The sequence below is a fragment of the Pseudomonas sp. PDM24 genome (assembly GCF_019218905.1).
Lineage (GTDB): Bacteria > Pseudomonadota > Gammaproteobacteria > Pseudomonadales > Pseudomonadaceae > Aquipseudomonas.
Genome location: NZ_JAHUWR010000002.1, coordinates 745,402 through 801,587 on the forward strand (window position 1 = coordinate 745,402; position 56,186 = coordinate 801,587).

Below are 56,186 nucleotides of genomic sequence, written 5' to 3' on the forward strand. Positions count from 1 at the left end.
GCCGCGCTCGCCGAGCATGTCGCCGTGGTCACCGGAGAAGACGATGATGGTGTCATCGATCAGCCCGGTTTCCTCGAGTGTTTGCAGAAGTTTGCCGACGTTGCTGTCGATATAGCTGCACGCACCGAAGTAGGCGCGGCGCGCGTCGCGAATCTTATCCACAGGCAGAGGCTTGTCCCACAGGTCATAGACTTTGAGTAATCGCTGGGAGTGAGGATCAAGTTGATCCTGTTCAGGTGTTTCGGGCAAAGGGATGTCGGCGTCGTCGTACATATCCCAAAAAGCTTTGGGAATCGTGTACGGATCGTGTGGGTGAGTCATCGACACGGTCAGGCAGAACGGCTGATCGCCCTCCTCGCGGATGTGGTCGAACAGGTATTGCTGGGCCTTGAACACCACCTCTTCGTCGAAATCCAGCTGATTGGTGCGCACGCAGGGCCCGGCTTGCAGGACCGACGACATGTTGTGATACCAGGTTGGACGCACATCCGGCTCATCCCAGTTCACCGACCAACCGTAATCGGCCGGGTAGATGTCGCTGGTCAGGCGTTCTTCATAGCCGTGCAACTGGTCCGGGCCGCAGAAATGCATCTTGCCCGACAGCGCGGTGCGGTAACCCAGGCGCCGCAGGTAATGGGCATAGGTCGGTACATCGGCGGGGAAGTCGGCCGCGTTGTCGTAGGCGCCGATCTTGCTCGGCAACTGACCGCTGACCAGAGTAAAACGCGACGGCGCGCAAAGAGGGCTATTGCAATAAGCGGCGTCGAACACCACGCCTTCAGCGGCGAGGCGGCTGAGATTCGGCAGTCTGATAGGCGAAGGGCCGTAGAACGGCAACATTGGCGCGGCCATTTGATCGGCCATGATGAAAAGAATATTTTTGCGCTTCATGTGATCGCGGCATTCCATAGTGGATATTTATGCGAGAGTGCTGTGATCGAGCATGGAGTCCATAATCTTTGTGGTAAAGCCCATGCCAGGCAATGACTAGGATAAGCACAGCTTATGTATGACGCCCTCGGTGATTTGTCCCTGGACCTGCTGCGTGCCTTTGAAGCCGCGGCCCGGCAGCGCAGCTTCACCGCGGCCGCGGTGGAGCTCGGCACCACGCAACCGGCCATCAGCCAGCAGATCAAACGATTGGAAGAACAGCTCGCTACACGGTTGTTCGACCGGATTTATCGCGGTATCGAACTGACCGAGGCCGGGACCATTCTGTTCGAGCAAGTTCAGCTCGGTTTGCAGAATATCGAAGCAGGATTGAGCGCAATCAGCGCACAACAGCAGCACGAAGTGTTGCAAGTGGCCACCGACTTTGCCTTCGCCGCGTACTGGCTGATGCCGCGTCTGCATCGCTTCCATACCGCCAACCCTCAAGTGGACGTCAGTCTGGTCACCAGCGAGCGTAGCCACAACATGCTGCGAACCGATATCGATGTGGCGGTGCTGTTCGGCGATGGCCGGTTCAAGCAAGGCGAGAGCCATTGGCTGTTCAGCGAAGAGGTGTTTCCGGTGTGCAGCCCGCTGCTATTGAAGGACCGCGCCCTGCCCTTGCCGGCCCAGTCATTGCTGGAGTTTCCGTTGTTGCACTTGCGAGGCGAACACAGCAGTAACTGGTTCGACTGGAGCGGCGTGTTTCGCGAGCTGGGGATCACCTCGGCCCCGGCTCCGGGGCAACTGCGCTTCGACAATTACACCTTGCTGATTCAGGCGGCGATTGGCGGCCAGGGCGTTGCGATCGGGTGGCGGCACCTTGTGGATAACTTGTTGACGCAAGGTCTGTTGTGTCGCCCGATTGCCGACACGGTGATTTCCAGGCTGGGTTATTACGTGGTCCTGCCCCAGCGCAAACGGCGTGGGGCGTTGATTCAGCTGTTTGTGGATTGGTTGATGGCGGAACAGGCCAGCAGTGCGCAATCGCTCAATGGTCTTCCTTTGCCTTCGATTGCGGTGTAAAGCTAAAGCGAAAAGATCGCAGCCTTCGGCAGCGCCCACAGGCGCGTAGGAGCTGCCGAAGGCTGCGATCTTTTACTATTCCGAAGTCCCAACAAAACTCACATGCTCACCCACATGCAGGTTCAGGTGCAGCTCATCGGCAATCCCTATGGCTACCCTGTTCAATTGTTCCAGCGCTGCGGCCAGACCAGGTTCCAGGCTACTGCTGACGTGACTGAAATGCTCGATGGTCAGCCCGGGCACGCGGCGTGGTGCATTGACCAAGGTCCAGTGCAAAGAGCTGCTTTGTAGAGACTCGCGGATTTCTTCGGCGGCGTGGCGTTGCAACGGGTCTTCGATTTCCGGGTCGTCCAGTACCTCGAAATCGCCCACCACAAACAGCCGGGCAATACCTGCGGCCTGCATACCGTCGATCAGTGCATCCACCGCCAGCACCTCCTCGACCGGGCCGGGCACGATGGATTTTTCGATGTGTTCACTGTTCATCGGCAACCCTGGCGCATCGAGCAGGCAGATCACCGCCGAGCAGCCGGCCACGCTCTGCTTGACCCGCTTGGCATCGAACAGGTCACCAGCCTTGGTGCGTAAACCCGGGCGCGGCGCGAGCGCGTTCAAGTCATCGAGAATCGCGATCACTTCATGCTGGCGCCGCAGCATTTCAGCCATCAGCGCACTGCCCAGGCTACTCATGGCACCATAAAGCACCACCTTCACCACTGAGGTTTCGGCATTTTTCATGGATGTGCTCCGTACTTGCTGCCTATATAGCGTGTGACCTGCGGGAAGCGGGGTGGGTTCGACAAGTAGTTTTAGAGGGGGTTGAGATGCAACAGATCAAGGGTTACCACGCCCATGTCTACTTCGATGCCAGCACCCTGCCACAGGCACGGGCCTTGTGTGAGCAGGCCGCGCAATTGTTTCCACTGAAAATGGGGCGCATGCACGAACGCCCGGTGGGCCCGTACCCGGACTGGAGCTGCCAATTGGCTTTCGAGCCGCAATACATTGGCGAGGTGTTGCCGTGGCTGGCGCTCAACCGCAAGGGGTTGGTGGTCTTCCTGCACCCGGACACGGGCGACGATCTGCTCGACCACACCGAACATGCGATCTGGATGGGCGCGATCCGGCCGCTGAACCTGTCTGTTTTCTGATCAGAGTTGTTCTTGGGCCTCGCCGGGCAAGTGCTCGTCCAGATGCAGCCAAGGCAAACGGCTGTCGGTCCAGATATGCCGCTCGGCCGGCGCCTGCTCGGGATGGTCGAGGGTGGCGATGGTCACATCGATGCTCTCGGGGCTGAGCTGCGTTACCAGCGCCAGTTGCGCCCCACAGTTTGGGCAGAAATACCGCACGCAAGTGGATGAAGATTCGTACCGCGACGGCGTACCTGTCACCCAGGTAAATGCCGAAGCGGGCACGGTGATCCAGGTGGTTACGATCCCGCCGCTGACCCGTCGGCAAATCGAGCAATGGCAGTGTGCAATGTCGTGCAATGGCCCGCTGAATTGATAGCGCATTTGTCCGCAGTGGCAGCCGCCAGTGTGAAGTTTGCCCATGTCTTTTGCTCCTGACCCCGTGTTTACGGACTCTCAACCCGGCCGACGACCGGTCGTACATTCGGTCAATGCTTTCACTCGCGAAAGCTGGCTGAAAGCTTCCCCGATTAGGATCGCCCTCACTGCCGGCAACAGACCGGTTGGCCAATGCGAGTGCTTTATCGCCCGCCCGGTCCATTAAACAACAACAATGGTGATTCTGATGTCCGCTACTACCCGCCTCTTCGCTGTCACTCCGCCCGTACGTCTCGTGCTTCCCGTTCTGCGCTGACCCCATCCGGTTCGCCATTCCCTAGCCGCGCTACGCCTGGAGTATTCCTATGCTGACTTTCCTTGGCTTCGCCATGGTCATCACGTTCATGTACCTGATCATGACCAAGCGCCTGTCCGCGCTGATCGCTCTGATCATCATCCCGATTATCTTCGCCCTGTTCGGCGGTTTCTCGCCGAAGATCGGCCCGATGATGCTTGAAGGCATCACCAAGCTCGCGCCGACCGGCGTGATGCTGATGTTCGCCATTCTCTACTTCGCCCTGATGATCGACTCCGGTCTGTTCGACCCGGCCGTGCGCAAGATCCTTAAACTGGTCAAGGGCGACCCGCTGAAAGTTTCGGTCGGTACCGCCGTACTGGCGCTGATCGTGTCCATGGACGGTGACGGCGCGACCACTTACATGATCTGCGTAGCCGCCATGCTGCCGCTCTACAGCCGCATCGGCATGAGCCCGCGGATCATGGCCGGTCTGATCATCCTCGCCGGCGGCGTGATGAACATGACCCCTTGGGGTGGCCCGACGGCTCGTGCGGCCAGTGCTCTGCATGTCGACCCGTCCGCCATTTTCGTACCGATGATTCCGGCGATGCTGGCCGGCGTGGTGGCGATCCTGGCAATCGCCTATTTCTACGGTAAACGCGAGCGTGCACGTCTGGGTGAACTGCACCTGGTCGGTGATGAAGTCGATCACAGCGAAATCAGCGTTTCGCAGTTCCCGGATGCCCGTCGTCCAAAGCTGATCTGGTTCAACGGGGCCTTGACCCTGGGACTGATGTGCACGCTGGTCGCCGGCCTGTTGCCGCTGCCGGTGCTGTTCATGGTGGCGTTCAGTATCGCGATGATCGTCAACTACCCTTGCCTGCAAATGCAGAAGGATCGCGTTGCGGCCCACGCCGGTAGCGTGCTGGCGGTGGTCGGGTTGATCTTTGCCGCGGGTATCTTCACCGGTATCCTGTCGGGCACCGGCATGGTCGATGCCATGTCGAAAAGCCTGCTGGCGGTTATCCCCGATTTCCTCGGCCCGTACCTGGCTGTGATTACCGCGCTGGTGAGCATGCCGTTCACGTTCTTTATGTCGAACGATGCATTTTATTACGGCGTGTTACCGGTACTTGCCGAAGCCGCCAGTCATTACGGTATAACCGCGGTGGAAATGGCACGTGCCTCGATCGTCGGTCAGCCCGTCCACTTGCTGAGCCCGCTGGTACCATCGACTTATCTGTTGGTGGCGCTGGCCGGTATCGAATTCGGTGATCATCAGCGGTTCACCCTGAAGTGGGCAGTATTGGTTTGCCTGTGCATACTGGTCGCTGCGTTGCTGATGGGGATTTTCCCGCTGTTCAGCACTCTATAAGCCCAAGACTCACCATGACGGGTCCAGGCTTTGTTGTTTGAAGCCTGGGCCCTTTGTGGTTTAAACACTCGCTCAAAGGAATACACATGGAATGGCTGACCAACCCTGAAATCTGGGTTGCCTTCTTCACCCTGACAGCCCTGGAGATCGTCCTGGGCATCGACAACATCATCATGATCTCGATCCTGGTCAGCCGCATGCCCAAACACATGCAGGCGCGCACCCGGATTTTCGGCCTGGCGCTGGCCATGATCACGCGGATCCTGTTGCTGCTGTCGATCACCTGGGTCATGCGCCTCACCTCCGACCTGTTCGAAGTGTTCGGCCAGGGTATTTCCGGGCGTGACCTGATCCTGTTCTTCGGTGGTCTGTTCCTGCTGTGGAAGAGCTCGCAAGAGATGTACCACGCGCTGGAAGGTGAAGATGAAGTCGGCGACGAGCCTTCGGGCAAGGGCGGCAATTTCCTGTACACCATCATCCAGATCGCGATCATCGACATCGTGTTCTCGCTGGACTCGGTGATCACCGCGGTGGGCATGGTGTCCCACGTACCGGTCATGGTTGCGGCGATTGTCGTAGCGGTACTAGTGATGATGTGGGCTTCTGGCACCATCAGCGAGTTCATCGACAAGCACCCGTCGCTGAAGATGCTGGCGCTGTCGTTCCTGTTGCTGGTCGGTACCGTGCTGATTGCCGAATCGCTCGACGTGCACTTGCCAAAAGGCTACGTCTACTTCGCCATGGCGTTCTCGCTGGCGGTGGAAGCGATCAACATCAAGATGCGCACCGCGATGATGAAAAAGAGGAAGCAGCAGGAGCCAGTGAAACTGCGCAAGGATGTTCCGGGGCAGTAACCCGACTCTGTGTGGGAGTTAGCCTGCCCTGTAGGAGCGAGGCTTGCCCGCGAAGGCGGTGTGTCAGTTAACAACAATGTCGACTGACACACCGCCTTCGCGGGCAAGCCTCGCTCCTACAGGCCGGTTCGCTCCCACATTTGTTTGCTCAATGTGCTATCTGTACGCCCCCTTTCTCTCCTCTACAGCAAACTGTTTTCATGACAGTTTTGTTTCAATCGCCTCTTTAGCTATGCGATGCTGGCGCCCAGACCGTTAGCCAACTACAGCTTATGTACAGAACGTAGAAAAACGCGCGGCACCGTCGACTTGCCCCACTGGGGCGCTACCACCACAGGGGGCCTGTATGCTCACCCTGCTCAATTTGTTATCAGCCGTGGCCCTTTTGATCTGGGGCACGCACATTGTCCGAACCGGCATCCTGCGGGTTTATGGCTCCAACTTGCGCCACGTGATCGCCCATAACATGTCCAGGCGCTGGCTGGCGTTTGTCGCCGGGATCATGGTGACCGCCATGGTCCAGAGCAGCAATGCCACCGCCATGCTCGTGACCTCGTTTGTCGGTCAGGGCCTGATGGCGCTGACCCCGGCCCTGGCGACCATGCTCGGCGCCGATGTGGGTACCGCGCTGATGGCGCGGGTTCTGACCCTCGATCTATCGTGGCTGTCGCCGCTGCTGATTTTCCTCGGGGTGATTTTCTTTCTGTCACGCAAGCAAACCCGGGTCGGACAGATGGGCCGGGTCGGCATTGGTCTGGGGCTGATCATTCTGGCGTTGCAACTGATCGTCGAGGCCGCCGCGCCGATCACTCAGGCGCAAGGGGTGAAGGTCATCTTCGCCTCCCTGACCGGCGATATTCTGCTCGATGCCTTGGTCGGCGCGCTGTTTGCGATGATTTCCTACTCCAGCCTGGCCGCCGTTTTGCTGACCGCGACCCTCGCCGGTGCCAGCGTGATCAGCCTGCCAGTGGCCATCGGCCTGGTGATCGGCGCCAACATCGGCAGCGGCATTCTGGCTTTCCTCAGTACCAGCATGCAGAACGCGGCCGGCCGTCAGGTGGCGCTCGGCAGCCTCTTGTACAAACTGATCGGCCTGCTACTGATCATTCCGGTGCTCGACCCGTTGGTACACTGGATCGACAGCCTCGACTTCAGCCCTCAGGAAATGGTCATCGGCTTCCACCTGCTCTACAACACCGTGCGTTGCCTGATCCTGTTGCCCAGCGTCGGGCCGATGGCCAAGCTCTGTGCGTGGTTGCTGCCAGAGCGGCCGGACATCAATGGCACAGCCAAACCACGGCATCTCGACCCGACCGCCCTGGTCACCCCGAGTCTGGCGCTGGCCAACGCTGCCCGAGAAACCCTGCGCATCGGCGATCTGGTCGACAGCATGCTCGAAGCCATGCTCGACGTGCTGCGCGGCAAACAGACCGCCGTCACCCAGGAAATTCGTCGCCTGACCGATGATGTCGAAGCGCTCTACAGCGCCATCAAACTCTATCTGGCGCAAATGCCCCGCGAAGACCTCAGCGAACAGGACAGCCGGCGCTGGGCGGAAACCATCGAGCTGGCGATCAATCTGAAACTCTCCAGCGACCTGATCGAGCGCATGCTGCGCAAGGTTCAGCAGCAGAAAACCTCGCAACGCCGGTCTTTTTCCGAGGTGGGCCTGGAGGAGTTGGCGGGGCTGCACAGTCAGTTGATTTCCAATCTGCGTCTGGGGTTGTCAGTGTTTCTTAGTGCCGACCTGGAAAGTGCCCGTCAGTTACTGCGTGAGAAACGTCGCTTTCGCGCACAGGAGCGCCGTCTGGCCCACGCTCATGTCAGCCGTTTAAACCGTAAGATCGTACAAAGTATCGAGACCAGTTCGCTGCACCTGGAACTGATTGCTGACATGAGACGCTTGAATTCGTTGTTCTGCAGCAGCGCCTATGCAGTGTTGGGTACTTCGGATACTGGCGCTCTGGCGGTCGACGATTTGACTGACATCACTCATTCACCCTGAACGTCCACAGTTGCCTGAAGTCTGTTGAACTTACGCGGGTCGTACGGAAATTCGTTATGCGTTGTTTGCTGTTCGCTTGTCTGCTGCTCGGCTCACTGCCTTCATTTGCCCTGGATCGCTTTCAGGTCGAGGGCTACACGTTGCGCAACGGCCTGCAATTGGTCCTCAAACCGGGCACCGAGCGCGGGCATGTGGCGATCCGGTTGGTGGTTGGCGTAGGCCGGGATGATTTCAGCTGTGCCGACAAGGAGCTGCCGCATCTACTCGAACATCTGCTGTTCAGCGGCATCGACGCCACCGGCGAAGGCGGTCTGGAAGAGCGCATGCAGGCCTTGGGCGGTGAGTGGAATGCCTACACCAGCAATGCCGACACGACCTTCGTCATCGAAGCCCCGGCGAAAAACCAGCGCAAGGTCCTCGACCTGTTATTGGCGCTGCTGACCCAGACCCGTATCGACGACCCTGCGATCAACGTCGCCAAGCAAGTGGTCGAGCGCGAAGACGGTGGTCATTACTCGCACCTGCAACGCTGGCTGGATCGCCAGGACCTGGGTCATACCGCCAGTAATCAGTTGGCGGTGGAGCTGGGCCTCAAATGCCCCGAGCGCGCGCAAGTCGATCACCTGACCCGCGAGCAATTGGAGAAGGTGCGCAAGGACTGGTATGCGCCCAACAACATGACCCTGATCGTGGTCGGCGACCTCGACCGCCTCCTGCCGGCCTATCTGGAACGGGCCTATGGTGCGCTCGAAGCGGTTGAGCCTAGCGCTCACCTGCCGCTGCCAGACATTCAGGCCAGCGCGGCCCACGAGCGCAATTTGAGTAACGGTTTCGTCGGTGGCGGTGCCAAATTGCATTGGCTGGTGCCGGAGCCGGTGCTGGAAGACCTGCATGACGAAACCTTTGACCTGCTCAAGGACTATCTGGACTGGGCGCTCTATCGCCAATTGCGCCTGGCCCATGGGTTGTCCTACGGTCCCTCGGCCGAGCGCGAGGTATTTGGCGGGGTGGGCTTCATGAGCCTGAACGCCGACCTCGATCGCGACGACGTGCTGGCAGCGGAACAGGTGCTGGATGAGCTTAAAGCCGATCTGCTCAAGAACGGCCTCGACGCCGCCACCTTCGCCCGTCTCAAGCAAGCCGCCATCGCTCGTCAGGCCTGGGCCGTGCAAGGCAACAGCGCCCTGGCGGACTATTACTGGAGCGCCCTTGGCGACTACGAGGATGGCCATTTCGTCAACCCGGCCAAGGCACTGCAAGACGTGACCCTGGCCGAGGCGAACAAGGCAATGCGCGAATTGCTGCTGCAACCGGGGTATCTGCGGATCGAGAAGCCGCTGATGAGTTATGACCAGGTGATGTGGACGATTGTCGGGGGATTTGGACTGATGGTGCTCGGAATATTGGGTTGGCGCGTTCACCGCAGAAAGCAATGATTTCCCTGTGGCGAAGGGCAAGCCCCCTCGCCACGGGGCCCCTCGGGCGGTACCCTGTCGAGGATTTTTCCCACGACTATTGTGAATCGCCGAATGCCGAACCTGACCCTGTACGTACAGCGCCTCCTGGAGTTGATGAAGCGCTATCCCGGGGTCATTGCGCTCGGCGGTTTCATTTCAGGGGTCGGCAGCTTCATGCTGGTGGATCGCCAACAAGGTCTGGCGACGTGGATCACCACCATCATGCTGATCAGCTGGGTCTGGTTGATGCTGGAAAACAGCCTCACCAAGCTGTTCGCCAGGGTCTTCAAGCGCGAGATACCCCAGCCACTGCTGCGTTACGCAACGCAGATGATCCATCAGGAAAGCCTGTTCTTCGTCCTGCCGTTCTTTTTAATCACCACCACCTGGAACAGCGGCCAGTTGTTCTTCACTGGATTACTGAGCATGGCGGCGCTGATTTCGATCATCGACCCGCTCTACTACAAATGGCTGGCACCGCGCCGCTGGGCGTTCTTGGCGCTGCACACACTGACCCTGTTCGCGGCCCTGTTGACCGCCCTGCCCGTCATCCTGCACCTGACCACCGCCCAAAGCTTCAAGCTGGCGCTAGGCATTGCCATGCTGCTGTCGTTCCCGAGCCTGGCCTCGATCTTCCCGATTCGCACTGTGCGCAATGCGCTGGCGATCCTCAGCATCACCGTCGGCATCGGCGCCGCCGGTTGGGTGCTGCGCTCCTGGGTGCCACCGGCGACGCTGTGGATGACCGATGTGGCGATCAGCACCCAAATGCAGGACCGCACCCCCGGCAAGAGCCTGGAAGAAGTCAGCGCCGAGCAGATTCGCGGAGGTGGGCTGTACGCGTACACCGCGATCAACGCTCCGCGGGGTCTGGCCGAGCGGATTTATCACGTCTGGATGTTCAACGGTAAAGAAGTCGACCGTATCCCGCTGGACATCAACGGGGGGCGCAAGGAAGGCTACCGCGCCTGGACCCACAAGCAGAACTTCCCCGGCAACCCCGCAGGCAAATGGCAGGTTCGGGTGCTGACTGAAGACGGTCAGTTGATTGGCGTGTTGCGCTTCAAAGTCATGGACAGCACACCCATCAAAGAAAAGTAACGCGGTTCGTGCTATTAGTCAGATCTGCGTAATAGCCGAACAAGCACGGAGCTTATGACTAGCAGCACAACGCCTGGCAGTGCCCGACTGGACACCTCGCACAGCCCTGCCCTGTTGCGGGTCACGGGTGACTGGACGCTCGCCCATTACGCCGACCTCAGCCGCCTGAGTGAAAAGCTCCGTGGCCAATACGACAACAACACCCACATCGATCTCAATGGTCTCGGCGCGCTCGATACGGCGGGTGCGTCATTGCTGGTGGAGTTGCTGGGAGCCGAGCGTCTGGGCAAATCTGCCGAACACCCCGATTGCACCCTTTCCTCCGCTGATCGCGCCTTGTTGCAGACGGTGTATTGCTCGCTGACCGATTTCTGCGTGCCGATCAAAGAACCGGAAATCAGCGTCAGCATTCAACTGCTGACCCGCATCGGCCGCGCGGTCGATGCTGTTTGGCAGGACACGTTGCAACTGTTGGGTTTCGTCGGCCTGATCCTGGAAACCATCGCTCGCGGGCTGTTTCGTCCCAAGCGCTGGCGCCTCACGCCGATGGTCGCCCACATCGAACAGACCGGCCTCGACGCGGCCCCCATCGTCGCCTTGCTGACCTTTCTGGTGGGCGCTGTGGTGGCGTTTCTCGGGGCGACGGTGCTGGCGAGTTTTGGCGCGAGTATTTTCACCGTGGACCTGGTGGCGTTCTCTTTTCTGCGGGAGTTCGGCGTGTTGCTCACGGCGATCCTGATGGCGGGCCGCACCGCCAGCGCGTTCACCGCGCAGATCGGTTCGATGAAGGCCAATGAAGAAATCGACGCGATCCGCACCCTGGGCCTCGACCCGATGGAGTTGCTGGTAGTACCCCGCGTCCTGGCGTTGCTGGTGGCGCTGCCGATGTTGACCTTTCTGGCGATGGTGTCAGGGATTGTCGGCGGTGGCGTAGTCTGCGCGCTGTCGCTGGATATCTCGCCGGCGATGTTTCTGTCATTGCTGCAATCGGACATCGGCGTTCAGCACTTTCTGGTGGGGATCGTCAAAGCGCCGATTTTTGCGTTCCTGATCGCCGCCATCGGCTGCCTCGAGGGCTTCAAGGTCAGCGGCAGCGCCGAGTCCGTCGGCGCGCACACCACGTCCAGTGTGGTGCAGTCGATTTTCGTGGTGATCGTGCTCGACGCCGTGGCTGCGTTGTTTTTCATGGAGATGGACTGGTGAGTCGTTTACCCCGAGCGCCTTCAGAGGCAGTGATCGAAGTCCGTGGGCTGTGTAATCGCTTCGGCCGCCAGAGCGTGCACGAGAACCTCGACCTGGACTTGTACAAGGGCGAGATTCTGGCGGTGGTCGGCGGTTCCGGCAGCGGTAAATCGGTGCTGCTGCGCAGCATTGTCGGCCTGCGTCAGCCCAGCGAAGGGCTGGTGAAGGTCTTCGGCAAGAACTTGCCGAGCCTGTCGGAGCACGAGCGCTCGCTGGTCGAACGGCGGTTCGGTGTGTTGTTCCAGAAAGGCGCCTTGTTCTCTTCGCTCACCGTGACCGAGAACGTTGCCCTGCCCCTGATTGAACACGCCGGCCTGAGCCGTGCCGACGCCGAGCATCTTGCGGCAGTGAAAATGGCGTTGGCCGGGCTGCCGTTGTCGGCGGCCGACAAATACCCTGCTTCGCTGTCCGGTGGCATGATCAAGCGCGCGGCCCTGGCCCGAGCACTGGCGCTGGACCCGGACATCCTGTTTCTCGACGAGCCCACCGCTGGTCTAGACCCGATTGGCGCCGCGAGTTTCGATCAACTGATCCTGACCCTGCGCGATGCCTTGGGTCTGAGCGTGTTTCTGGTGACCCACGACCTCGACACGCTCTACACCATCACCGACCGGGTGGCGGTGCTGGCGCAGAAAAAAGTGCTGGTGGCGGACGCCATCGACAAGGTGTCGGAAACCGATGATGCGTGGATTCACGAATACTTCCATGGCCCTCGCGGCCGCGCGGCGCTGACGGCCGCTAACCAGCTCAACGAGGTCTGACATGGAAACCCGAGCCCATCACGTATTGATTGGCCTGTTCACCGTCATAGTGGTGGCAGGCGCCCTGCTCTTCGGTCTGTGGCTGGCCAAATCCAGCGTCGATACCGAATTCAAGGATTACGAAATCGTCTTCAACGAGGCGGTCAGCGGCCTGTCCAAGGGCAGCGCCGTGCAGTACAGCGGGATCAAGGTCGGCGACGTGGTGATGCTGCGCCTGGACCCGAACGATCCGCGCCGGGTGTTGGCGCGGATTCGCCTGGGCGGAGACACTCCGATCAAAGAAGACACTCAGGCCAAGCTGGCGCTGACCGGGATCACCGGGACCTCGATCATCCAGCTCAGCGGCGGCACGCCACAAAGTCCGACGCTCAAGGGCAAGGACGGCAATTTGCCGACAATCGTTGCATCGCCCTCGCCCATCTCTCGATTGATGAACGACAGTAACGACCTGATGACCGGTGTGAACGTGTTGATGCAGAACGCCAATCAGATGTTTTCTTCGGAAAACGTCGAGCGCATCAGCAAGACCCTTGAGCATCTGGAGCAAACCACCGGCACCATCGCCGACCAGCGCGGCGACATCGGTCAGGCCATGCAGCAACTGGCGTCGATCGGTAAACAGGCCTCCGCCACACTCGAACAAACCGCTGCGTTGATGCGCAACGCCAACGGCCTGCTCAACGATCAGGGCAAGCAGATGTTTGGCAGTGCCGAGCAAGCCATGAAGTCCCTGGAACAAAGCAGCGCGACCATCAACACGTTGCTCTCCGCCAATCAGGATTCCCTCAACAGCGGCATGCAGGGCCTCAATGGCCTGGCACCGGCGGTGCGTGAGCTGCGCGATACCTTGAGTTCGTTGCGGACCATTTCCCAGCGGCTTGAGGCCAACCCCAGCGGTTACCTGCTGGGCAGCGACAAAAACAAGGAGTTCACGCCATGAAGCTGGCTCATCTCGCCCTCCTCGCCGGTTTTGCGTTGGTCGCTTCCTGTTCGATTTTCCCCAAGACCGAGCCGTCCGATGTCTATCGACTGCCGTCGGCCCAGCGCGACGCATCGGCCCATCACGGCACGCCGCAGCGCTGGTCGTTGCGGCTGGCCAAGCCTCAAACCAGCGAAGCCTTGAACAACCCGAAAATCGCCGTAATCCCTCAGGGTGATCTGATCAGCAGCTACAAGGCTTCACGCTGGAGCGATCCGGCACCGGTGCTGTTGCGCAATCGTCTGCTCGATGGTTTCCAGCGTGACGGTCGCGTGCCGTTGCTCAGCACCGATGACAGTAATTTCCAGGCAGACCTGGAACTGGGCGGCAACCTGCAAGCGTTCCAGACCGAGTACCAAGGCACGGCGGCGAGTGTGGTCGTGCGCCTGGATGCGTTGTTGGTGCGTGGGTATGACCAGCGAATCCTCGCCAGCCGACGCTTTGAAGTGCGTCAGCCGTTAAGCGATGTGAAGGTGTCGGCGGTGGTGACCGGTTTTGGTCAGGCCAGCGATCAATTGACGGCGCAGGTGGTGGCTTGGACGGTGGAGCAAGGTCAGAAAGTTGCGCCGCCGCTGAGGCCATAAAAGTCGGACGCACATCTAATGTGGGAGCGGGCTTGCTCGCGAAGGCGGTGTGTCAGTCAACAGGGATGTTGAATGTACCGGCCTCTTCGCGAGCAAGCCCGCTCCCACAGGGTTTTCGGTTAGCCGAAGAACCAGTAGCAAACCCCGATGGCCCCCAGCACCCCCGCCAATTCCGCCAGCAACGCACACCCCACGGCATGCCGTGCGCGCTGAATGCCCACCGCGCCGAAGTACACCGCCAGTACATAAAAGGTTGTTTCAGTACTGCCCTGGACCGTCGCCGCCACCAGCGCCGGGAAGCTGTCGACTCCAGAGGTTTTCATGGTTTCGATCAGCATTGCCCGTGCGGCGCTGCCGGAGAAGGGTTTGACCATGGCCGTCGGCAGCGCGTCGACAAAGCGGGTGTCCCAACCGGCCCATTCCACCAGATGACGGATCCCGTCCAGACCGAAATCCAGTGCCCCGGATGCTCGCAGCACGCCCACGGCGCAGAGCATCGCCACCAGATACGGCAGCAGGTTCTTGGCCACGTCGAAGCCTTCTTTGGCGCCTTCGATGAACGCCTCGTAGACCTTCACTTTGCGCAATGCGCCGATCACCAGAAACAGCATGATCAGCCCGAACAGCGTCACGTTGCCGAGGATCGATGACAGGCTCGCCAGAGCGGTCGCCGAGAGTGTCGCCAGCAGCGCCATGAACGCACCGAGGGCCAAGGCACCGGGAATCAGGTAGGCGAGCACCACCGGGTCCCAGAGGCGCAGACGCTGCATGAACGCCACCGACAACAAGCCCACCAGGGTCGAACAACTGGTGGCCAGCAGGATTGGCAGGAACACCAGGGTCGGATCGGGTGCGCCTTGCTGGGCGCGGTACATGAAGATCGTCACCGGCAGCAGGGTCAGGGAGGAGGCGTTGAGCACCAGGAACAGAATCTGCGCGTTGCTGGCGATGGTGTCGCTGGGGTTGAGCTCTTGCAGCGCCTTCATGGCTTTGAGGCCGATCGGCGTGGCGGCGTTGTCCAGGCCCAGGCCATTGGCGGCGAAGTTCAGCGTGATCAGGCCGATGGCGGGGTGCCCGGCCGGCACTCCCGGCATCAGCCGCAGGAACAACGGGCCCAGCGCTTTGGCCAACCACTCGACGATCCCGGCCTTCTCGGCAATCCGCAGAAAGCCCAGCCAGAGGGTCAGGGTGCCGAACAACAGGACCATGACTTCGACCGACAACTTGGCCATGGCGAAAATGCTTTCCACCATCGCCGCGAAGATCCCGGCGTTACCACCGATCAGCCATTGCGCGAGCGCCGATACGGCCGCCACGATGAAGAAGCCAAGCCACAGGCCATTAAGCATCAGTCAAATCCCCCGGAAGATGCGGCGAATGATAGCGGGGTAGGCAGAAACGACAAACCCCGGATTTCTCCGGGGTTTGTTTGCGAGATTGCGTCATACACGTAATGTGCGTGCTACCTCGTACTGTAGGAGCGAGGCTTGCCCGCGAATGGGACGCTGCGGTGTTTCAGTTACACGGCGTTATCGTTCTTCGCTGGCAAGCCATGCTCCTACAGGTTTTTGTGTCAGTTGCTGGAAATTTCACCAACCGGCAACTTTTCCTTGCTGCGCCAGTGCGGCAGGGAGTTCCAGTAGCGCTCGCCCTTGGCGTCGTCGTACATGCCTTCCCAACGTGCGATGACCAGCACGGCCAAGGCGTTACCGATTACGTTCAGCGCGGTACGGGCCATGTCCATGATGCGGTCGACACCGGCAATGAACGCCAAGCCTTCCAACGGAATACCGACACTGCCCAGAGTCGCCAGCAGCACCACGAAGGACACACCCGGTACGCCGGCGATGCCTTTGGAGGTGACCATCAGCGTCAGCACCAGCAGCAACTGTTGGCTGATCGACAGGTCGATGCCGTAGAGCTGGGCGATGAAGATCGCCGCGATGCTTTGGTACAGCGTCGAACCGTCGAGGTTGAACGAGTAGCCGGTCGGCACCACGAAGCTGCAAATGGCTTTCGGCGCGCCGTAGGCTTCCATCTTCTCGATCACGCGCGGCAGCACGGTTTCGGAACTGGCGGTGGAGTAGGCCAGGACCAGCTCATCCTTGAAGATGCGCATCAGCTTGATCACCGAGAAGCCGAACAGGCGAGCGATCAGGCCCAGCACCACGAAGGCGAAGAAGGCGATGGCGAAGTAAACCAGAACGACCAGTTTGGCCAGCGGCAGCAAAGAGGCGAAGCCGAAGTTGGCCACGGTCACCGCGATCAATGCGAACACGCCGATCGGGGCGTAGTTCATGATCATGTGGGTGACTTTGAACATGCTTTCCGATACGCCCTGGAACATCTTCACCAGCGGCTCGCGCAGGTCCGATTGCAGGCTCGACAGACCGAGACCGAACAACACGGAGAAGAAGATGATCGGCAGCATCTCGCCGCGGGCCATGGCCGCGAAAATGTTCGACGGGATCAGGTTGAGGATGGTCTGGATGAACGCATGTTCATGCTGAACTTCGGCGGCAGTGGCCTGGTACTTGGAAATATCCACCGTCCCCAGGGTGCTCATGTCGATGCCGCTGCCCGGATGGACCACGTTGGCCAGCACCAGACCGACCAGAATGGCGATGGTGGTGACGATCTCGAAGTAAATGATGGTCTTCAGACCGATGCGACCGAGTTTCTTCGCGTCACCCACGCCAGCAATGCCGACGATCAGCGAGGAGATCACGATCGGGATCACGATCATCTTGATCAGACGGATAAAGATATCGCCTGCCGGTTGCAGCACGTTGCTGATCCACCAGGCTTTTTCGGCACTGAAATGGTTGAGCAGTGCACCAATTGCTATCCCCAGAACCAGACCGATGAGGATCTGCCAGGCGAGGCTAAGCTTTGCCTTCTTCATATCTTTACCCTTACTTGCGTTTGACTCAGGCTGATGCATGAACTGAAACGCTCAATGGCGAACAAATCTTGCATCGGCCCCCGTATAAGGTCCCCGCGAGCGAGCATTTACAGCTCTCAGGCAGCGAAAAAGGCGCAACTATTCCGATGCAGGGAAGCGCCGTCTAATGCCGTAAACGCCTACCCTATGCCGAATCGGCATGAGATTTTCTTACTGAAACCCGCGTCCCAACCGGTTTGAATGCGACATTCAGGCGGGCATAAGTGCCGTATGCCGGCCATTTCAGCGCAGGACGAAGGTTTTTAAATAAGCGGAAATTTAGGAAAAAGCCTACGTTTGGCTGCGAATTCTCTTATCGGGAAAGTCGGAGCTTTCTCGATATACGGTCACGAAGAAACACCGCGAAACGGTTTTGCGGGGAATATGCACCAATAGCAGATGAGCTGAATGCTCTAGATCAACGTTTTGCACGTTGAAGCTCTCCGCAAGTTCGTCGAGCCGCTCTGGCCCCGGCGAACTTGCGTCGCAGCTTTGCCTGACCCGGCCCTTGCGCAGGTACTCCCTGTACCCGTAGGTCACTCCGACCCTGAAACAGTCAGAACGTCCCGACCCCTTGGTCATGCGTCTACCGTCCTCGGGTAGCGCAGTGGAAAAAGGCGCTGTGGCCTCTTTCGTGTTTCGAAACTCAATACCCGTCTGGATCTTTTTTAATTGGCACTGCCGCCCAGAAGCAGGGCGGCTGCCATTGTCTTTAACGAAATGCTCATGTTCAGCCTCGACCGCGGCGGCCAAAGAAGAAGGAAGCAATGAACATCACCAGGAATACGACAAAGAGAATCTTGGCGATACCCGTGGCGGTGCCCGCGATACCACCGAAGCCCAATACTGCAGCGATGATGGCAATGATCAGGAATGTGATTGCCCAGCTCAACATGGTGATTCTCCTTACGCTTCTATTTAAAGGTGTTGCTTGTGGTGCTTATCCCGGCGCGTTGAGCGCGCCAAGTTCGTTTACTTAAAACACCCAACGCTCCTGAGACGTCTCGTCCACAGGCTGGGCCTGGTCGACATCCATCATTCGCATCGAGTCGCTGTCAGCCAGGTTGCTGCTGACCGCGCTGAAATGGGTTTGGGGTGCGTGTGGAATCGACAGGTGCGGCGTCTCTGGCTGCTGGCTCTGTTCCCAGCGCAAGAACTGCTGGCCGCCAATCAAGGTGATCAACAATGCCAGCAGGGCAAACAAACCTTGCTGGATATGCAATGGCGAGATACGCAATTGAGCGGCACCTTGGCGATTCATCCTGAAGTTCCTCCCTCTAGGGGTAGGTTGGCGGGCACTGATTGATTAAATGCCCTGATTACTCAGATACCTGCAGCCTGCATGCCACCTTTTTGTCAGGTTTAATCTGATTAAAATCAATTGGTTACATGGTTTGTGGAAATGGGTTTGGACGCATCCTGCACGATGGCCCATTCAAGGCCGTGCGTAATGCACGATGGATTCGCCAAAACTTTCAATATTTTTGGAATTGAAGGAAGGGCGCGGATGTCAGAAAGGGACGCAGGCAATTGCCGAAGAGTGGTGCATTAATAAAAATTTAAATAAATCAGCGGGTTATCTTGTTATGAAGTAGATAGCACCGCTGGTATGGCTGAAATCGGCCACAATCAATCATGCAACTTGCCCGATTTTTCGGGGCATAACCCACTTCAACAATAAAGGAGCGTAGGAACATGGAATCAGCCACTGAGCATCAAGGCCGCATTCTGCTGGTAGACGACGAGTCCGCCATCCTTCGAACCTTTCGCTATTGCCTCGAAGACGAAGGCTATAGCGTGGCTACGGCGACCAGCGCGGCTCAGGCTGAAGCCTTGTTGCAGCGCCAGGTTTTTGATCTGTGCTTCCTCGATTTGCGCCTGGGTGAAGACAATGGGCTCGATGTGCTGGCCCAGATGCGCATCCAGGCGCCCTGGATGCGGGTGGTGATCGTCACTGCTCACTCGGCCGTGGACACTGCCGTGGATGCGATTCAGGCCGGTGCCGCCGACTATCTGGTCAAACCTTGCAGCCCCGACCAGTTGCGTCTGGCCACTGCCAAACAACTGGAAGTTCGGCAGCTCTCGGCGCGTCTGGAAGCCCTCGAAGGTGAAGTGCGAAAACCCAAGGAGGGCCTGGACTCCCACAGTCCGGCGATGAAAGTGGTGCTCGAAACCGCACGCCAGGTTGCCAGTACTGACGCCAACATCCTGATTCTCGGCGAGTCCGGCACCGGTAAAGGTGAACTGTCACGGGCCATTCACGGCTGGAGCAAACGCCAGAAGAAGTCCTGCGTCACCATCAATTGCCCGTCCCTGACTGCCGAACTAATGGACAGCGAACTTTTCGGCCACAGCCGGGGGGCGTTCACCGGTGCCAGCGAAAGCACGTTGGGTCGTGTCAATCAGGCCGACGGCGGAACGTTGTTTCTCGACGAGATCGGCGATTTTCCCCTGACCTTACAGCCAAAATTGCTGCGTTTCATTCAGGACAAGGAATACGAACGCGTGGGCGACCCGGTAACCCGTCGCGCCGACGTGCGAATCCTCGCCGCCACTAACCTCAACCTGGAAGACATGGTTCGCGATGGTCGTTTCCGTGAGGACTTGCTCTATCGTCTCAACGTCATCACCTTGCACCTGCCGCCGCTTCGCGAGCGCAGGGAAGATATTTTGAACCTGGCTGACCGCTTCCTGGCGCGCTTCGTCAAGGAATACTCGCGTCCAGCCCGGCGTTTCAGCGACGAGGCGCGCGAAGCGCTGCTCAGCTACCGCTGGCCGGGCAACATTCGCGAGCTGCGCAACGTGGTGGAGCGCGCGAGCATTATTTGTCCGCAGGAGCGGGTAGAGCTCAGCCACTTGGGCATGGCCGAAACCCCGACCAACCACACGCCACGAATCGGTGCTGCGCTGAGCCTGGATGAATTGGAAAAAGCTCACATTGGCGCGGTTCTCGCCACGGCCGACACGCTGGATCAGGCGGCCAAAACCTTGGGTATCGATGCCTCGACCCTGTACCGCAAACGCAAGCAGTACAACTTGTGAGTCGTAACCGATGAAACTGGCGATGACGTTGCGCACCCGGCTGTTTCTGAGTATTTCCGCACTGATTACGGTGGCGCTGCTTGGGCTCTTGCTCGGGCTGGTTGGCGTGATGCAGATGGCAGGGACTCAGGAAGCCCTGATCCGTGACAACTTCGTCACGCTGGATCTGGGATTGAAGCTGCGTCAGGCCCTGGGTGATCAACTGATCATCATGCTCGACGAGCAACCGGATCCTGCGGCGTTCGAGGCGTCCAAACAGCATTCCCTTGAATTGTTTGACGAAGGCATTGCTCGCGAACCGTCCAGCGAAGGTGCCCAGTATGGTTTCAAAAAGGCCAAGGCTGATTATCAGAACCTACTGCAGTCCTTTGATCTTTCCAGTACTCCTATCCAGGTAGTCGGTGGTGACGGGAATCTTGCGGAAAAATTCAACGCATTGCGTAACGGTTTGATCTCTGAACAAAAACGCGCACTGGCTAACATCGCTGAGATCGAGCGCAAGGCCCGGGAGCGGGCACTGTTGATTGCCGGCCTGCTTGGGTTGGTCGGGGTGGCGGTGTTGTTCATCGGCTTCATTACCGCCCATGCGATCGCCCGGCGGTTCGGGGCTCCGATCGAGGCCTTGGCCGCAGCGGCTGACAACATCGGCCAGGGTAATTTCGAAGTGACCCTGCCGATTTCCTCCGCGGTGGAAATGAACCAACTGACCCGGCGTTTCGGCATCATGGCCGAGGCCTTGCGTGAGCACCAGGCTACCAATATCGACGAACTGCTCGCCGGCCAGCAACGCTTGCAAGCGGTGCTCGACAGCATCGACGACGGTTTGCTGATCATTGATCGTCAAGGTCATCTCGAGCACCTCAACCCGGTGGCTCAGCGTCAGTTAGGCTGGGACACCGATCGTCTCGGCCAAGGGCTGGGTACAGCGCTTGAGCGTCCCGAACTGGATGAACAACTGCAACTGGTATTACGCGGTGGCACGCTGGAACGAGCGCCGGACGACCTGAGCATCGAAGTCGATGGAGAGTCGCGATTGCTGACATATAGCCTGACGCCGGTCAGCCATACCCAGGGTCATATTCTCGGCGCCGTGATGGTGTTGCATGACGTTACCGAACAGCGGGCCTTTGAAAGAGTGCGCAGCGAGTTCGTCTTGCGCGCCTCCCATGAGTTGCGCACACCGGTTACCGGGATGCACATGGCATTCGGCCTGTTCCGCGAGCGGACGCATTTTGCCGAAGACTCCCGCGAAGCTGACCTACTGGACACCGTCAACGAAGAAATGCAGCGCCTGATGCAGTTGATCAACGACTTGCTGAATTTCTCTCGCTATCAAAACGGCCTGCAAAAACTCTCCTTGGCGCCATGCTCCATCGAAGACTTGCTGGATCAGGCCCAGACACGTTTTGCCCGCTTGGCGCAGGAGAAGGGTATCGAACTGCTGGTGGAAGTGCAGGGGCCGTTGCCGCGGTTGCAAGCCGATCAGGCGCAGCTGGAACGGGTGCTCGACAACCTGATCGACAACGCCTTGCGCCATACCTCCCACGACGGACTGATACGTTTGCAGGCCCGGCGCCATGGTGAACGGATGATTATCAGCGTCGAGGACAACGGCGAAGGCATTGCCTACGGCCAGCAGGGACGGATCTTCGAGCCCTTCGTTCAGGTCGGTCGCAAAAAGGGCGGTGCCGGGCTGGGTCTGGCGCTGTGCAAGGAAATCGTGCAGTTGCACGGCGGACGGATGGGTGTCTATTCGCGGCCGGGGCAGGGGACGCAGTTCTACATGGCGCTGGCGATATAAGCCGGTGCCCTCTCAGGCTTCGTCATCCTGGCGTCGCGTGGTCAGTCGGCGGCCACGGGTAATCAGTTCGATGAACTGCACGGCGCTCAGGGCGTGGGCGAACAGCCAACCCTGACCGAATTTCACCCCTTCGCTGCTCAGAAACACCGCTTGGGCTTCATGTTCGATGCCTTCGGCAATCACCTTGAGTTGCAGGGCCTGAGCCATGCGAATGATGTGCGGTGCCACGCCGCTGCTGGCGGCGTCATGCCCCAGCGCGTCGATAAACGCCTTGTCGATTTTCAGGCAGTCCACCGGTAGGGTCTGCAGGTAGGCGAGGCTGCAATAGCCGGTGCCAAAATCGTCGATCAGCACTTGATGCCCGACATCCCGCAGGGCTTGCAGGTTTTCTCTGGCCACCACCACGTCCACCAATCCGCGCTCGGTCACTTCAAAGGCAATTTGCCTGGCCGCCACCCGGTGCATGCTCAGCAGACGCGCCATCACCTGACCGATACGCGGCACCATGACATCGCAGGCCGCCAGATTGACCGAGATGTACAGCTGCGGATTGGACCGCAACAGTTGCCCGAGCTGTTCCAGCAGGCGCTGTAATACGAAGTCGGTCATCTGGCGAATCTGGCCGGTATTCTCCGCCATCGGAATGAACAGGTCGGGACTGGTCAGCGTGCCGTCCGGCCTGCGCCAGCGCAGCAGGGCTTCAGCGCCGACGCAGTTGCGGCTGTCGAGGTCGAAGATCGGTTGATACAACACCTGTAGCTCACCTCGCCGCATAGCGCCTTGCAGTTCGGCATCCAGCGACTGACGCTGGCGTACCAGCAAAAACACCAGAATGCCTACACAGGCACTCAGCGCCAGGCTGGCCGGCAGTAGCCACCACCATACCGGCGGTACATGCATTCCGGTACGTGGGGTGATCAGTACCAGTTGGTATTCGGGGGTGTTAGTGGGCATTCGGTAAATCAGGCGGGTAGGGGTGACTTGCAGCGCATCGGGGCTTTTCGGGGGCCAGGGCTCCGCGGGGGGCCAGGCCTGAGCGACACCAAGCACCGGAATCGCCCGGGTGCCATGGTCGAGCACCACCAACAGGCTGCTCCCCGGAGACAGATCGACCATGTCGGTCAAATGCCCACGCGACGTCGCAACCCGGAAATTGCCACGCCCAAGCATCAGTGCGGCGCGGTTCTCATCGGGTTCGGTGGTGGTGTTCAGCCAATAGCTGTAGGTGGGACCCTTGATGTCCGGCGGTCGGATCAGCGATACCCCTTCCTGGCGGGGGCGGTTGGAGCAGATTCGCGACGTGTCCATATAGGCGGCTTCATAAACGAAGCGGTAATTGAAGCTGACCTGCTGCAGGGTGGCGATCATTTCGTCATCGCAACCTCGCAGCGGTTGGGCTTCCAGGTCATCGAGGCTTTCGCGCAATTGCCCGAACAGCTGCTCCAGCCGGACCAGAAAGCGTTCTCCCTGGGCATTCATTTCCTGGCTTTCGTTGTGCTCGACCTGATTCATCGCCACGAACAAACTGCCAACCGTTAGAAGTGTTGCGCTCAAGGCAGTAGCCAGCATCGCCAAAAACCAAGGGCGATAGAACCAGCTATGCAGTCTCTCCCGAGCAGCAGGCATCATGGAATATCCGAAGAATTACCAATGAGTTATAGCTGCTGATTTGGAAAAAGCGCTGACCGTCGGGCGGGCGTCATTATTTTGTCTGATTCAACACCTGAAGAATCGCCGCGGTCTGGGCGTCCGGTGTCCCATCGAAACGGGAAGGGCGAAAATGCAGCTGGAAGGCCGCCAGCACATTGCGTGTCGCTACATCCAGTTCGCCGGTTTGCGGCGTGGCATAGCCCAAGCGGGCGAGCTGCGCCTGAAACCAACTGATGCTGGGTAATTGCACCGCGAACTGCGCTTGCTGCCGCGCCACGGCCTGCTCGTTCGGCCATATTCCCAGGCCTTCGGCCGCCAGGCGCTTCCAGGGAAACAGTGGGCCGGGGTCGAGTTTGCGCATCGGTGCGATGTCGCTATGGCCAATGATATGACGGGGGCTGATGCCTTGGCGCTTACTGATGTCTTTGAGCAGGAAGATCATCGACTGAATCTGGGCTTCGCTGTAGGGATACCAAAGACGCCCGTTCGGGGTGTCCTCAAAGCCCTGATTGACGATCTCGATACCAATGGAACTGGAGTTCAGCCAGGTCCGGCCTTGCCATTCGCTTTCGCCTGCGTGCCAGGCCCGGAAATTTTCATCGATCAGCTTATAAATAGTGGCGCGCTTGTCGTCGCTAATCAGGTAGTGGCTGCTGACCTCGCCATGGGTCAGCAATTGCAGTGAGGTTTCCAGGGATGCGGAGGTGTAATGCATCACCACGAACTGAATACGATTGTCGTAATTGGCTGAACGGTGGCTGGTATCGATTCGGGGGCCGCTGGCACAACCGGCCAATAGAAGCAGCGAGACAATAAGAGCAAGACATTTCATGGTGGGAGGCAGTACACGCAAGACAATAATGCAACAGTGTAACGGTATTGCCTTGCGCGCAGATGGCAAAAAATGCTGTTTTAAACAAAATGGAACAATTAGCTATCAGCCCGCTTCTACTCGATTCCGGCCATTGTTTTTCGCCCGATATAGCGCCTGATCGGCTCTTTTAAGTACCAGATCGCTGTGTTCGCCCGGTCTGAAGGCGGTCAATCCCATGGAAATGGTGATGGTGACTCGCTCACCCTTGAAGTGGAACGGGCAGGCTTCGATCGATGCGCGCAAGGTTTCCAGTAGTTTTGCGCCGACCATAGGTAGTGTGGCAGGCATCAATAGCACAAACTCCTCACCGCCAAATCGGGCAATGAAATCAGACCCACGCAGACGCTTGCGTAGAACACTGGCGATGATTTTCAGCACCTTGTCGCCCGCCAGATGGCCATAGTTGTCGTTGATGCGTTTGAAATGGTCGAGGTCGAGCATTGCCAGCAACAGGGTAGTGCCATGTTGTTGCCATTGACCTATTTCGTGCTCCAGGCGTTCGCTCCAGGCTGCTCGATTCGGTAGACCCGTCAGTGGATCGATCAGTGCCTTCTGACGCTGTTCTTCGAGATGCTCACGGTAGCCCAAGGCTTCCTGCTCCATGTGGGCAACCCTTTCGGCCAGGCATTGCAGACGGGCCGCTACTTCCTGCTCACGCTCATCGCGCTGCTTCTGGTGTTGGTCCATGGTGCCGAGCAGGCCTTCGAGATGGTTTTCCAGCACATGCTTGAGATCATCAAGGTCCGCCGCTTCCTGCATGCTGCTTTGCAAGCCGTCGACTTGCTCGCGAATCTGCGTGTCCATATCCCGCGCGGCCGAGCGGTTGTCAGCGTGGCCTTCGCTCGCGGCTTGCAGGTTGCTCTGGAATGACTCGAGGCGTTCGTTGAGTTGCTGCAAATAGGCTTCGAATTCGTGCTGGCCGCTGTCGGTGATTGCCAGCATCAATGTGGCCAGGTCATCGAGAATGGGCAGCAGTTCGTACCAGTTCAAGCCATTTTGAAGACGATCGCGCATCGCCTCGGCTTGCGGACGATGGCGCTCAGGCAGCGCCAGGTCATCGAGCAGGCCCAGCAGGGTGTCCTCGATGTGCTTGGCGACAGAGCTATAGGAGGGCTCCGGCGAGTCCGGCAGGGCATACAGAATATCGTGCCCGGACGGCTCTGGATCGATGGCCACCGGAGTGAGCTCATCGGGATTGATTGCCGACAGAACCTGAGTGACCGGTAGGGCGATCGCCGGAACCGGCTCTTGTGATTGCTCGATATTGGGGCGGGTTTGTAGCTCCGTCACTTGGCTGCTCGTAGCTTCTGGCTCAAGGACGGGTGGCTCAAACGCCACGACTTCAGCCGCAGGCGCCATTGCTATGGGCGCCTCAATTTGCGCTGGCTCGGGAGGCGCAGCGGCGGGCATCGCAGCTTCGACGGTTGGCGATACCCCTTGCGGTTTATCGGCGGCTGGCGCGAGATTGACCGTCGCTTGTGGGGGCTCGGCCGGCGAGGCTGCAACCGGTTCGACAGGTTGCGGGGCAGGCATTTGCGATTCGGGGACGGCGAGCTGTGGCGCGGTCTCTTCCGTTTCCCTGCTGAACAACCGCTGCAGAAAACCCGGGCGGTCAGGTTCGGCAGGGTTCTCCAGCAGGTTCAAGGCTTTGCCTTGCAAGCCGCTCAGCTCGCTAAGCAGCAACGGGATTTCGCGAGCCTGGCTTACGCGTCCGTCCAGTTGCTTGGCGAAATGCTTCAGTGGCCGGCTCACTTCCCGGGGCAGCGGCAACGCTTGCAACTGAGAGACCAGCGCTGTCAGGGCGGCACTGACTTGATTGACCCGGGTTTCCCGGCGCTGCTCGGAGTCGAGCACGGCTCTTTCCAGGCGTGGCAGCAAGGCAGCCAGGCCGGCGTCCATGTCATCGGTGCGTACGACTTCACGCATTTCCTTCATGCATTGATCAACGGCGCGATCGGTTCCTTCCGCGGCCAGGGTGCTGCGCACCAGCCCGCGACGCAACAGATCAAGCCGGGCGTCCCATCGACGTTCGAGCTTTTCCTGTTGTTCGATGCTTTTGAGGTATTTCTCTTTCCAGCGCTGTGCTTCGTCGCTCATTCAGGCAGGACTCAACGCGGGCAATGCATCGGCCGTGAGCGAACCCGGCAGACGAATCTCTACCGCGACCGGCAGGTGATCGGAAATGGGCTGTGCCAGCACTTCGACCTTTTCAAGGGTCAGGGTGGGGCTGAGCAGAATATGGTCCAGGCAACGCTGCGGGCGCCAGCTGGGAAAGGTCGCTTCCAGTTGCGGCGCGAGCAGGCCTAGATCACGCAACGGGGAGTTTTGCAGCAAGTCACTGGCATGGGTATTCATGTCGCCCATCAGCACCTGGTGTTTATAACCGCCAATCAGCTCGCGGATGTAGGCCAGTTGCAGGCTACGGGCTCGAGCGCCCAGCGCCAGGTGCATCATCACCACCACGAGTGCCTCCGGACCTTCGCCGAAGCGCACCAGAATGGCCCCGCGACCCTTGGGTCCCGGCAGTGGATGATCTTCAATCGCCCACGGGCGCAGTCGGCTGAGTACACCATTGCTGTGCTGACCGAGATGACCGAGGTTGCGATTGAGTTGTTGATACCAGTAGGGGAAGGCGCCGAGCTGCGCCAGGTGTTCGACCTGATTGATGTAACCTGATCGCAGACTGCCCCCATCGGCTTCCTGCAAGGCGACCAGATCGAAGTCGCCCAGCAGATTACCGATTTTTTGCAGATTGTCGGCACGCCCGGTGTGCGGCAACAGATGCTGCCAGCCGCGGGTCAGATAGTGCCGATAGCGCTCGGTACTGATACCAACCTGGATATTGAAACTGAGCAAACGCAGACGGCTGTCCACGGGCAACCCCGTCGATTCCAGGTGATGCTCGTTGACCTGCGGATGATGCAGGCCAACGATGCGTTCAGTTCCCCAGCGGCGCATGGCAGGTGCCGCGCTTAGTTGGCGACGGCCTTGGTTGCCGCTCGCTCTTTGGCAACCAGTTGGTCGGCCAGTTTCAGCGCTTGTTCGGCACCACCAGCAGAGCCGATGTCAAAGCGATACTTGCCGTTGACGATCATGGTAGGCACGCCGGAGATTTCATATTTCTTCGCAAGTTCTTTGGCTTTGTTGATCTGGCCCTTGATGGCGAAGGAGTCGAAGGTGGCCAGGAACTTGTCCTTGTCTACACCTTGGGTCGCCAGGAAGTCCGCCATGTCTTCTTTGTCGGTCAGTTTCTTGTGTTCTTTCTGAATCGCTTCGAAAACTGCCGCGTGAACCTTGCTTTCGACGCCCATGGCTTCAAGGGTCAGGAACATCTGGCCGTGTGCGTCCCAAGGGCCGCCAAACATGGCCGGAATGCGCACGAAGTTCACGTCGGAAGGCAGTTTTTCAACCCATGGGTTAATGACGGGTTCGAAGGCATAGCAATGGGGGCAACCGTACCAGAACAGCTCCACGACTTCGATCTTGCCAGGCACGGCCACCGGGACCGGATTGCTCAGCTCGACATAGGGCGCTGCAGGTTTTTCGGCGGCTTGGGCAGTCATGCCGAACAGGCTGGCAGCGACGAGCGCGGCGCTGATGATCAGATTACGCATGCTTTACTCCTGGACAATTGGGTCGCCTCGCGCGACCTGTTTTCAGACAGATCCTGGCGGGCTTGAGTTTGTAGTGTAACGGCAGCGGCCACAAAAAAGGGCAGCCAAAGCCACCCTTTTTATGTTTGCATCGACGGATTAATCGAGTGTTAACGTTGCAAGAGATGTACATCTCCAGCAACGCTTGTTCGATCAGTCTCAGTGCAAGCCTTGAATATAGCTGGAGACTGCGGCGATATCTTCGTCGCTCAGCTTTTTAGCGATGCTCTGCATCGGTTTGGTATCGCCGTCGTTGGTCCGGCCACCTTCTTCTTTCCTGAAGTCGGTCAGTTGCTTGCCGACGTACTGAGCATGCTGGCCGCCCAGATGCGGGAAGCCCGCAGCTGCGTTGCCCTTGCCGTCCGGAGAGTGGCAGCCGGTGCAGGCTGGCAGACCCTTGGCCAGGTCGCCACCACGGAACAACGCTTCACCGCGCGCCACGACTTTCGGATCGGCGGCACCGACGCTGCCTTTCTGGCTGGCGAAGTAGGCGGAGATATCGGCCAGGTCCTGATCGCTCAGGTTGGTCAGCAGGCCGGTCATTTCCAGCACCGTGCGCTTGCCGGACTTGATGTCGTGCAGCTGTTTGTTCAGATAACGCTCGCCCTGGCCCGCCAGTTTCGGAAAGTTAGGCGCCATGCTATTGCCGTCCGGGCCATGGCAGGCACCGCATACGGCGGCTTTCGCCTGGCCGGCGGCTGCATCACCTGCAGCATGGGCAATGCCGGAGATCCCCACGGTCAACAGCAGACTCACGATCAGTTTGTTCATCAGCTAATCCAACTACGGCTAAGGGTTAAAGAGTTATGGGCCGGGTTTACTCGCTCATCCAGTGGATGATGGCTCGGTAATCCTCGGCACTGCAGTCCATGCACAAACCACGCGGCGGCATCGCCTTGAAACCCTGGGTCACGTGTTGCACCAGCGTCTCCATACCTTTCGCCAACCTCGGCGTCCAAGCTTCCTGATCGCCCTTGCGGGGCGCCATGGGTAGTTGGCCGGAATGACAGGCACCACAAACACGGTTGTACACAGCTTCCGGATCCTGTGTAGCCTGAGCGCTGTAAAGCGGCATCAAGACACCGGCAGCTAGCAGCCATTTCGTCATAAAACGACCTTTTCAGGGTTGAGAGCGTGCTGCGTTCTAATGCGCAATCAAGGTTAATCGCTCTCGTGAACTTCATCCTACGCTGGGACAAAGCGCACACAAAATCTGCGGCATTATATACTGGCGTCACTGAAACGGAAACGACACAGCTTGCCGCGTCCATTCCCGGCGCCGCCCACATCGGAAATCCCATGCAACTCAAGAACCCCATCCTCGGTCTGTGCCAACAGTCCACCTTCATGCTCAGCGCCGCCAAAGTCGATCAATGCCCCGACGACGAAGGCTTTGAAGTGGCCTTCGCCGGGCGTTCCAACGCCGGCAAGTCCAGCGCATTGAACACCCTGACACATGCCAGCCTGGCGCGGACCTCGAAAACTCCGGGTCGCACGCAGCTGTTGAACTTCTTCAAGCTAGACGATGAACGCCGTCTGGTCGACCTGCCGGGTTACGGTTACGCGAAAGTGCCGATCCCGTTGAAGCTGCACTGGCAGCGTCACCTGGAAGCCTATCTGGGCGGTCGCGAGAGTTTGAAAGGTTTGATTCTGATGATGGACATCCGTCATCCAATGACCGATTTCGACCTGCTGATGCTCGATTGGGCCGTTGCCAGCGGCATGCCGATGCATATTTTGCTGACCAAGGCAGACAAGCTGACCTATGGCGCGGCGAAAAACGCGCTGCTCAAGGTTCAGGCGCAAATCCGCAAGGGCTGGGGCGATACGATCACTATCCAGCTGTTTTCGGCACCGAAACGCATGGGGCTGGAAGACGCCTACACTGTACTGGCGGGCTGGATGGAGTTGGCGGACAAGGGCAGCGAGGCTGCCGAGTAAGGCTTTACAGATGAAAAGCCAGGCAAAAAAAACCCCGGACTTCATATGGGGAGGGAGAAGTTCCGGGGTTCAAGTTCCGGACCGCTAGGGCGGGGTCCAGATATCTGCCAACACTTAACACAACATAGGAGCATCGAAGGGCTTCACCAGCCATTCAGTATCTCTGAGTGGCGGTTCACGGATTTAGTTCAGACTATTTTCAAAAACCATTGGAAATAATCGATGTCATTTTCCGCACTATAGCCCTTCATTATTTTGTGCTGCGGCATAAGGCCGCAGCACAGGCGTCGTTCAGGCCGATCAGTGCGCTTCATCCCAGTTGTTGCCTACGCCTACCTCGACCAGAAGCGGTACATCCAGTTGTGCGGCGCTACTCATGTGCACGCGAATCTCCTCACGCACCTGATCGATCAGGTCCTCACGCACCTCAAGCACCAATTCATCGTGTACCTGCAGGATGACTTTGGCGTCCAGGCCTGACGATGTCAGCCAGTTATCCACCGTTACCATGGCTTTCTTGATGATGTCCGCCGCGGTGCCTTGCATTGGGGCATTGATTGCCGTGCGCTCGGCAGCTTTGCGCAGTGCCTGGTTTTTCGCGTTGATTTCCGGCAGGTATAAGCGACGACCAAAGATGGTTTCGACGAAACCTTGCTCGGCGGCCTGGGCGCGCGTGCGCTCCATGTATTCCAGTACACCGGGATAACGGGCGAAGTAGCGGTCGATGTAGGCCTGGGACTGTTTACGGTCCACGCCGATCTGCTTGGCCAGGCCAAACGCGCTCATGCCGTAGATCAAACCGAAGTTGATGGCTTTCGCGCTACGACGCTGATCGTTGGTGACTGCGTCCAGCTCGACGCCAAACACCTCTGCGGCCGTTGCCCGGTGTACATCGAGGTTGTTGCGGAAGGCGTGCAGCAAACCTTCGTCCTTGGCCAGATGCGCCATGATCCGCAGTTCGATTTGCGAATAGTCCGCGGCCAGCAGCTTGTAGCCTTTCGGCGCGACGAACGCCTGACGAATCCGACGACCTTCGGCAGTGCGAATCGGAATGTTCTGCAGGTTCGGGTCGATGGACGACAAACGTCCGGTGGCGGCGACGGCTTGCTGGTAAGACGTATGAATGCGCCCGGTGCGAGTGTTGATCTGCTCTGGCAAACGGTCGGTGTAGGTGCTTTTGAGCTTGCTCAGCGAGCGGTATTGCATCAGCACCTTGGGCAGCGGGTAGTCCTGTTCGGCCAGCTCGGCCAGCACCGCTTCGGCAGTCGAGGCCTGGCCTTTGGCGGTTTTGCTGATTACAGGCAAACCGAGCTTTTCGTAGAGGATCACGCCCAGTTGCTTCGGCGAACCCAGGTTGAACTCTTCACCGGCAATGGCAAAGGCCTCGCGCTCAAGGGCGACCAGTTTCTCGCCCAGTTCGACACTCTGGATGCCCAGCAGGTTGGCATCCACGAGCGCGCCCTGGCGTTCGATTCGGGCCAGAACCGGCATCAGCGGCATTTCAATCTCGTTGAGCACTTTGCCCAGACTTGGCGTTGCTGCCAGTTTTTCCTGCAATGCCAAGTGCAAACGGAAGGTGACGTCAGCGTCTTCGGCGGCATAGGGGCCTGCCAGCTCAAGAGAGATCTGGTCGAAACTCAGTTGTTTGACGCCTTTGCCAGCGATCCCTTGAATGTCGGTCTTGCTTTGGCCCAGGTACTTGAGCGCCAGGCTGTCCATGTCGTGGCGGGTGGCCGTCGAGTCCAGGACGTAAGACTCGAGCATGGTGTCGTAGGCAATGCCCTGAACAATAATCCCGTTGCTCTGATCGCCGCCGATGGCGCAGTTGGCGAGGATATTGGTTTCGAACTTGGCGTGTTGGCCGACTTTCAGTTTATTCGGGTTTTCCAGTAGCGGTTTCAACGCCAACAGCACCGTGTCGCGATCCAGTTGCTCCGGTACACCCATGTAGGAATGGGTCAGCGGAATGTAGGCCGCTTCGTTGGCCGCGACGGAAAACGACAGGCCCACCAGTTGTGCATGTTGGGCATCGCTGCCGTTGGTTTCGGTGACGAAGGCAATCAACGGCGCCTTGTCGAGCTTGTCCAGCCAGGCCTCGAAGTGCTTTTTGTCGAGGATGGTTTCGTACTTCGCCTCGGCGGCGCCCGGCTGTTCCTGGGTGACCTCGACAATTTCCTGACCCGAGCGCTTCGCGTCGCGCTGGTTCTCTTCGAACCAGCTTTTGAATTCCAGCAGGGTGTAGAGCTCGGCGAGTTTGTCGTGATCCGGCTGGCCCATTTGCAGGTCATCGAGACCGATGTCCAGCGGCACGTCGATCTTGATGGTTGCTAGTTGATAGGAGAGGAACGCCATCTCCTTATGCTCTTCGAGCTTGGCCGGCAAGGTTTTGGCGCCGCGAATCGGCAGGGTCGGGACGATGTCGAGCTGTGCATAGAGCTCGGTCAGGCCGCCATTCACGCCGACCAGCAGGCCGGAAGCGGTCTTCGGACCGATACCCGGAACGCCCGGGATGTTGTCGGACGAATCGCCCATCAGTGCCAGATAATCGATGATCTGCTCGGGAGCGACGCCGAATTTCTCCTTCACGCCTTCCACGTCCAGCGCGCTACCGGTCATCGTATTGACCAAGGTAATGTGCCCGTCGACCAGTTGCGCCATGTCCTTGTCGCCGGTGGAGATCACCACCGGACGATCGGCGGCCGCGCTGCTGCGGGCCAGGGTGCCAATCACGTCGTCGGCTTCGACATTGTCCACGCACAGCAATGGAAAGCCCAAGGCCTTGACGCTGGCGTGCAACGGTTCGATCTGAACCCGCATGTCGTCGGGCATGCTTGGGCGATTGGCCTTGTATTCGGCGAACATTGCGTCGCGGAACGTCCCGCCCTTGGCGTCGAACACCACGGCGAACGGGCTGTCCGGATACTGCTTGCGCAGACTCTTGAGCATGTTCAAAACGCCTTTGACCGCACCGGTCGGCAGGCCTTTGGACGTGGTCAGCGGTGGCAGCGCGTGAAAGGCGCGGTACAGATAAGAAGAACCGTCCACCAGGACGAGGGGGGCTTGGCTCATGAGCAGGATCAACCTTTTCGGCGGGTCCGGCGCTAGAATAGCGGGACCGTTGACGACAAAGGGACAAGGTTATCATGCGCACACTAAATCGCTTGTTGCTGGCTGGCTTGTTTGCAATCACTCCATTGGCTGTCATGGCGGCGGACGATGCGCCCTCGGCAGACCCGGATGTAACAATCCGCACGGAAGGCGATAAAACCATTCAGGAGTATCGGCAAAATGGTTTTTTGTATGCCATCAAGGTGACCCCGAAAGTCGGCAAACCGTATTTCCTGGTGCGCGCTGATGGCTCCGACGGTAACTTCATCCGCTCGGACCAGCCGGATATGCTGATTCCGTCGTGGAAAATATTCGAGTGGTAAACCGCTCCTAACTTAAATCGGCGCCGGCAGTCGCGGCGCCCGTACTGGCAGTTTTAACCATGTCTGTGTTCACCCCCCTGGCTCGGCCCGAGCTGGAAACCTTTCTCGCCCCTTACGGGCTTGGCCGCCTGCTTGATTTCCAGGGGATCGCCGCCGGTAGCGAAAATACCAATTTCTTTATCAGCCTGGAGCAGGGCGAGTTTGTCCTGACTCTGGTCGAGCGCGGTCCGGTGCAGGAGATGCCGTTCTTCATTGAGCTGCTCGACGTGCTGCACGACGCCAACCTGCCGGTGCCTTATGCCTTGCGCACCACCGACGGCGTCGCCTTGCGCGAACTGGCTGGCAAACCTGCGCTGTTGCAGCCCCGTCTGGCGGGCAAGCACATCAAAGACGCCAACGCGCAGCATTGCGCTCAGGTCGGCGAGCTGCTGGCTCATCTGCACCTGGCGACCCAAGCCAACATGATCAAACGCAAAACCGATCGCGGCCTGGACTGGATGCTGGAAGAGGGCACGCAGTTGCTTTCGCACCTGAATGCCGAGCAAAGCGATTTGCTGCAACGGGCGCTGGATGAGATCACACAGCAGAAGACGAAAATTCTGGCGCTGCCGCGGGCCAACATCCACGCCGACCTGTTCCGCGATAACGCGATGTTCGAAGGCACGCACCTGACCGGGTTGATCGACTTCTACAACGCCTGCTCGGGGCCGATGCTCTATGACGTGGCGATTGCCTTGAACGATTGGTGTTCGGACGAGCAAGGGCAGCTTGATGGCGCTCGGGCGCGGGCATTGCTGGGCGCTTATGCTGCGCTAAGACCGTTTACCGCTGCCGAGGCCGAGCTATGGCCGACCATGCTGCGCGTGGCGTGCGTACGGTTCTGGTTGTCGCGGTTGATCGCCGCGGAGTCTTTCGCCGGGCAGGACGTGTTGATTCACGATCCGATGGAGTTTCAGTTGCGGCTGATGCAGCGGCAGAAGATCCACACACCACTGCCTTTCGCCCTTTAAAAGCTTCGCGGGCAAGCCTCGTTCCTACAGAATCGCGTCGTTCGCCAATGTTGTGAACGACGCGATTCTGTAGGAGCGAGGCTTGCCCGCGAATGGGGCGCCGCAGATCCCGCGCCTACAACGACTCCAAACACCCCGCCAAATCATTCCCCAGCTTTTCCAGCAGTTGCTCATACCCTTGAGCGGTCGCTGGCGTGTACCCGCCGAGCGCATCCAGCTCCGCCAGTTTCACCGGCAGCCCGGCCACCAGGGTTTCTGCCAGGCGCGGGCGCAGCGGTGGTTCGCTGAACACGCAAGTCTTGCCGACTTCCTGCAACCGAGTGCGCATCGCCGCGACGTGCTGGGCACCGGGTTGTACTTCGGCTGCGACACTGAATACGCCAGTGTGCTTGAGGCCGTAAGCGTCTTCGAAGTAGTCGAAGGCTTCGTGAAACACGAAGTAAGGCTTGCCCGCGATACCCGCCAGACGAGCCTTCAGGCGCAGGTCCAAAGCATCCAGACGCTCATCGAACACCTTGAGGTTGCTCTGGTAGCGCGCTGCGTTGGCTGGATCGGCGGCACTCAGATCGGCGGCCATTTTGGTAGCGATCACGCGGGCGTTGATCGGTGACAACCACAAATGCGCATCCAGATTGCCAGGGCGGTGATCGTGGTCATGCTCGTCGGCTTCTTCGGCGTGGGAGTGGTTATCTTCGGCGAAGTGTCGCAGTTTCAGGCCAGGCAAGTCTTGCACCGCGACGCTGGGCAACGTACGACCTTTCAGCACACGGGGCAGGAAACCTTCCATGTCCGGGCCGATCCAGTACAGAAGATCCACCGATTGCACTTTCCGTACATCGGATGGGCGCAAGGCATAGTTATGGGGCGAGGCGCCGGGCGGCAGCAAAACTTCCGGAACCGCTACGCCGTCCTGCACCGCCGCGGCTATCAGCTGCAGAGGCTTGACGCTGGTGAGGACTTTAACCTCGGCTTGAGCTGAGCCGATCAGCAGAAAACTGGCGACAAATGCGACAAAGATAGAAAAAAGTCGGGACACGATGACCACTCAAAGAGGCGAGAACGGGTAACATAATAACGTCTCTCACAAAACTCGTCGCCAGCTCATGCCTAAAACACCGATTGCCAGCCGTCCCCACGACCACTCTCATTGCGTGCATAGCGCATTGTCTGAGGCCGATGTCTTGTGCGCACGTCAGGGGCTGCGTCTGACCGCTTTGCGTCGGCGAGTGCTGGAACTGGTATGGCAAAGCCACAAACCGTTGGGTGCCTATGACATTCTGGCGGTGCTCAGCGAGCAGGACGGCCGCCGCGCCGCGCCTCCTACCGTGTACCGCGCGCTGGATTTCCTGCTGGAAAACGGCTTGGTACATCGCATCTCCTCGTTGAACGCCTTCGTCGGCTGCAATCACCCGGAACACGCCCACCAGGGGCAGTTTCTGATTTGCCGCGAATGCCACGCCGCCATCGAACTCGAACAGAAATCCATCAGCGACGCGATTATCGATAGCGCCAAAGATGTCGGATTTATCGTCGAAGCCCAGACCGTTGAAGTCATCGGTCTCTGCTCGGGTTGCCAGGGGGCTTGATGAGCAACGCGCTGATTCGTCTCGAGCAGGTGGCTGTCACCTTTGCCGGGCAAAACGTGCTGGACAACATCGAGCTGAGTGTCGAGCCGGGGCAGATCGTGACCTTGATCGGCCCCAATGGTGCCGGCAAAACCACGCTGGTGCGCGCGGTGCTCGGCCTGTTGAAACCGGACAGCGGCAGCGTCTGGCGCAAGCCGAAGTTGCGCGTCGGTTACATGCCGCAAAAACTCCATGTCGACCCAACCCTGCCGCTTTCGGTGCTGCGCTTCTTGCGTCTGGTGCCGGGCGTGGACCGGGCTCGGGCGTTGGTCGCCCTCAAGGAAGTCGGTGCCGAACAGGTCATCGACAGCCCGGTGCAAAGTGTTTCCGGTGGCGAAATGCAGCGGGTACTGCTGGCGCGGGCATTGCTGCGCGAGCCAGAATTGCTGGTGCTTGACGAGCCGGTACAAGGCGTCGACGTGGCCGGTCAAGCCGAGCTCTACAGCCTGATCACACGCTTGCGTGATCGTCATGGTTGCGGCGTTTTGATGGTTTCTCACGATTTGCATCTGGTGATGAGCACCACCGACCAGGTGGTGTGCCTGAATCGCCACGTCTGCTGTTCCGGACATCCCGAGCAGGTCAGCGGCGATCCCGCATTCGTCGAGCTGTTCGGAAAAAACGCACAAAGCCTGGCGATTTATCATCACCATCACGACCACGCCCACGACCTGCATGGCTCGGTGGTCAGCGCGGGCCTGTCGACTCACGTTCATGGAGATAGCTGCAAGCATGGCTGATTTTCTGCTCTTTGCCCTGCTTGCAGGTCTGGCCCTGGCGCTGGTCGCGGGCCCGTTGGGTTCGTTCGTGGTCTGGCGACGCATGGCCTATTTCGGCGACACGCTATCCCATGCCGCATTGCTCGGCGTGGCACTGGGTTTTCTGCTGGATGTCAGCCCGACCGTTGCCGTCACGGTAGGCTGCTTGTTGCTGGCGGTATTGCTGGTGACGTTGCAACAACGGCAACCGTTGGCTTCCGACACGCTGTTGGGAATTCTCGCACCGAGTACGCTCTCGCTTGGCTTGGTGGTACTAAGCTTCATGCATGAAGTGCGGATCGACCTGATGGCCTATCTGTTCGGCGATTTGCTGGCGATCAGTCCGACCGATCTGGCCTGGATCCTCGGCGGCAGTGCGGCGGTGCTGGTATTACTTGTAACGCTATGGCGACCCTTGCTGGCGATCACGGTGCACGAAGAGCTGGCCAAGGTGGAAGGTTTGCCGGTGGCGGCGTTGCGTCTGGCCCTGATGTTGCTGATCGCCGTGGTGATCGCCGTGGCGATGAAAATCGTCGGCGTGTTGCTGATTACTTCGTTACTGATTATTCCGGCGGCTGCGGCACAGCGTCACGCCCGCTCGCCGGAGCAGATGGCATTGGGCGCGAGCCTGCTGGGCATGCTCGCGGTGTGTGGCGGGCTGGCGTTGTCCTGGTTCAAGGACACCCCGGCCGGCCCGTCGATTGTGGTGACGGCCGCCGCGCTGTTTCTGCTGAGTTTTGTCCTGCCCCGTCGAGGGGTGTAGACTTGCTCGTTTTTTGCGCAAATAGAGAGTCGCAGGAATGAAGCCGTTCGCCTCCCGTTATCTGCTCCTTGTCGCATTTTCGCTGCTGCTGGGCGCTTGCCAAAGCACGCCACCGGCGGCCACCGAGGCCCCCGATGCGCGGGCCACGGCGATCGCACAGCTGGAACAAAGCCTGGCCAGCAGCGAACTGGCCACCGCCGAAGGACAATTGGCGGCTTTGCAGGCCGAGTCGCCCAACGATCAATCCCTCGAGCAATACCAGCGGCAATTGGCCGAAGCTTATTTGCTGCGTAGCCAGATCGTGCTGCAAAAAGGTGATGTGAATGCAGCAGCCACTGCCCTCAGCCGTGCCCGGCTGTTGATGCCCAAGGCCCCGGCGCTGACCGGTGGCGTCAACAGTGCCATTGTCCATGCGCGAAAGGCTGAACTGGATAAAGCCGAAGCAGCTCTCAAGGCTGCCGAAGCCAAACCTCAGGCCAAAGTCATCGACCCGACGGCTGAAAGCACTACGGTGGCGTTGAACCTCACCGATATGAGCAAGCTTCGTCGTCAACTGGATGCCATCGCCGCCGATGTGGTGAATTATCAGTGCGACGTGAGCATTCAGGCTCCGCGCACCCAGGATTACCCATGGCTGGCCACGCTGTTGACCAAACGGGTGAAGAAGCTGGATTCGGAGTTTGATCTGAAGCTGGAGAAACAGATTCTGCGCAACATTCCGGCGCAGATGGTTTTGAGTCCGCGTAAGCCTTAAAAGCTTCGCGGGCAAGCCTCGCTCCTACAGGTTGGTATCGTTTCCGTAATCAACGAACGACACTAAACCTGTAGGAGCGAGGCTTGCCCGCGAAGGCGTCCTCCTGTTCGATAAAAATCCTCAAGCCGGAACCGCCTAGCCTAGGCCTTTGGCTCCCTACCTTTGATCGCGTTATTGCCAAATCGCTGGTTGAATGCGAAATAAATGCTAAGAACCTCTATACGGACAGGCTAAAATGCGCGCCCGGCTAACCGCTGATCCTTTTCTAACGCGCCCCACAAGGTTCGCTACGTGATCGAGTTTCAAAACGTCCACAAAACTTACCGCGTCGCCGGTAAGGATATTCCCGCCCTGCATCCGACCAGTCTGACGATTGAGAATGGTCAGGTCTTTGGTCTGATCGGCCATTCCGGCGCGGGAAAAAGTACCCTGCTGCGTCTGATCAATCGCCTGGAAAACTCCAGTGGCGGCAAGATCATCGTCGATGGTGAAGAAGTCACCGCGCTGGATGCCGATAGCCTGCGGCGCTTCCGTCAGCAGGTCGGGATGATTTTCCAGCACTTCAACCTGCTGGCCTCCAAAACCGTGGCCGACAATGTCGCGCTGCCGCTGACCCTCGCCGGTGAACTGTCCCGTCGCGAAATCGACCGGCGTGTGGCGGAGTTGCTGGCGCGGGTCGGCCTGGCTGACCATGCGAAAAAGTACCCGGCGCAATTGTCCGGCGGTCAGAAGCAGCGTGTCGGCATCGCCCGCGCCCTGGCGACCAAACCGAAAATCCTGTTGTGCGATGAAGCCACCAGTGCCCTGGACCCGCAAACCACGGCGTCGGTCCTGCAACTGCTGGCCGAGATCAACCGCGAGCTGAAACTGACCATCGTCCTGATCACCCACGAAATGGATGTAATCCGTCGGGTCTGCGATCAGGTGGCGGTGATGGATGCCGGCAAGATCGTCGAGCAAGGTCCGGTGGCCGAGGTGTTCCTGCATCCCAAGCACCCGACCACCAAGCGCTTCGTGCAGGAAGACGAGCAAATCGACGAAAGCGAACAACGCGACGACTTCGCTCACGTACCTGGGCGTATCGTGCGTCTGACCTTCCAGGGCGAAGCGACCTACGCGCCGTTGCTGGGTACCGTCGCCCGGGAAACGGGCGTGGACTACAGCATCCTGGCCGGTCGCATCGATCGCATCAAAGACGTCCCTTACGGGCAATTGACCCTGGCCGTCACCGGTGGCGACATGGAAGCGGCGTTTGCTCACTTCACCGCAGCTGACGTCCACATGGAGGTGCTGCGCTGATGGAAGTCCTGATGAGTTTCTTTTCCAATATCGATTGGTACGAAATCTGGCTGGCTACCTGCGACACCTTGCTGATGCTCGGCGGTTCGCTGTTGTTCACCGTGCTGCTGGGCCTGCCATTGGGTGTGCTGTTGTTCCTGTGCAGCCCGCGCCAGTTGCTGGAAGCCAAAGGCGTGTACGCGATGTTGTCGCTGGTGGTGAACATTCTGCGTTCGCTGCCATTCATCATTTTGCTGATCGTGATGATTCCGTTCACCGTGTTGATCACGGGCACCTCCCTGGGTGTCGCCGGTGCGATTCCACCCTTGGTGGTGGGCGCCACGCCGTTTTTCGCGCGACTGGTGGAAACCGCCTTGCGTGAAGTGGATCGCGGCATCATCGAGGCGACCCAGGCCATGGGCGCAACGACACGTCAGATCATCATCAATGCTTTGCTGCCGGAAGCCCGCCCGGGCATCTTCGCGGCGATTACGGTGACAGCGATTACACTGGTGTCCTACACGGCAATGGCCGGTGTGGTCGGCGCTGGCGGCCTGGGCGACCTGGCGATCCGTTTCGGTTACCAGCGTTTCCAGACGGATGTGATGGTTGTGACGGTGGTGTTGCTGCTGATGCTGGTTCAAGTGCTGCAAACCGTTGGCGACAAATTGGTTGTCCACTTCTCACGTAAATAAGTCATGAGCCGGCCATTCGCTGGCAGGCGCCAAACGGGCGCCTCACAAGGAGTTAGCTGAATGAAAAAACTACTCGTCGCGTTCGCTGCCGTTGCAGCCTTTTCCGCACACGCTGCCGACACCCTGACCGTCGCGGCCACCCCGGTGCCTCACGCGGAAATCCTCGAGTTCGTTAAACCGGCCCTGGCCAAAGAAGGCGTGGATCTGAAGGTCAAAGTCTTCACCGACTACATCCAGCCGAACGTGCAGGTGGCCGAGAAGCGTCTGGACGCCAACTTCTTCCAGCACCAGCCGTACCTGGATGAGTTCAACAAGGCCAAGGGCACCAACCTCGTCAGCGTTGCCGGTGTACACCTGGAGCCGCTGGGCGCTTACTCCAGCAAGTACAAAGCGCTGACCGAGCTGCCGGGCGGCGCCAACGTGGTGATCCCGAACGACGCCACCAACGGCGGCCGTGCGCTGTTGCTGCTGGCGAAGGCTGGCCTGATCAAGTTGAAGGATTCGAACAACATCCTGTCGACCGTGAAGGACATCACTGAGAACACCAAGGACCTGAAATTCCGTGAACTGGAAGCCGCGACCATCCCGCGCGTGCTGACTCAGGTAGACTTGGCGCTGATCAACACCAACTACGCGCTGGAAGCCAAGCTTGATCCGTCCAAGGACGCACTGGTTATCGAAGGTAGCGACTCGCCGTACGTGAACATCCTCGTTGCCCGTCCAGACGACAAGGACAGCGCCGCGATGCAGAAACTGGTTGCTGCCCTGCACAGCCCGGAAGTGAAAGCCTTCATTCTCGAGAAGTACAAAGGTGCGGTAGTGCCGGCGTTCTGACGTTGAAGGGGACGCAGAGCGTCCCTGGCTGCATTCCCACGCGGAGCGTGGGAACGATCAAAAACGGGGACGCATTGATTGCGTCCCCGTTTTTTTATGCCTGAAACACCCAATCCTGTAGGAGCCAGGCTTGCCGGCGAAGGCGCCCGTGAGATCGCCTTCGCCGGCAAGCCTGGCTCCTACAGAGGGTGGTGTTGGTTACTCGCGCTTGAGCATCACCGGCAACTGCGCCACCAGTTTCTGATTGTTCAACGGTGCACGAATGAACCCGCGTTGAGTCCCGTCCGGCCCGATCACTGCGAGGTTGCCGCTGTGGTCGACGGTGTAGTTCGGCTTACTGGTGTCCGCCGGAATAAACGGAATACTCACCGCATTGGCCAGCTTCTGAAGGTCTTCGACCGAGGATGCCGTCAGCCCGATGAACTGTGGATCGAAGTAGCCCAGGTATTGCTTGAGTTGCTTGGGCGTATCGCGGTTCGGGTCGACGCTGACCAAAACGACCTGCAACTTGTCCACAGCATCCGCCGGCAGTTCACTCTTGATCTGCCGCAGTTGGGCGAGGGTGGTCGGGCAGATGTCCGGGCAGAAGGTGTAGCCGAAGAACAACACACTCCATTTGCCTTTCAGCTCGTTGATCGCTACCGGTTTACCGTCCTGATCGGTCATCTTCACGTCCGGCAGGTTACGGCTTTGGGGCAACAGGATGATCCCCGCATCGATCAGTGCCGTCGGGTCGCCCTGGTTTTTTCCGGTCAGAACTTTATTGATGGTCAGGCCCAGGATCAGCGCGATCAAGGCGACGAGAATGAAGACGGTTTTCTGGGTTCGAGTCATAGGTTCAACAGTAAGTAGTGGTCTACGAGCAGCGCGATAAACAGCAGGAACAAGTAGTAAATAGAGTACTTGAACGTGTTGATCGCCGCGTGCGGCCGAGTGCCACGGTACAGCACCACGGCCCATTGCAGAAACCTCGCGCCCAGTGCGAGGGCACAAATCAGGTAGAGCACGCCGCTCATGTGGATCACGTAGGGCATCAGGCTGACGGCCAGTAGCGCAAAGGTATAAAGCAGGATGTGGACTTTGGTGTAGTGCTCGCCATGGGTCACCGGCAGCATCGGAATGTCAGCCTTGGCGTATTCCTCTTTGCGGTGAATCGCCAGCGCCCAGAAGTGCGGCGGGGTCCAGGCGAAGATAATCAGCACCAACAGCAACGGTTCGGCGCTGACATGGCCGGTGGCGGCGGTCCAGCCGAGCAGCGGCGGGGCCGCACCAGCGAGGCCGCCGATGACGATGTTCTGCGGCGTCGCGCGTTTCAGGAAGCCGGTGTAAACCACCGCATAACCGAGCAAGGAGGCGAGGGTCAGCCATGCCGTCAACGGGTTGGTGAAGGCTAGCAGCAGAGCTTGGCCGAGCACCGCCAGCACCAGCGCGAAAGTCAGCGCAGCGGTTGGAGAAACCCGACCTTCGGCCAAGGGCCGCTTGCGAGTTCGGGCCATGACCGCGTCGATGCGCCGGTCCACCACATGGTTGACCGCCGCCGCACCGCCTGCACACAAGGCAATCCCCAGATTGCCGAACACCAACACCGTCCACGGCACCCCAGCGCGCGTCGCGAGGAACATGCCGACCAGCGAGGTGATGAGCATCAGCACCACCACTTTCGGCTTGGTCAGCTCCAGGTAATCGCGCCAGATTGCCTGACTGTGACGTTCGCCGATCAGGGTCGCCATGGCATTTCTCCTTTTATTGTTATGGGCCCGGCCGAGTGTTTACGCAGGCTGAGACGCCAGCGTACTGGGGGCTGATGCTTGACCCGAACCAGGCTGGTTCGCGCGTGATAATTGACCAGCACCATCGTCAGCAACAGCGCTGCACCGCCGGCGTTGTGGGCGACGGCCACCGGCAGCGGCAAGTGGAACACCACATTGCTGATGCCCAGGGTGATTTGTGCGGCCAGGGCGATCAGCACCATGGCGGCCAGGCGCGTCATGCCGACGATCTTCAGTTGCCAGGCCAGACCGAGCAGCACGAGGGTGACCAGCAATGCGCCGATGCGGTGAGTCAGATGAATCGCGGTGCGGGCATCGCTGTCCAGTTGCCCGCCCAGGTAATTGGGGCCGATGTGTTGGGTCAGGTGAAAGCCGTTGGCGAAATCAGTCGGTGGCAGCCATTGCCCGTGGCAGGTTGGAAAGTCGATGCAGGCCACCGCCGCGTAATTGGAGCTGACCCAGCCACCCAGGGCAATTTGCAGGATCACCAGCAATAAGCCAGCGGTGGCCCAGTGCTGCAAACGCCGTGGCACGGTGAGCGCCGGCAACACGCCGGACAGGCGCAAGGTCAACAGAAACAACAGGCTCAAGGTCGCAAAGCCGCCGAGCAAATGCCCGGTGACCACTTGCGGCCAGAGCTTGAGCGTCACCGTCCACATGCCGAATGCCGCTTGGGCGAACACCACCGCCAGCACAAACAACGGCAGTTTCACGGGCTGCCCCGGGTGATGACGATGGGTCCAGGCGCGGCCCGCCAGCACCGCGATCAGCAGCCCCAATGTGCCGGCGAAGTAGCGATGAAGCATCTCGTTCCAGCCTTTGTTGGCTTCCACCGGGGCGTCGGGAAAGTGCAGTTCGGCATGGGCCAGTTGGGCTTCGCTATTCGGCACGCTGATAAAGCTGTAGCAGCCGGGCCAGTCCGGACAACCAAGACCCGCATGGGTCAGGCGGGTGTAGGCGCCGAGCAACACCACAATCAGTGCCAGCAAGGTGGCAAACAGCGCGAGGCGAAATCCAGGTTTGGCCATGACGATGCCCTTATCCGATGTTCGACAGTTTCAGCAAATGGCGCAGGTCGTTGAGCAGGTCCTTGCCCTTCACCGTCGGGTCGTAGCGCAGCACCAGGTTGCCGTGAGGGTCGATGATCCACAGGTGCGGCGTGTCATTGCTCTGAGCGCCTTTGCTGTAGGTCGGCGGGTTCAGGGAATAACGTTGCAGCTGCGGGTACTCACGTTGAAGTTTAGTCTCGTAATCGCTGTTCAGCGGCTGTGCGATGGCCAGCGCATGGCTGGCGCGGGAAGCATCGCGACCGAGGCCGATCTGGATCTGGCGCGCCAGATACACCAGCTGCTGGCAGTCCACTGAACAGTCCTTGGGCGCTGTCACCAGTAACTGCCAGCGGTCTTCTTGCGCCGGTACGCCGATGTCGGTGCGGGTCTGGCCGTTGCCGATCAGTTCGCCGTGATAACTGCGGCCCTCCGGCACCCAGAACTGCAATTTGTACATGCCGGTGGCGAGGATCATCGGACCCACCACTCCCAACAGGATCAGTAACAACTGCAAGCGCCCGCGCCGACGATTTACCGGCGTTTTCGACTCAGACATGCCGGGTGGATTCATGGCCGCTCCCATTATTGTTCTCCTTTGCGTTGTGCCAACCGAGATAGAGGTAAAGGCCGAGCAGGGCTATCGACAGGGCGAACCACTGCACGGCATAAGCCAAGTGTTTTTCCGGCCTCATGGCCACCACCGGCCAATCGGCCTGGTAGGTCGCGGGGCCGCTTTGTGCGCGTAATTCGTAGGCGAAACCGTCACGGTCAAGCGCCGCCCAGAGCCTGGCCGGTTCAATGGCGGTGACCAGTTGTGGCCAGGTCGTGGCGTCTGGGTCGGTATGCAACTGGAACGTTGCGCCGGGGGAAACGTAGACCCAGGCGTCGAGGCTCAATGCCTGAGTCGGTGTGGCGAATGACGGCGGTGTGCGCCGATCCGGCCACGGCAACCAGCCGCGATTGACCAGCAGCCAGAGCCCGGTTGCCCGGTCCTGAAACGGTTGCAGCAGCTCGACCCCGACCTTGCCGTCGCGCTGACGGTTGTCCAGCAGCAGGCTGTGTTCGGCATCGAACTGGCCATGCAGGCGAACCCGGCGGAAGGCCGGATCTTCGGCGTGTTGCAGTTCAGTGCTGGCCATCGGTTCGGCTACCCGGCGCTCGGCGTAGCTTTGCAGCAACGCGCTTTTCTCCGCGCCCCGGCTCAACTGCCAGAACCCGAGTGACACCAGCAAAGGCAGCAGCATCGCGACCACCAGGGTCGGCAAGAGGCCCGGCCGGAAGCGTTTCATGGCGTCGCCAGAAAGTCGGTAATCGCGATAGCTATACTCAAATGCATCGCCTGTCCCCCGGAGTGTCACCATGCTCAAAGCAGCCATCGTCCTGATGCTGATTGCCACGGTTGTCAGCCTGTTCAGCGGCCTGTTTTTTCTGGTCAAGGACGACAGCAGCTCGAACCGCCTCGTCATTGCCTTGAGTGTTCGTGTTGCGCTGGCCGCCATAACCGTCGGCTTGATTGCCTGGGGTTTTTTCAGCGGCCAACTGGTGTCGCACGTACCTTGGTAAGCCTCAGAGCACGTAGACGAAAACGAAAAGACCGATCCACACCACGTCCACGAAGTGCCAGTACCAGCTCGCCGCCTCGAAGGCGAATTGATGGTCGGCATCGAAGTGCCCGCGCATGATCCGCATCAGCATGACAAACAGAATGATGGTGCCGATGGTCACGTGGGCGCCGTGGAAACCGGTGAGCATGAAGAAGGTCGCGCCATAGATGCCGGAGCCCAGAGTCAGGCCCAGTTCGTGGTAGGCGTGCAGGTATTCTTCGGCCTGGAAACCGAGAAACGCGCAACCGAGCAACACGGTCAGCGCCAGCCAGATTTTCAGTGCGCCGCGATGGCCTTTTTTCAAGGCGTGGTGAGCAATGGTCACGGTGACGCTGGAACTCACCAGCAGCACGGTATTGAGCAGCGGCAGGCCCCAGGGGCTGATGACTTCCTTGGGGGGAGGAAAGAGTTTCGAGTCCGGGTTGTTCAGCAGCGGCCAGGTGAATTCAAACGCCGGCCACAGCATGTGAGCGAGGCCTTTGGTGCCTTCACCGCCCAGTGCCGGCCCCGCGATGTTGCGCACATAAAACAACGCACCGAAAAAGGCGATGAAGAACATCACCTCCGAGAAAATGAACCAGCTCATGCCCCAGCGGAACGAGCGGTCCATCTGTGCGCTGTACAACCCTTGGCGACTTTCCTTGATCACCGTACCGAACCAGCCGAACAGCATGTAGGCCAGCAGCAATCCGCCGACGAAAAAGATCAGCGGGCCGTGGGATTCCGGCCGCGCAGCCTTCAGGTCGTTGAACCAGGTGCCCAGGCCGAACACCGTGACGAACATGCCGACCGTGGCGATAATCGGCCATTTGCTCTGGGCCGGAACGTAATAATGTTCATGAGTTGCCATTTATTGTTCTCCTTATCGGGCACGCTTTAACGTCTAGCCGCCGGTGCTTGCTGCAACAGCCACGGGCGGATGACGTGCGGTGATATCGAACAGCGTGTAGGACAGCGTCAGGTGCTTCACTTCCTTGGGCATGTCGCGGTCAACAATGAACCGTACCGGCATCTCGATTCGCTGACCGGGCTGCAGCACTTGCTGGGTAAAGCAGAAACATTCGGTTTTGTGGAAGTACGCGGCTGCGTTGCTGGGCGCGATGCTCGGCACTGCCTGAGCACTCATCGGGCGATCAGTCGGGTTATGGGCGATAAAAATCATCTCGTTCACCGCCCCGGGGTGCGCGACCAGTTCATCGCCCTTGGGATAGAAATCCCAGGTCATGTCGGCGGCATTGGTCGACAGAAACTGCACGCGAACCTGCCGCGAGTCGTCGACCGTTTGCTCGCCTTCATACTGCCCGGAGGTTTTGCCATTGATGCCGAACGCCTTGCACATCACGTCGTAGATCGGCACCAGGGCAAAGCCGAAGACAAACATCGCCACCACCACCAGCAACAGGCGAGTGACCAGTTTCTTCATCGAAATCGAATCAGCCATGGTGCAAGCCCTCCACATTGAACCCTGTGGGAGCGGGCTTGCTCGCGAAGAACGATGACGCGGTCCGTCTACCAGACCGCGTCGCCTGCTTCGCGAGCAAGCCCGCTCCCACAAAGGCCAGCGCGTTCATTTCACTTCCGGCGGTGTGGTGAAGGTGTGATACGGCGCCGGCGATGGAATGCTCCACTCCAGGCCTTCGGCCCCATCCCACGGTTTGGCCGGTGCCGGCTCGCCGCCACGAATGGTCTTGATCACGATGAACAGGAAGAAGATCTGTGTGGCGCCAAACATGAACGCACCAATCGACGACACCATGTTGAAGTCGGCGAATTGCAGGTTGTAGTCCGGAATCCGCCGCGGCATGCCTGCCAGGCCCACGAAGTGCATCGGGAAGAACGCCATGTTCATGCCGATGAACGAGAGCCAGAAGTGCAGCTTGCCAAGGGTTTCGTCGTACATGTGGCCGGTCCATTTCGGCAGCCAGTAGTAGGCCGAGGCGAAGATCCCGAAGATCGCCCCCGGCACCAGCACGTAATGGAAATGCGCGACCACGAAGTAGGTGTCCTGGTATTGGAAGTCCGCCGGGGCGATGGCCAGCATCAACCCGGAGAACCCGCCAATGGAGAACAGAATGACGAACGCCACGGCGAACAGCATCGGCGTCTCGAAGGTCAGCGAGCCTTGCCACATAGTGCTGGCCCAGTTGAACACCTTGACCCCGGTGGGCACCGCGATCAGCAGCGTTGCGTACATGAAGAACAACTCGCCCACCAGCGGAATGCCGACCACGAACATGTGGTGCGCCCAGACGATGAACGACAGGAACGCAATACTCGCCGTGGCGTAGACCATCGAGGTGTAGCCGAACAATGGCTTGCGCGAAAAAGCCGGAATGATCGAGCTGACGGCACCAAAGGCCGGCAGGATCATGATGTACACCTCGGGGTGACCGAAGAACCAGAACACATGCTGGAACAACACCGGGTCACCGCCACCGGCGGCACTGAAGAAGCTGGTGCCGAAGTGGATGTCCATCAGCATCATGGTCACGCAGCCGGCCAGCACTGGCATCACTGCAATCAGCAGGAACGCGGTGATCAGCCAGGTCCAGACGAACAGTGGCATTTTCATCAGCGTCATGCCGGGGGCGCGCAGGTTGAGGATGGTCGCGATCACGTTGATCGCCCCCATGATCGAACTGATCCCCATCAAGTGGATGGCGAAAATGAAGAACGTCACGCTTTCCGGCGCGTAGGTCGTCGACAGCGGGGCATAGAAGGTCCAGCCGAAATTCGGCCCGCCGCCAGGGGTGAAGAGGGTCGATACCAGTAGCAGGAATGCTGCCGGCAACAGCCAGAAACTGAAGTTGTTCATCCTCGGCAAGGCCATGTCCGGTGCGCCGATCATCAACGGGATCATCCAGTTGGCGAGGCCGACGAAGGCCGGCATCACCGCACCGAACACCATCACCAGACCGTGCATGGTGGTCATCTGGTTGAAGAATTCCGGCTGGACGATTTGCAGTCCCGGCTGGAACAGTTCGGCACGGATTACCATGGCGAACGAGCCACCCAGCAGGAACATGGAGAACGCAAACCACAGGTACAGCGTGCCGATATCCTTATGGTTGGTGGTCAGCACCCAGCGCATCAGGCCTTTGGCGGGGCCGTGGGCATGGGCGGTGCCGGTATGAACATGGTCATCGACTACAACTGTCATGTCCTGTCTCCTGCAAACGGATGGGCTGGGCGGGCCGGGGCGTCATGTCCCGAGCGGTTCCTTACGCACGCAATAGACCGGGTCATTTGCTTTCCGCCTGTTTCAGCTCCAGCACTTCTTTAGGGGTGACCATGTCGCCTTTGTTGTTGCCCCAGGCGTTACGTTCGTAGGTCACGACCGCTGCGATATCGACTTCCGAGAGTTGCTTGCCGAACGCCGCCATTGCGGTGCCGGGCTTGCCGTGGAAGACAATGCTCAGGTGATCCTTGATCGGTCCGGTGGCGATTTTCGAGCCCTTGAGTGCCGGGAACATCGGCGGCAGGCCCTGGCCTTCAGCCTGGTGACAGGCCACACAGGTGGTGTGATAGACCTTGTCACCGCGCTCCTTGAGCTCGTCGAGGGTCCATTCCTTGCTGGTCAGCTCTTTGAGCTGCGCAGCTTCCGCCTTGCGCTCGCCCAGCCAGGTTTCGTAATCGGCCTTTTCCTTGACCTCGACCACGATGGGCATGAAGCCGTGATCCTTGCCGCACAGTTCGGCGCATTGGCCACGGTAGATGCCGGGCTTTTCGACACGGGTCCAGGATTCATTGACGAAGCCCGGGATCGCATCGCGCTTGACCGCGAAGGCCGGCACCCACCAGGAGTGGATGACGTCGGCGGAAGTCACCAGGAAGCGCACCTTGGCACCGATCGGCAGCACCAGCGGCTTGTCGACCTCCAACAGGTAATGCTCGCCCTTGGTTTCCTTGTTGTGGATCTGATCGGCGGGGGTGGTCAGGTTGCTGAAGAATTCGACGTCCTGACCCAGGTACTTGTAGTGCCACTTCCACTGGTAACCGGTGACCTGGATATCGATATCCGGCTCAGTGTTGTCGTACATCTGGATCAGGGTGGCGGTTGCGGGGACCGCCATGGCCACCAGAATGAGCAGGGGCACGATGGTCCAGAGAATTTCGACGGTGGTGCTTTCATGAAATTTTGCGGCCACCTGCCCGGTAGAGCGTCGGTGGACCATCATCGACCAGAACATGGCGCCGAAGACGATGATGCCGATCACTACACAGATCCAGAAAATGGTCATGTGCAGGTCGAATACTGCGTGACTGATTTCAGTCGCTCCAGGCGCCATATTCACAGTCCAGGCCGCTTGCGCCTGACTGAAAATCGACCACAACAGGAGGCCCATCCAGACATGTGGATGTCGCATCATTGCGGGTTCCCCTTATAGTTCTTTTTATCCCGCCGGCTTTCACCTGCGGCAAGGGAGCGGCTTTTTCAGACTACGAACTTGAATCGCCGAGCCTTGCTGCATATGCAGTCGGGCGTCATCAGCTAACTCCATTCAGATCCGAGTATAGACAGCGACTGCCACCTCGCAATGCGATGACGTAAATCGACTGAAACAGGTTGGACTTGCGTTCCATGTCACGAATGGAGAAGGATGCAGACGAGTGGTGGCAAATCGATATAACGTAGACGTCTCAAGGATGAAATAATTATGACAAATGCGTCTTAGGCTTTTTCATAAGCCAGCTAAGTTATGTCTTCCCTATTTCATTGCCTTGTTTCCTGGAGTTTTCATGAACACCGCCGCATTGCGCGAGCAGATCCAAAAAGCCCAACAACACGAGGCCGAGACCGGCCTGTTAACTCGACAACTGGAAACCCAACTGCCGCACCTTCACTCCGCCATCCAATTGCCGGATGTCGATGCCAACGGCGTCATGACGCGTTTTGTGGCCGCGTATATAGAACAAGTGCCGGACCTGCTGGACGCAGCCAATGAAGTCGCCAGGGAAGCGGGCATCGAGTCGCAGATCAAGCCGGTGCTGACAATCGCGGAGCAGTTTTTCCTCCAGCCGCCGGCAATCATGGCTGGTCACGTCGGCCTGGACAGCCTGCTGGACGAAGCCTATCTGGCACATCGGTTGGTCGAAGAGGTCAACGATCTGTACATCAAGCATTTTGGCCAGCCATTGATCCCCTTGGACATGACAGTTGCCAACCTGATTGCCCACCAACTGATCGGCGAGGAATTTGCCAATCAACTGGATGAGGCGGTGCATCACGCTGTGGACGAGATGCTTAACGATGAGAGTTTCGCGCTGGAGTCGGTAGAGGCCTACCGCGAGAAACTCAACAGCCCGGACACCGGCGCTGCGTGGAAGCGCTGGCCGTGCCTGTCGCGCCAATTAGGCGTGGGCCTTGAGCTGGATCAGCCAGCGGCCTAAGTCTATGCAATACCTGTAGGAGCGAGGCTTGCCCGCGAAGACGGCGTGACATTCAACATTGATGTCGACTGACACGCCGCCTTCGCGGGCAAGTCGGATCGCCGCACCGCTCGCTCCTACAAGTAGCTTAAGCGGCTGAGCCTACTCCGGTTGTGGTACGTAACCGTCCTTCAAGCCTGCGCTTCAATCCCCGCGCTTCGATCAACAGCTTCGAGCCCTTGGCCGCATTGGCCCGGCCCCACTCCTCAAGCAACTCCAGACACGAATGATCGATGTAGCTCAGGTTATTGAGCGGCACATGCACCGTTGCACCTGCGGGAATGCTCCCCAGCACTTGGGTCAGCGCCGGTACCTTGAGGAAGGTCGCCGCCCCCACCAGTCGCAGCTCCATCTCGCCGTCTGCCGGCAGATCGATCAGGCTGATTTTCAGGCGCGAAGCCTTCCAGGCCAGTTTGGCCAGTGTCAGGCCAAAGCCGATCAGCACGCCGGTCAGCAGGTCGGTGAAGATGATTGCCAGTGCGGTCGCCGCATAGGTGAACATCGGCATCCGGCCATAACGGCCCAGACCGCGAAAGGCCTTGAGATCTACCAATTTGAAACCGGTGTAAACCAGAACCCCCGCCAGACTCGCCACCGGAATGCTTTGCAGCACGCTCGACAGCAGCAGCACGAAAGCCAGCAACCATAGGCCATGAAACACCGTCGACAGTCGGGTGGTGGCGCCGGCCTGAACGTTGGCCGAACTACGCACGATCACCCCGGTCATCGGCAGCGCGCCGAGCAACCCACAGAGCATGTTGCCCACACCTTGCGCCGACAATTCGCGGTCGAAGTCCGAGCGTTGGCCATTGTGCATGCGGTCCACGGCTGCGGCCGAGAGCAGGGTTTCGGCGCTGGCGATAAAGGCCACGGCGAAGGCAGCGATCAGCAAGGCCGGGTCTGCGAGATTGAGCAAGTCTGCCGGGCGCAGCCAATCGATGGCTTCCGCCAGGTTGGCCGGAACTTCCACACGTTTGACTTGCAATGCGAGCACCAGGCTGGCGACCGTTGCCAGACCAACCCCCAGTAAGGCTCCAGGAACGAAACGCAGGGAGTGCGGGCGGAATTTTTCCCACAGCCACATCACGGCAATGGTCGACAGTCCGAGCAAACCCGCCTGCCAGCCAAACGACGGCAAAGCCTGAATCACCGCAGTGGGGAAGGCTGCCAGGTTATCCAGCCCCGAAGGCTTGGGCACGGCATCGAGCATCACATGCACCTGTGACAACACGATCAGCACCCCAATCCCGGCGAGCATGCCGTACACCACCGCTGGAGCGGTGACCCGAAACCAGCAACCCAGTTTCAAACGCCCGGCCACCAATTGCAGAAAACCCGCCAGCAGCAGGATCGGCCCGAGCATGGCAATGCCATGTTGGCGCACCAGTTCGAACACCAACACCGCCAGACCCGCTGCCGGGCCGCTGACTTGCAGCGGCGAACCGGCAAGCCAGCCGACCACCAGGCCCCCGATAATGCCGGTGATCAGGCCTTTGGACGGCGGCAGTCCCGAGGCGATGGCGATGCCCATGCACAAGGGCAGGGCGACCAGAAATACAACCACCGAAGCCAGCAGCTCCCGTGGCAGAACAGCTTTTAGTTGAGCGGCACGCATTGTGGCTCTCCCGGAGTTTTTTTCAGGCGTGGCAAAGCCGTGCCGCCAGATCGGCAGCCTCGGCTAAACCATACTTAGGAGGATTTAGAAGCGCGCTTTGGGCGTCGCCACCGGAATGGGATGGCTGCCATCGAGCGGCAGGAAACAACCCTGATCCGCATCGTAAGCCTGGATTTCGCTGGTTTCGATGTTGTAGACCCAGCCATGGATAAACAGCTGACCATTTGCCATGCGCGAGGCCACTGATGGGTGCGTGCGCAAATGTTGCAACTGAGCAATCACATTCTCTTCGGTGAGGATATGCATGCTCTCGTTTTCATCCGTGCAATGGCAGTTGTCCTGGACCATGGTTTTCGCCACTTCGGCATGACGCAGCCAGGCCTTTACCGTCGGCATCTTCTCCAGGCTCTGCGGATTGAGCACTGCACGCATGGCGCCACAGTCAGAGTGCCCGCAGATAATGATGTGCTGTACGCCGAGGGCCAGCACCGCGTATTCGATGGCCGTGGAAACACCGCCGTTCATTTGCCCATAAGGTGGCACGACATTGCCGACGTTGCGGGTCACGAACAAGTCGCCGGGAGCGCTTTGGGTAATCAGTTCGGGAACGATGCGTGAATCGGCACACGCGATGAACATCGCCCGAGGCCGCTGGGCAGTGGCGAGTTTTTTGAAGAGTTCTTCCTGCTGCGGAAAGATCTCGTGATGAAAGTGCAAAAAGCCGTCAACGATATGCTGCAGCGCTGCATCGGCGGTTTCCGCCTCGGGTTGGGCTGAAGCCGACGCAGCCAACGGCTGTTTATCCTTGTCACTCATGATTCATCCTCTTTGGCGGAGTCAGGGGAATTTTCCCGTTTTGTCCGGTGTGAAGCCAGTGGCTGTTTAAAAAACATCCAGGTCGAAGAGCCAGACCCGTCAGTCACTCGATGAACAAGGTAGCCGTTGAAACTTAACTCAAACTGAATAAAACGCTCTAGAACGAGTGTTCCAGGTCACAAAAAACGTGACCAGCCTAAAGCGGTGTATCGTTTTCACTACTCAACCATAGGGCTAATTGTCCTTAAATCAACGACATTTGGCGACCCGGCGGACAAAAGGCTTCGCAATCCAGATTGAAACCTTCCCGATTATTGAGCCCCAGACGCTTGATGGTTTTGGCGAAGCGTTGCGCCAACAGGTCGGCAAACGGCCCTTCACCACGCATACGAGCGCCAAACCGACTGTCGTAAAGCTCGCCACCACGGCTTTGGCGGATCAGGCTTAGCACATGAGCTGCACGCTGAGGATAGTGGGCGGCCAGCCACTCTTCGAACAGCGGCGCCACTTCCAGCGGCAGGCGCAACATCATGTATGCCGCACTTTGCGCGCCGGCCGCATGAGCTTCGGCCAGCAGGCTTTCGAGTTCGCTGTCGTTGATCATCGGAATCATGGGTGAACACAAGACCCCCACAGGAATACCGGCCTCGCGCATCACCCGGATCGCCCGCAGTCGCGCTTTGGGCGCCGCGGCACGTGGTTCGAGGATGCGTTTGAGTTCATCATCCAGCGTGGTCAGGCTGATCATTACAGCCACCAGCCTTTTCTCGGCGAGTTCAGCCAACAAGTCCAGATCGCGAAGAATCAGCGAGCCTTTAGTGATGATGGTCACCGGGTGGCGGTAACGCAGCAGCACTTCCAGGGTTTTACGGGTGATTTTGTGTTCGCGCTCGATCGGCTGATAAGGGTCGGTATTGGAGCCAAGGTTGATCGGCGCGCATTGATAGCCGCGTTTGGACAGTTGTTCTTCCAGCACGTCGGCGGCGTTGGTCTTGGCGATCAGTCTGGTTTCGAAATCCAGCCCCGGTGACAGATCCCAATAGGCGTGACTGGGCCGTGCATAGCAATAGATGCAGCCATGCTCACAGCCGCGATAGGGGTTGATCGAGCGATCGAACGGCAGGTCTGGCGAGTTATTGCGGGTGATGATGGTTTTTGCCGTCTCGATGCGCACCTCGGTGCCTTGGGTGATCGGCGCTTCCTGATACCAGCCGTCATCCTCGACCACCGAACGATTGGGCGCGAAGCGATTGTGCGGATTGGTGGCGGTGCCGCGACCGCGGGGTGGCAGAGGAGTGTTCATCGACTAATACCTTTGCTGTATGTGCATACAGTATACGAGGCGAGGAAAAGCGGCCAGTGCCGTTCGGCACTTGAGCATTTGATCAGCGTCGAGCGCCTGCCTTAGGTATTCAATAATGCATCTAGCTGCAACTCGATGAAATATATAACGAATAGTCTGTAGTTAATAAGATCAGTATTATCGTCTGAACACGAAGTCTTCGTGGATACTTATTAAAAGGAATTAATCTATGTCGTTTTTTAATCAGCGTGGTATCTTTTTGCAATTACTGGCCCCCAGTGTTGTCGATCCACAACAAGCGCGAGTATCGATGCAACTTGCCCGTAAAGAGTTGGGTTGGGATGAGGTCAACGAGGTACAGACAGAGGCCTTGGTCGATTCCGTCTACGTAGAGGCCGTCTCCAGCGATGGCGGCGGGTCGTTCAGCATAAAGTCGGTCAACAGCGATGTGGACGGCGATGGTGATATCGACAGCGACGACAAGGCAAAACTGTTGGCTTTGGCCAAGGCTTATTCAAATATTGTAAATCCTTGACTTCATAGTGCCAGACCTGCATGAAAGTTCATGCAGGATTGGCTTGTTTTATTTAACGCTTAGAGGCGTGATTGCAAGGTGCAGTTAGTTAAGTATTGAAGATAATCCGAGTTGACGGATTAAACCTGGATTTCCCCCCCCAATGCAGCTTCAAAAGACTGATTCACATTTCTTTGACAGTCAGCTCACAGACCTTTGACCGTTCAGGACTGAAGCTGGGTGCCATCTTCCCACCTCTTCCTGAACAGTTATCCAAACATGCCTCTAGCGCGTTATATATCTGCGATGTGTTTGTCGCTGGTCTCATTGTTCAACCTGACGTTGGCCCTCGCTGACGACAGCTCCTCGCCCCGTCCGGCGGAGTGGGCTCAACCAGTGGAGAGGCAACACAATCTCTTTGAGATGTCCCCGATGCTCTATCGCAGCGCATTGCCTGACGCTGGCTCGGTGCAATTGCTGGAAAAACTCAACGTCGGGACTGTAATCAACTTCCTGCCCGAACCGGACTCAAGCTGGTTGTCCGCACCCGGTATCACTCAAGTACACCTGCCTTATCGCACCAATCATGTGGATGATGCGGATGTACTCAAGGTGCTGCGTGCGATTCAAACTGCCGAATCAAAAGGGCCGGTGCTTATGCACTGCAAACACGGCTCGGACCGCACTGGCCTGATGGCCGCGATGTACCGGGTGGTGGTGCAAGGCTGGAGCAAGGAAGATGCCCTGAACGAAATGACCCAAGGCGGCTTTGGTGACAGCACGCATTTCAAGGATGGTGTGCGTTACATGATGCAGGCCGATATCGACAAACTTCGTACGGCGCTGGCCAATGGTGATTGCAGCACCAGTCCGTTTGCCAGTTGTTCGATGAAGAACTGGTTCAAATCGGCCC

General features: G+C 59.0%; 55 protein-coding genes (2 of these 55 only partly in view). 27 read left to right on the top strand and 28 right to left on the bottom strand.

Going from position 1 to position 56,186, the window contains the following annotated elements; all coding sequences use genetic code 11:
- Positions 1-891 carry the 5' portion of a choline-sulfatase gene (gene betC / locus KW837_RS11290; protein ID WP_218395739.1) on the bottom strand. 624 nt of this gene lie to the left of the window's left edge, so the window shows 891 of its 1,515 coding nt (coding positions 1-891); its start codon is at positions 889-891; its stop codon lies beyond the left edge, outside the window.
- A 114-nt stretch (positions 892-1,005) separates the two neighbouring features.
- Here betC and KW837_RS11295 point away from each other — a divergent pair, with 114 nt between their 5' ends.
- Positions 1,006-1,956, top strand: a complete 951-nt coding sequence (locus KW837_RS11295; protein WP_218395741.1) for a LysR family transcriptional regulator — start codon at positions 1,006-1,008, stop codon at positions 1,954-1,956.
- A 75-nt stretch (positions 1,957-2,031) separates the two neighbouring features.
- On the opposite strand, the gene KW837_RS11300 is transcribed toward KW837_RS11295, so the two are convergent.
- On the bottom strand, positions 2,032-2,694 hold the full coding sequence (locus tag KW837_RS11300; RefSeq protein ID WP_218395743.1) for an NAD(P)-dependent oxidoreductase: 663 nt from the start codon (positions 2,692-2,694) through the stop codon (positions 2,032-2,034).
- 86 nt (positions 2,695-2,780) lie between these two features.
- Between KW837_RS11300 and KW837_RS11305 the strand changes: the two genes are divergently transcribed.
- Positions 2,781-3,107: a DOPA 4,5-dioxygenase family protein gene (locus KW837_RS11305; RefSeq protein ID WP_218395746.1), complete on the top strand. Its 327-nt coding sequence runs from the start codon at positions 2,781-2,783 to the stop codon at positions 3,105-3,107.
- Here KW837_RS11305 and KW837_RS11310 read toward each other — a convergent pair whose 3' ends face one another.
- Entirely contained in the window at positions 3,108-3,509 is a 402-nt protein-coding gene (locus tag KW837_RS11310) for a GFA family protein (RefSeq protein ID WP_218395749.1), read from the bottom strand.
- Between the two features lie 320 nt (positions 3,510-3,829).
- On the opposite strand from KW837_RS11310, the gene KW837_RS11315 reads away from it, so the two are divergent.
- From KW837_RS11315 to KW837_RS11355, 9 genes are all read left to right on the top strand, one after another.
- A complete protein-coding gene (locus KW837_RS11315; protein ID WP_218395752.1) occupies positions 3,830-5,137 on the top strand; it encodes a CitMHS family transporter in 1,308 nt (435 codons plus the stop codon).
- A gap of 86 nt (positions 5,138-5,223) precedes the next feature.
- Complete coding sequence (locus tag KW837_RS11320; RefSeq protein WP_192345206.1) at positions 5,224-5,991, top strand: TerC family protein; 768 nt, start codon at positions 5,224-5,226, stop codon at positions 5,989-5,991.
- Positions 5,992-6,337: 346 nt separating this feature from the next.
- Positions 6,338-7,996: a Na/Pi cotransporter family protein gene (locus KW837_RS11325; RefSeq protein WP_192345207.1), complete on the top strand. Its 1,659-nt coding sequence runs from the start codon at positions 6,338-6,340 to the stop codon at positions 7,994-7,996.
- Positions 7,997-8,052: 56 nt separating this feature from the next.
- On the top strand, positions 8,053-9,432 hold the full coding sequence (locus KW837_RS11330) for a pitrilysin family protein (protein WP_218395755.1): 1,380 nt from the start codon (positions 8,053-8,055) through the stop codon (positions 9,430-9,432).
- Between the two features lie 93 nt (positions 9,433-9,525).
- A complete protein-coding gene (locus KW837_RS11335) occupies positions 9,526-10,554 on the top strand; it encodes a DUF5924 family protein (protein WP_218395758.1) in 1,029 nt (342 codons plus the stop codon).
- A 54-nt stretch (positions 10,555-10,608) separates the two neighbouring features.
- The gene (locus tag KW837_RS11340) at positions 10,609-11,757 is read left to right on the top strand and encodes an ABC transporter permease (RefSeq protein ID WP_218395760.1); all 1,149 of its coding nucleotides are present in this window, start codon (positions 10,609-10,611) and stop codon (positions 11,755-11,757) included.
- Positions 11,754-12,557 carry an ABC transporter ATP-binding protein gene (locus tag KW837_RS11345; RefSeq protein WP_008007958.1) on the top strand — a complete coding sequence of 268 codons (804 nt, stop codon included), beginning with the start codon at positions 11,754-11,756 and terminating at the stop codon, positions 12,555-12,557. The genes KW837_RS11340 and KW837_RS11345 overlap by 4 nt, the downstream gene beginning before the upstream one ends.
- A gap of 1 nt (position 12,558) precedes the next feature.
- Positions 12,559-13,497, top strand: a complete 939-nt coding sequence (locus tag KW837_RS11350) for an MlaD family protein (protein WP_192345211.1) — start codon at positions 12,559-12,561, stop codon at positions 13,495-13,497.
- Complete coding sequence (locus KW837_RS11355; protein WP_218395763.1) at positions 13,494-14,120, top strand: ABC-type transport auxiliary lipoprotein family protein; 627 nt, start codon at positions 13,494-13,496, stop codon at positions 14,118-14,120. Before KW837_RS11350 ends, KW837_RS11355 begins: the two co-directional genes overlap by 4 nt.
- A gap of 119 nt (positions 14,121-14,239) precedes the next feature.
- Here KW837_RS11355 and KW837_RS11360 read toward each other — a convergent pair whose 3' ends face one another.
- The 4 genes from KW837_RS11360 to KW837_RS11375 form a co-directional block, all read right to left on the bottom strand.
- The gene (locus KW837_RS11360) at positions 14,240-15,469 is read right to left on the bottom strand and encodes a nucleoside recognition domain-containing protein (RefSeq protein WP_218395765.1); all 1,230 of its coding nucleotides are present in this window, start codon (positions 15,467-15,469) and stop codon (positions 14,240-14,242) included.
- 224 nt (positions 15,470-15,693) lie between these two features.
- Positions 15,694-17,025: a glutamate/aspartate:proton symporter GltP gene (gene gltP, locus KW837_RS11365; protein ID WP_123500496.1), complete on the bottom strand. Its 1,332-nt coding sequence runs from the start codon at positions 17,023-17,025 to the stop codon at positions 15,694-15,696.
- Between the two features lie 769 nt (positions 17,026-17,794).
- Positions 17,795-17,959: a DUF1328 domain-containing protein gene (locus tag KW837_RS11370; RefSeq protein WP_003177151.1), complete on the bottom strand. Its 165-nt coding sequence runs from the start codon at positions 17,957-17,959 to the stop codon at positions 17,795-17,797.
- A gap of 81 nt (positions 17,960-18,040) precedes the next feature.
- Positions 18,041-18,325 carry a hypothetical protein gene (locus tag KW837_RS11375; protein WP_123500498.1) on the bottom strand — a complete coding sequence of 95 codons (285 nt, stop codon included), beginning with the start codon at positions 18,323-18,325 and terminating at the stop codon, positions 18,041-18,043.
- A gap of 434 nt (positions 18,326-18,759) precedes the next feature.
- On the opposite strand from KW837_RS11375, the gene algB reads away from it, so the two are divergent.
- Positions 18,760-20,106 carry a sigma-54-dependent response regulator transcription factor AlgB gene (gene algB / locus KW837_RS11380; protein WP_008076269.1) on the top strand — a complete coding sequence of 449 codons (1,347 nt, stop codon included), beginning with the start codon at positions 18,760-18,762 and terminating at the stop codon, positions 20,104-20,106.
- A gap of 10 nt (positions 20,107-20,116) precedes the next feature.
- Positions 20,117-21,907: an ATP-binding protein gene (locus KW837_RS11385; protein ID WP_218395767.1), complete on the top strand. Its 1,791-nt coding sequence runs from the start codon at positions 20,117-20,119 to the stop codon at positions 21,905-21,907.
- Positions 21,908-21,919: 12 nt separating this feature from the next.
- Here the strand turns inward: KW837_RS11385 and KW837_RS11390 are convergent, their stop codons facing one another.
- The 7 genes from KW837_RS11390 to KW837_RS11420 form a co-directional block, all read right to left on the bottom strand.
- Positions 21,920-23,536 (bottom strand): EAL domain-containing protein, encoded by a 1,617-nt coding sequence (locus KW837_RS11390; RefSeq protein WP_192345216.1) that lies wholly within the window; start codon positions 23,534-23,536, stop codon positions 21,920-21,922.
- A gap of 73 nt (positions 23,537-23,609) precedes the next feature.
- A complete protein-coding gene (locus tag KW837_RS11395; RefSeq protein ID WP_123500505.1) occupies positions 23,610-24,389 on the bottom strand; it encodes an N-acetylmuramoyl-L-alanine amidase in 780 nt (259 codons plus the stop codon).
- Positions 24,390-24,494: 105 nt separating this feature from the next.
- Entirely contained in the window at positions 24,495-26,528 is a 2,034-nt protein-coding gene (locus tag KW837_RS11400) for a GGDEF domain-containing protein (protein WP_218395769.1), read from the bottom strand.
- Positions 26,529-27,389, bottom strand: a complete 861-nt coding sequence (locus tag KW837_RS11405) for an endonuclease/exonuclease/phosphatase family protein (RefSeq protein WP_218395771.1) — start codon at positions 27,387-27,389, stop codon at positions 26,529-26,531.
- A 14-nt stretch (positions 27,390-27,403) separates the two neighbouring features.
- Complete coding sequence (locus KW837_RS11410) at positions 27,404-28,045, bottom strand: thiol:disulfide interchange protein DsbA/DsbL (RefSeq protein ID WP_192345219.1); 642 nt, start codon at positions 28,043-28,045, stop codon at positions 27,404-27,406.
- Positions 28,046-28,243: 198 nt separating this feature from the next.
- Positions 28,244-28,855, bottom strand: a complete 612-nt coding sequence (locus KW837_RS11415; protein WP_123500513.1) for a cytochrome c — start codon at positions 28,853-28,855, stop codon at positions 28,244-28,246.
- Positions 28,856-28,901: 46 nt separating this feature from the next.
- Positions 28,902-29,192, bottom strand: coding sequence for a cytochrome c5 family protein (locus tag KW837_RS11420; protein WP_038980343.1), 291 nt, complete (start codon positions 29,190-29,192; stop codon positions 28,902-28,904).
- A gap of 191 nt (positions 29,193-29,383) precedes the next feature.
- Here KW837_RS11420 and yihA point away from each other — a divergent pair, with 191 nt between their 5' ends.
- Complete coding sequence (gene yihA / locus KW837_RS11425) at positions 29,384-30,025, top strand: ribosome biogenesis GTP-binding protein YihA/YsxC (RefSeq protein ID WP_123500515.1); 642 nt, start codon at positions 29,384-29,386, stop codon at positions 30,023-30,025.
- 300 nt (positions 30,026-30,325) lie between these two features.
- Here the strand turns inward: yihA and polA are convergent, their stop codons facing one another.
- Positions 30,326-33,094, bottom strand: a complete 2,769-nt coding sequence (gene polA, locus KW837_RS11430) for a DNA polymerase I (RefSeq protein ID WP_192345221.1) — start codon at positions 33,092-33,094, stop codon at positions 30,326-30,328.
- 74 nt (positions 33,095-33,168) lie between these two features.
- Between polA and KW837_RS11435 the strand changes: the two genes are divergently transcribed.
- Positions 33,169-33,456 (top strand): DUF2782 domain-containing protein, encoded by a 288-nt coding sequence (locus KW837_RS11435; RefSeq protein WP_008076254.1) that lies wholly within the window; start codon positions 33,169-33,171, stop codon positions 33,454-33,456.
- Positions 33,457-33,515: 59 nt separating this feature from the next.
- The gene (locus KW837_RS11440) at positions 33,516-34,466 is read left to right on the top strand and encodes a homoserine kinase (protein WP_192345223.1); all 951 of its coding nucleotides are present in this window, start codon (positions 33,516-33,518) and stop codon (positions 34,464-34,466) included.
- Positions 34,467-34,581: 115 nt separating this feature from the next.
- Here the strand turns inward: KW837_RS11440 and KW837_RS11445 are convergent, their stop codons facing one another.
- Entirely contained in the window at positions 34,582-35,502 is a 921-nt protein-coding gene (locus tag KW837_RS11445; RefSeq protein ID WP_192345224.1) for a zinc ABC transporter substrate-binding protein, read from the bottom strand.
- Positions 35,503-35,569: 67 nt separating this feature from the next.
- On the opposite strand from KW837_RS11445, the gene zur reads away from it, so the two are divergent.
- The 7 genes from zur (at position 35,570) to KW837_RS11480 (ending at position 41,173) form a co-directional block, all read left to right on the top strand.
- Positions 35,570-36,052 (top strand): zinc uptake transcriptional repressor Zur, encoded by a 483-nt coding sequence (zur, locus tag KW837_RS11450; protein ID WP_008076248.1) that lies wholly within the window; start codon positions 35,570-35,572, stop codon positions 36,050-36,052.
- On the top strand, positions 36,052-36,831 hold the full coding sequence (znuC, locus tag KW837_RS11455; RefSeq protein WP_218395774.1) for a zinc ABC transporter ATP-binding protein ZnuC: 780 nt from the start codon (positions 36,052-36,054) through the stop codon (positions 36,829-36,831). The genes zur and znuC overlap by 1 nt, the downstream gene beginning before the upstream one ends.
- Positions 36,824-37,612: a zinc ABC transporter permease subunit ZnuB gene (gene znuB, locus KW837_RS11460; RefSeq protein WP_192345226.1), complete on the top strand. Its 789-nt coding sequence runs from the start codon at positions 36,824-36,826 to the stop codon at positions 37,610-37,612. Before znuC ends, znuB begins: the two co-directional genes overlap by 8 nt.
- A 37-nt stretch (positions 37,613-37,649) precedes the next feature.
- On the top strand, positions 37,650-38,366 hold the full coding sequence (locus tag KW837_RS11465) for a PA5502 family lipoprotein (protein WP_123500523.1): 717 nt from the start codon (positions 37,650-37,652) through the stop codon (positions 38,364-38,366).
- 291 nt (positions 38,367-38,657) lie between these two features.
- On the top strand, positions 38,658-39,665 hold the full coding sequence (locus KW837_RS11470; RefSeq protein ID WP_218395776.1) for a methionine ABC transporter ATP-binding protein: 1,008 nt from the start codon (positions 38,658-38,660) through the stop codon (positions 39,663-39,665).
- The gene (locus KW837_RS11475; protein ID WP_052963571.1) at positions 39,665-40,339 is read left to right on the top strand and encodes a methionine ABC transporter permease; all 675 of its coding nucleotides are present in this window, start codon (positions 39,665-39,667) and stop codon (positions 40,337-40,339) included. The genes KW837_RS11470 and KW837_RS11475 overlap by 1 nt, the downstream gene beginning before the upstream one ends.
- Before the next feature lie 60 nt (positions 40,340-40,399).
- Positions 40,400-41,173: a MetQ/NlpA family ABC transporter substrate-binding protein gene (locus KW837_RS11480; protein ID WP_123500530.1), complete on the top strand. Its 774-nt coding sequence runs from the start codon at positions 40,400-40,402 to the stop codon at positions 41,171-41,173.
- A 198-nt stretch (positions 41,174-41,371) separates the two neighbouring features.
- Here the strand turns inward: KW837_RS11480 and KW837_RS11485 are convergent, their stop codons facing one another.
- Genes KW837_RS11485 through KW837_RS11505 form a run of 5 tightly spaced genes read right to left on the bottom strand, consistent with a single transcriptional unit; the run spans position 41,372 to position 45,280 of the window.
- On the bottom strand, positions 41,372-42,007 hold the full coding sequence (locus KW837_RS11485) for an SCO family protein (protein ID WP_063341991.1): 636 nt from the start codon (positions 42,005-42,007) through the stop codon (positions 41,372-41,374).
- Positions 42,004-42,903: a heme o synthase gene (gene cyoE / locus KW837_RS11490; RefSeq protein ID WP_192345230.1), complete on the bottom strand. Its 900-nt coding sequence runs from the start codon at positions 42,901-42,903 to the stop codon at positions 42,004-42,006. The genes KW837_RS11485 and cyoE overlap by 4 nt, the downstream gene beginning before the upstream one ends.
- A complete protein-coding gene (locus tag KW837_RS11495; protein WP_218395778.1) occupies positions 42,891-43,970 on the bottom strand; it encodes a heme A synthase in 1,080 nt (359 codons plus the stop codon). The genes cyoE and KW837_RS11495 overlap by 13 nt, the downstream gene beginning before the upstream one ends.
- A 10-nt stretch (positions 43,971-43,980) precedes the next feature.
- The gene (locus KW837_RS11500) at positions 43,981-44,574 is read right to left on the bottom strand and encodes a hypothetical protein (protein WP_218395780.1); all 594 of its coding nucleotides are present in this window, start codon (positions 44,572-44,574) and stop codon (positions 43,981-43,983) included.
- Positions 44,540-45,280, bottom strand: a complete 741-nt coding sequence (locus tag KW837_RS11505; RefSeq protein WP_218395782.1) for an SURF1 family protein — start codon at positions 45,278-45,280, stop codon at positions 44,540-44,542. The genes KW837_RS11500 and KW837_RS11505 overlap by 35 nt, the downstream gene beginning before the upstream one ends.
- Positions 45,281-45,350: 70 nt before the next feature.
- Here KW837_RS11505 and KW837_RS11510 point away from each other — a divergent pair, with 70 nt between their 5' ends.
- A complete protein-coding gene (locus tag KW837_RS11510; protein WP_008152470.1) occupies positions 45,351-45,554 on the top strand; it encodes a twin transmembrane helix small protein in 204 nt (67 codons plus the stop codon).
- 3 nt (positions 45,555-45,557) lie between these two features.
- On the opposite strand, the gene KW837_RS11515 is transcribed toward KW837_RS11510, so the two are convergent.
- The 4 genes from KW837_RS11515 to coxB form a co-directional block, all read right to left on the bottom strand.
- Positions 45,558-46,445 (bottom strand): cytochrome c oxidase subunit 3, encoded by an 888-nt coding sequence (locus KW837_RS11515; RefSeq protein WP_218395784.1) that lies wholly within the window; start codon positions 46,443-46,445, stop codon positions 45,558-45,560.
- A gap of 33 nt (positions 46,446-46,478) precedes the next feature.
- Positions 46,479-47,036 (bottom strand): cytochrome c oxidase assembly protein, encoded by a 558-nt coding sequence (locus KW837_RS11520; protein WP_218395786.1) that lies wholly within the window; start codon positions 47,034-47,036, stop codon positions 46,479-46,481.
- A gap of 126 nt (positions 47,037-47,162) precedes the next feature.
- Positions 47,163-48,755, bottom strand: a complete 1,593-nt coding sequence (gene ctaD / locus KW837_RS11525) for a cytochrome c oxidase subunit I (RefSeq protein ID WP_218395788.1) — start codon at positions 48,753-48,755, stop codon at positions 47,163-47,165.
- An 82-nt stretch (positions 48,756-48,837) separates the two neighbouring features.
- A complete protein-coding gene (gene coxB, locus KW837_RS11530) occupies positions 48,838-49,965 on the bottom strand; it encodes a cytochrome c oxidase subunit II (RefSeq protein ID WP_192345236.1) in 1,128 nt (375 codons plus the stop codon).
- Between the two features lie 370 nt (positions 49,966-50,335).
- On the opposite strand from coxB, the gene KW837_RS11535 reads away from it, so the two are divergent.
- The gene (locus tag KW837_RS11535) at positions 50,336-50,986 is read left to right on the top strand and encodes a hypothetical protein (RefSeq protein ID WP_192345237.1); all 651 of its coding nucleotides are present in this window, start codon (positions 50,336-50,338) and stop codon (positions 50,984-50,986) included.
- 127 nt (positions 50,987-51,113) lie between these two features.
- Here KW837_RS11535 and KW837_RS11540 read toward each other — a convergent pair whose 3' ends face one another.
- The 3 genes from KW837_RS11540 to KW837_RS11550 all read right to left on the bottom strand — a co-directional run bounded on the left by KW837_RS11540 (position 51,114) and on the right by KW837_RS11550 (position 54,759).
- Positions 51,114-52,640: a SulP family inorganic anion transporter gene (locus KW837_RS11540; RefSeq protein WP_218395790.1), complete on the bottom strand. Its 1,527-nt coding sequence runs from the start codon at positions 52,638-52,640 to the stop codon at positions 51,114-51,116.
- A gap of 84 nt (positions 52,641-52,724) precedes the next feature.
- A complete protein-coding gene (locus tag KW837_RS11545; RefSeq protein WP_008076209.1) occupies positions 52,725-53,456 on the bottom strand; it encodes a carbonic anhydrase in 732 nt (243 codons plus the stop codon).
- A gap of 244 nt (positions 53,457-53,700) precedes the next feature.
- Positions 53,701-54,759, bottom strand: a complete 1,059-nt coding sequence (locus KW837_RS11550; protein WP_218395792.1) for a PA0069 family radical SAM protein — start codon at positions 54,757-54,759, stop codon at positions 53,701-53,703.
- Positions 54,760-54,988: 229 nt separating this feature from the next.
- On the opposite strand from KW837_RS11550, the gene KW837_RS11555 reads away from it, so the two are divergent.
- Positions 54,989-55,294: a hypothetical protein gene (locus KW837_RS11555; protein ID WP_218395793.1), complete on the top strand. Its 306-nt coding sequence runs from the start codon at positions 54,989-54,991 to the stop codon at positions 55,292-55,294.
- 258 nt (positions 55,295-55,552) lie between these two features.
- Positions 55,553-56,186, top strand: the 5' portion of a protein-coding gene (locus KW837_RS11560; protein ID WP_192345241.1) for a dual specificity protein phosphatase family protein. It continues 11 nt past the right edge of the window; 634 of the gene's 645 nt are visible here — the first part of the coding sequence; it begins with the start codon at positions 55,553-55,555; the stop codon falls past the right edge of the window.

Excerpts from the sequence above, each read along its gene's own strand:
- KW837_RS11295 (WP_218395741.1), top strand. The coding sequence starts at position 1,006 with ATGTATGACGCCCTCGGTGATTTGTCCCTGGACCTGCTGCGTGCCTTT.
- KW837_RS11300 (WP_218395743.1), bottom strand. The coding sequence starts at position 2,694 with ATGAAAAATGCCGAAACCTCAGTGGTGAAGGTGGTGCTTTATGGTGCC.
- KW837_RS11305 (WP_218395746.1), top strand. The coding sequence starts at position 2,781 with ATGCAACAGATCAAGGGTTACCACGCCCATGTCTACTTCGATGCCAGC.
- KW837_RS11310 (WP_218395749.1), bottom strand. The coding sequence starts at position 3,509 with ATGGGCAAACTTCACACTGGCGGCTGCCACTGCGGACAAATGCGCTAT.
- KW837_RS11315 (WP_218395752.1), top strand. The coding sequence starts at position 3,830 with ATGCTGACTTTCCTTGGCTTCGCCATGGTCATCACGTTCATGTACCTG.
- KW837_RS11320 (WP_192345206.1), top strand. The coding sequence starts at position 5,224 with ATGGAATGGCTGACCAACCCTGAAATCTGGGTTGCCTTCTTCACCCTG.
- KW837_RS11325 (WP_192345207.1), top strand. The coding sequence starts at position 6,338 with ATGCTCACCCTGCTCAATTTGTTATCAGCCGTGGCCCTTTTGATCTGG.
- KW837_RS11330 (WP_218395755.1), top strand. The coding sequence starts at position 8,053 with ATGCGTTGTTTGCTGTTCGCTTGTCTGCTGCTCGGCTCACTGCCTTCA.
- KW837_RS11335 (WP_218395758.1), top strand. The coding sequence starts at position 9,526 with ATGCCGAACCTGACCCTGTACGTACAGCGCCTCCTGGAGTTGATGAAG.
- KW837_RS11340 (WP_218395760.1), top strand. The coding sequence starts at position 10,609 with ATGACTAGCAGCACAACGCCTGGCAGTGCCCGACTGGACACCTCGCAC.
- KW837_RS11350 (WP_192345211.1), top strand. The coding sequence starts at position 12,559 with ATGGAAACCCGAGCCCATCACGTATTGATTGGCCTGTTCACCGTCATA.
- KW837_RS11355 (WP_218395763.1), top strand. The coding sequence starts at position 13,494 with ATGAAGCTGGCTCATCTCGCCCTCCTCGCCGGTTTTGCGTTGGTCGCT.
- KW837_RS11360 (WP_218395765.1), bottom strand. The coding sequence starts at position 15,469 with ATGCTTAATGGCCTGTGGCTTGGCTTCTTCATCGTGGCGGCCGTATCG.
- gltP (WP_123500496.1), bottom strand. The coding sequence starts at position 17,025 with ATGAAGAAGGCAAAGCTTAGCCTCGCCTGGCAGATCCTCATCGGTCTG.
- KW837_RS11370 (WP_003177151.1), bottom strand. The coding sequence starts at position 17,959 with ATGTTGAGCTGGGCAATCACATTCCTGATCATTGCCATCATCGCTGCA.
- KW837_RS11375 (WP_123500498.1), bottom strand. The coding sequence starts at position 18,325 with ATGAATCGCCAAGGTGCCGCTCAATTGCGTATCTCGCCATTGCATATC.
- algB (WP_008076269.1), top strand. The coding sequence starts at position 18,760 with ATGGAATCAGCCACTGAGCATCAAGGCCGCATTCTGCTGGTAGACGAC.
- KW837_RS11385 (WP_218395767.1), top strand. The coding sequence starts at position 20,117 with ATGAAACTGGCGATGACGTTGCGCACCCGGCTGTTTCTGAGTATTTCC.
- KW837_RS11390 (WP_192345216.1), bottom strand. The coding sequence starts at position 23,536 with ATGATGCCTGCTGCTCGGGAGAGACTGCATAGCTGGTTCTATCGCCCT.
- KW837_RS11395 (WP_123500505.1), bottom strand. The coding sequence starts at position 24,389 with ATGAAATGTCTTGCTCTTATTGTCTCGCTGCTTCTATTGGCCGGTTGT.
- KW837_RS11400 (WP_218395769.1), bottom strand. The coding sequence starts at position 26,528 with ATGAGCGACGAAGCACAGCGCTGGAAAGAGAAATACCTCAAAAGCATC.
- KW837_RS11405 (WP_218395771.1), bottom strand. The coding sequence starts at position 27,389 with ATGCGCCGCTGGGGAACTGAACGCATCGTTGGCCTGCATCATCCGCAG.
- KW837_RS11410 (WP_192345219.1), bottom strand. The coding sequence starts at position 28,045 with ATGCGTAATCTGATCATCAGCGCCGCGCTCGTCGCTGCCAGCCTGTTC.
- KW837_RS11415 (WP_123500513.1), bottom strand. The coding sequence starts at position 28,855 with ATGAACAAACTGATCGTGAGTCTGCTGTTGACCGTGGGGATCTCCGGC.
- KW837_RS11420 (WP_038980343.1), bottom strand. The coding sequence starts at position 29,192 with ATGACGAAATGGCTGCTAGCTGCCGGTGTCTTGATGCCGCTTTACAGC.
- yihA (WP_123500515.1), top strand. The coding sequence starts at position 29,384 with ATGCAACTCAAGAACCCCATCCTCGGTCTGTGCCAACAGTCCACCTTC.
- polA (WP_192345221.1), bottom strand. The coding sequence starts at position 33,094 with ATGAGCCAAGCCCCCCTCGTCCTGGTGGACGGTTCTTCTTATCTGTAC.
- KW837_RS11435 (WP_008076254.1), top strand. The coding sequence starts at position 33,169 with ATGCGCACACTAAATCGCTTGTTGCTGGCTGGCTTGTTTGCAATCACT.
- KW837_RS11440 (WP_192345223.1), top strand. The coding sequence starts at position 33,516 with ATGTCTGTGTTCACCCCCCTGGCTCGGCCCGAGCTGGAAACCTTTCTC.
- zur (WP_008076248.1), top strand. The coding sequence starts at position 35,570 with ATGCCTAAAACACCGATTGCCAGCCGTCCCCACGACCACTCTCATTGC.
- znuC (WP_218395774.1), top strand. The coding sequence starts at position 36,052 with ATGAGCAACGCGCTGATTCGTCTCGAGCAGGTGGCTGTCACCTTTGCC.
- znuB (WP_192345226.1), top strand. The coding sequence starts at position 36,824 with ATGGCTGATTTTCTGCTCTTTGCCCTGCTTGCAGGTCTGGCCCTGGCG.
- KW837_RS11465 (WP_123500523.1), top strand. The coding sequence starts at position 37,650 with ATGAAGCCGTTCGCCTCCCGTTATCTGCTCCTTGTCGCATTTTCGCTG.
- KW837_RS11475 (WP_052963571.1), top strand. The coding sequence starts at position 39,665 with ATGGAAGTCCTGATGAGTTTCTTTTCCAATATCGATTGGTACGAAATC.
- KW837_RS11480 (WP_123500530.1), top strand. The coding sequence starts at position 40,400 with ATGAAAAAACTACTCGTCGCGTTCGCTGCCGTTGCAGCCTTTTCCGCA.
- KW837_RS11485 (WP_063341991.1), bottom strand. The coding sequence starts at position 42,007 with ATGACTCGAACCCAGAAAACCGTCTTCATTCTCGTCGCCTTGATCGCG.
- cyoE (WP_192345230.1), bottom strand. The coding sequence starts at position 42,903 with ATGGCGACCCTGATCGGCGAACGTCACAGTCAGGCAATCTGGCGCGAT.
- KW837_RS11495 (WP_218395778.1), bottom strand. The coding sequence starts at position 43,970 with ATGGCCAAACCTGGATTTCGCCTCGCGCTGTTTGCCACCTTGCTGGCA.
- KW837_RS11500 (WP_218395780.1), bottom strand. The coding sequence starts at position 44,574 with ATGGGAGCGGCCATGAATCCACCCGGCATGTCTGAGTCGAAAACGCCG.
- KW837_RS11505 (WP_218395782.1), bottom strand. The coding sequence starts at position 45,280 with ATGAAACGCTTCCGGCCGGGCCTCTTGCCGACCCTGGTGGTCGCGATG.
- KW837_RS11510 (WP_008152470.1), top strand. The coding sequence starts at position 45,351 with ATGCTCAAAGCAGCCATCGTCCTGATGCTGATTGCCACGGTTGTCAGC.
- KW837_RS11515 (WP_218395784.1), bottom strand. The coding sequence starts at position 46,445 with ATGGCAACTCATGAACATTATTACGTTCCGGCCCAGAGCAAATGGCCG.
- KW837_RS11520 (WP_218395786.1), bottom strand. The coding sequence starts at position 47,036 with ATGGCTGATTCGATTTCGATGAAGAAACTGGTCACTCGCCTGTTGCTG.
- ctaD (WP_218395788.1), bottom strand. The coding sequence starts at position 48,755 with ATGACAGTTGTAGTCGATGACCATGTTCATACCGGCACCGCCCATGCC.
- coxB (WP_192345236.1), bottom strand. The coding sequence starts at position 49,965 with ATGATGCGACATCCACATGTCTGGATGGGCCTCCTGTTGTGGTCGATT.
- KW837_RS11535 (WP_192345237.1), top strand. The coding sequence starts at position 50,336 with ATGAACACCGCCGCATTGCGCGAGCAGATCCAAAAAGCCCAACAACAC.
- KW837_RS11540 (WP_218395790.1), bottom strand. The coding sequence starts at position 52,640 with ATGCGTGCCGCTCAACTAAAAGCTGTTCTGCCACGGGAGCTGCTGGCT.
- KW837_RS11545 (WP_008076209.1), bottom strand. The coding sequence starts at position 53,456 with ATGAGTGACAAGGATAAACAGCCGTTGGCTGCGTCGGCTTCAGCCCAA.
- KW837_RS11550 (WP_218395792.1), bottom strand. The coding sequence starts at position 54,759 with ATGAACACTCCTCTGCCACCCCGCGGTCGCGGCACCGCCACCAATCCG.
- KW837_RS11555 (WP_218395793.1), top strand. The coding sequence starts at position 54,989 with ATGTCGTTTTTTAATCAGCGTGGTATCTTTTTGCAATTACTGGCCCCC.